Raw genomic sequence first — 57,671 nt, 5'->3', positions numbered from 1 at the left:
CGTTCACATGGGCCTGTGACGCATCGATCATCGTCTGCATCATTCTGCGTTCGGGGCTCCACCAATAGCCGTTGTAAATCAGTTCGGCATAGCGCGGCATAAGCTCGTCTTTCAAATGTGCGACTTCACGGTCCAGTGTAATGGACTCCATGGCCCGGTGCGCACGCAGCATGATCGTGCCGCCGGGGGTCTCGTAGCACCCGCGGGATTTCATACCGACATACCGGTTTTCGACCAGATCCAGGCGTCCTATCCCGTGCTTGCCCCCCAGTTCATTGAGTCTGGCGAGCAGGCGCGCCGGCGAAAGCTCTTCCCCATTCAATGCAACGATATCGCCCTGCCTGAATTCGAGATCGATATATTCCGGACTGTCCGGTGCTTTTTCGGGCGAAACACTCCAGCGCCACATCGACTCTTCCGGCTCCTGCGCAGGGTCTTCGAGAATACGTCCCTCATACGAAATATGCAGAAGGTTGGCATCCATACTGTAGGGAGAGCCTTCCTTTTTCTTCATTTCCACCGGAATTCCGTGCTGCTCCGCATATTTCAGAAGCTTTTCCCGGGACGTAAGATCCCATTCGCGCCACGGCGCAATCACCTGGATATCCGGTTGAAGCGCATAGTAACCGAGTTCAAAACGCACCTGGTCATTACCTTTCCCGGTCGCGCCATGCGACACGGCGTCCGCACCGGTTTCCCGTGCGATTTCGATCTGGCGCTTGGCAATCAGCGGGCGCGCTATGCTGGTGCCGAGCAGGTACTCTCCTTCATAAATGGTATTGGCGCGAAACATGGGAAAGACGAAATCGCGCACGAATTCTTCGCGCAGGTCATCGATAAAAATTTCCCTCACCCCAAGCTGCTTCGCCTTTGCGCGGGCAGGTTCCACCTCCTCCCCCTGGCCAATGTCCGCGGTGAAGGTGACAACTTCGCACCGATAGGTATCCTGCAGCCACTTCAGGATTACCGATGTATCCAGACCTCCGGAAAATGCCAGGATTACTTTTTTAATCTCAGCGGCATTCGCCTTGTTTTCTTTTCCCATGCTTGTCTCATTGATAAAAAAATGCCGGCTGGACTTCGCCGAATAACCCATATTGAAAATCCTGCTCTATCAGGCGTTATCCAGTCTTCCCAGCAACAGGTATTCAATCAGCGCCTTTTGCGTATGCAGACGGTTCTCCGCCTCGTCCCATACCACCGATTGCGGTCCGTCTATCACTTCCGCCGCCACCTCCTCGCCGCGATGAGCAGGCAGGCAATGCATAAACAACGCATCCTTGCGGGTGTGCGACATCATTTCCTCATCCACCCGAAAATCCGCAAAGTCCCTTTTTCTCTCCTCGGTTTCGGCCTCGAATCCCATGCTGGTCCAGACGTCGGTGGTAACGAGATCTGCGCCTTTTACTGCCTCATGTGGATCGGCGAACTCCTCATAGTGGCTCGTCCCGTAAAGACCTGCCCGTTCCGGCTCCACTTCGTAGCCCCGCGGAGTGGAGACATGCACGTTGAAATCGAATACTTCCGCTGCCTGAAGCCACGTATTGCAAACGTTGTTGGAGTCCCCTATCCACGCCACTGTCTTGCCGGCAATGCTGCCATGGTGCTCGATGAACGTAAAAATATCCCCGATGATCTGACAGGGGTGATATTCATCGGTCAGTCCGTTAATGACCGGGACGCGTGAATGCGCCGCAAACCGCCTGACAATATCATGCTCATGGGTGCGGATCATGACGATATCCACCATCCGCGAAATCACGCGCGCCGCATCTTCAACCGGCTCGCCACGCCCCAACTGGGTGTCACGAGTGGAAAGATAGATTGCCGCCCCGCCCAGCTGGTGCATGCCCGCTTCAAACGAGAGCCTGGTGCGGGTGGAATGCTTGTCGAAGATCATGGCCAGAGTACGGTCTTCCAGCGGCCAGTAGCGCCGGTATTGCTTGAACTCCTGCTTGATCCAGCGTGTGCGCTCGAACAGATACTCGAATTCCTCCCGGGAAAAATCGTTGAACTGTAGGAAATGCTTGATCTGCATATTTTTGGTGTCAGGGGCGAGTCCATTGCGAAAACCATTGCGAAGACTTAAGCCCGGATGACTTCAACCGTTCACTTTTCACGATCGCAAAAAACTCAAGCTGCCAGAAATTCCTTCACAATGGGAGATAAAGTGTTAACTACCTGCTCAGCCTCGCTTCGTTGAATCACGAGCGGCGGTAGCAGACGCACTACCTTGTCGGAGGTTACATTGATGAGAAGGCCTTTTTTCAAAGCTTCCTTCACCAGTTCACCGCACGATCTCGAAAGCTCGATGCCTATCATCAGGCCCTGGCCGCGAATTTCAGTCACATCCGGCAAGTCCCCCAACTGCGCCTTGAACAGGCTGCGCATGAAATCGCCCACTTCCATTGCATTGCGCAGCAGGTCTTCTTCCTCGATTACTTCGAGCGTGACGAGCGCAGCACTGCAGGCGAGCGGGTTTCCACCGAAAGTGGAGGCATGATTGCCTGGCTTGAAGACATTTGCTGCAATACCTTTCGCCAGGCATGCGCCAATGGGCACGCCCGATCCCAGACCTTTGGCGAGCGTAACGACATCCGGTGTGATGCCGCTGTATTGAAAAGCGAACCAGTTGCCGGTTCGGCCAATTCCACACTGCACTTCATCCAGCATCAGCAGCCAGCCGTTCTGGTCACAGAGGTGGCGAAGACCTTGCAGGTAACTTGCCTGCGGCACGTTGACCCCCCCCTCCCCCTGGTAAGGTTCAACCAGGATAGCGACGACGTTCTTGTTGTGTTCCGCAACCTGCGCCACTGCCTCGAGATCATTATAGGGAACCCGTGCAAAACCAGTGAGGAGCGGCTCGAAGCCAGCCTGCACCTTGCGGTTGCCACTTGCAGTCAGAGTCGCCATGGTACGTCCGTGGAAGGATTTTTCCATGACGATAATAGTCGGCAAATCAATATTCTTCCCATGTCCATACAACCTTGCAAGCTTGATGGCTGCCTCATTGGCCTCGGCCCCTGAGTTGCAGAAAAATGCATTCTCCATGCCCGAGAGCGCAGTCAATCTCGTCGCCAGCTGTTCCTGCTTCCTGATATGGTAGAGATTGGAAGTATGGATAAGGGTATTTGCCTGTTCGCAAAGCGCCTTTGCCAGCGCAGGGTGGCAATGCCCCAGCCCGCATACCGCTACTCCGGCAAGCGCATCGAGATAGCGCTTGCCCTCCTCGTCCCATAACCACACTCCCTCCCCCCTCGCAAATGTAACGGGCAGGCGCAGGTAGGTATTCATCAAATTCGACATAGGTAAATTTGCCAGATCAGAATGCAACACGGCGGCATGAGCCGCCGTGCGACGTGGTGAAATTTATTGTGGTTTATTCTGTAGAATCCTTTAGTTTTACCTATTTCGCAAGCTTTTTCAAGCTCTTTTCCTCGACGTCGCTCAACAGCCTCAAACACGGCAGATAGCCGTCATAAACGATCCCGTGCACTTCCACCCGTTTCTGCGACCGGAGCATGCCGATTAGATATTGCACCACCTCGGGCGTGATGGTCTGGCCTGGCACCAGCACGGGAATACCCGGCGGGTAAGGCGTGATCTGGTCCGCGCAAACCTTCCCTTTCAGGCTATCGTTTACCCGTTCCTGCTCGTCGAGCAACGGGACGATCTCGCCACCACAGTAAAAAGCATCCCGCGGCAGATACTTCAATTCGGTAAATCCCGGAAGCTCCGGGATCTGGTAGAGTCTGCGAGGCGCCCTGCCTTCGCGTGCAATGCGCATGAGAGCATCATAAAGACGTGACACCTTGCTGCGCGTGGTACCGATGGTCAGCAGCAGAGTGAGCGTATTGAAAGTGGATTTTTCCACCTGAATGTTATATCGCTCGAACAGTTCCCGGATCAGATCTTCCACGGTAAAGCCGCAGCGGGAGATATCAACCGTCACCTTGGTCGAATCGAGCTGGATATTGTCGTTCTTCACCTCGTCAGGCAACAGATCCGCCAGTTCCAGTACGCGAAACACGCCGGTCGAATTAATCTGCTCGCGCACTTCCTTCGCCAGCTCCAGCGTGCGCGACAGCAACTTGTATCCTTCCATCACCACCTGTTTGCGCGCCACGTCGAGGCTTGCAATCATGCTGTACTGCGGGCTGGTGGAAGTATGCATGTTGAAATTTTCCCGAAACAGATGCTCATTGAATTCGGGATCATTGATATGAATCATGCTGGACTGGGAAAAAGCCGACAGCACCTTGTGTGTACTTTGAGTAGCATAATCAGCGCCTGCTTCCAGGGCAGTGGGACGGAAAGCCGGATGAAAGCGGGCGAAGCCATACCAGGCTTCATCGATGATCACCTTGATGCCTTTGGCATGCGCGGCCTCGATGATCGGAGGCAGGTCATAGCGGAAACCATCGTAGGTACAACTCGTGAGTATGAGCGCCTGGGCATCGGGATGTTCTTCGATTGCCCTGAACAGTGTCTGTTTGGGCACCGGCCCATAAACCCCGAATTTCTTGTTTACAGAGGAGTTGAGATAGATTGGATGGGCGCCGGATAAGACGACCCCGTGATGAACCGATTTATGACAGTTCCGATCCAGCAGCAGCTTTTCGCCGGGGGCGAGCAACGTCTGGAATATTACCTTATTGGCGGTGGAGGTGCCGTTTGTGGCAAAAAAAGTGCGGCGGGCGCCAAACGCCTTTGCCGCAATCTTCTGTGCTTCCGCAATGACACCGGAAGGTTCCATGAGCGAATCGAGCATGGGCACTGATACCGACAGATCCGCCCTAAAAATATGCTCGCCGATAAACTGATAGAAATCACTAGCCCAGGGACTGTCCCGCAACGAATCGCCCGAAGAATGCCCCGGCGTATGCCAGGCATCCTTTGCCATCAATACATAATTTTTGAGCTGATCGTAAAAAGGCGTGCGCGCTTTTTCCTGAAGCTGCGCGTTCAAAATCCGGTACATGCCCCGGTAATCGCGCTCTTCCCGGTAGAAATAACCATCCACGGTTTCAGAAAACAGCGCATCCACCACCTCATCCTCTTTCTCCTGCGCGATCAGGATGTAGATATCCAGCTCGGGGCGAAAACGGGTTATTTCCTGCACCAGTTTCAGCGCCGTCATTTGCAGGATGCGGGAACCCTTCTCGCCATTTTTCAGCGTGTAGAGCGTGTCGTCCACCAGCACGGACTGAATGTCGCCATCATCCTGGATAGCCTGAAGTGCCTCACGCGCAGTAGTGACTCCTGAAAACATAATGCCCAGAGGGTTTTCAAGGGATTTGGCCGCGGCGTTCAATCCCTTTATCAGCTCCTTGAGTATCAGTTTTTCATCATTGATAACGAGAATCCTGCTTACCGGTCTCTTCATGAAATAAATGCTTTTGATATGGAAGTCGCTTTATGCGCCAAAATAAAGGGCATTGCAAGCATCTGCCAAGCTTTTTTGGCGAATTTGTAACGGATGAAACGGTCTATATTGAACAAATGAAACTGCTCATTCGAACTCTTTCTGCCGGTATCCTGGCGATACTGCTTCTGCTGCCGTCGGTTGTTCGAGCTTCCCCTGTCGTGGTGTTGAAAGTCGATGGTCCCATTGCTCCGGTCAGCGCCGATTTCATCCAGCGAGGCCTGGAACGCGCAGCGAACGAGAGCGCGCTGCTTGTGGTGTTACAACTGGACACGCCGGGAGGGCTCGACACTTCCATGCGGCGTATCATACGCGGTATCCTGGCTTCGCCCGTGCCCGTGGCAACCTTCGTGGCGCCGAGCGGGGCTCGGGCAGCCAGTGCCGGCACTTATATCCTTTATGCAAGCCATATCGCCGCGATGGCGCCGGGCACCAACCTGGGTGCCGCAACGCCAATAGAAATTGGCGGCTTGCCAGGATCAGAACCTGAACCCAGGGCCAAACCGAAATCAGGCGAGAACCGCGAGCAAAATCCGGAGAAAGAGGACAAGCTTCCCATAAAGGATGAAATGTCCCGCAAAATAGTTCATGACGCTGCGGCGTACATACGTGGCCTTGCGCAGATGCGCGGGCGTAATGTGGAATGGGCGGAAAGAGCCGTCCGCGAAGCAGTCAGCCTGTCGGCCTCCGAAGCGCTGAACCTCAAAGTCATCGATTATGTCGCTGCCGATATTGCGGATCTGTTAAAGCAGCTCGATGACAGGCAAGTGAACGTACTCGGCCAGGACCGTACACTCGATACCAGCTCCACCATCGTGGAAGTCGTAGAACCCGACTGGCACACGCAACTGCTCGCCATCATCACCAATCCAAGCGTTGCCTATGTCCTGATGCTTATCGGCATTTATGGACTGTTCTTCGAGTTTGCCAATCCCGGTTTTGTGCTGCCCGGTGTAGCAGGCGCCATCTGTCTGCTTATCGCCATGTATGCCTTCCAGTTACTGCCGGTAAGTTATGCCGGACTTGCCTTGATCCTGCTCGGTATCGGATTCATGGTAGCCGAAATGTTCTTGCCCAGCTTCGGCGCTCTCGGTATCGGCGGAATTATCGCTTTCGTCGTGGGCTCCCTGATGCTGATTGACAGCGATGTGCCCGGGTTCGGTATCCCCTGGCCGATCGTCGGCGGAGTAGCCTTCGCCAGCGCCCTCTTCCTGGTTTCCGTAATTGGCATGGCGCTCAAGACCCGCCAGAAACCGTTGGTGAGTGGCCAGGAGCATATAGTCGGCGCAGTGGGAGAAATGCTGGAAGACACTTCTGGCGAGGGCATGGCACGTATTCGCGGTGAGTTGTGGACCGTGCATTCCGCCCAACCACTGGTTCGGGGCCAGAAGGTGCGCGTGACAGGAATCGAAGGCCTCGTCCTGCACGTAATCGCAGCAGAAAAATAACCAGGAGACACTTATGCTCGCCAATTCGGTATTCGGCACGCTCGCCCTCATTCTTATCCTCGCGCTATTCTCGATATTCCGGATTTTGCGAGAATATGAACGCGGTGTCGTGTTCCTGCTCGGACGCTTCTATAAGGTGAAAGGCCCGGGTCTGATCATCATCATTCCCGGTATCCAGAAAATGGTGAAAGTTGACCTGCGTACCATAGTGATGGACGTACCGAGCCAGGATGTCATTTCACGCGACAACGTTTCGGTGAAAGTCAGTGCCGTGGTATATTTTCGTGTGGTGGATCCGCAAAAGTCCATCATCCAGGTGGAGAACTTTCTTGCCGCTACCGGTCAGTTCGCACAAACCACGTTGCGATCGGTATTAGGCAAGCACGAACTCGATGAAATGCTGGCTGAACGCGAGAAGCTCAACATGGATATCCAGAAGGTGCTGGATATTCAGACCGATGCCTGGGGTATCAAGGTCTCGAATGTCGAGATCAAGCATGTGGACATCGATGAATCAATGATACGGGCTATTGCCCGGCAGGCGGAGGCAGAACGCGAGCGCCGTGCCAAGGTGATTCACGCCGAGGGCGAGTTGCAGGCATCCGAGCAACTGATGCAGGCGGCAGAAACGCTGTCGCGGCAGGCTGGCGCTATGCAATTGCGCTACCTCCAGACACTCACGACAATCGCGGGCGACAAATCCAATACCGTTATTTTTCCAGTGCCGATGGACCTGGTATCGACGCTGACAGAGGCGACTAGGAACCGGAAGGCGAAAGCTCCTGACACCGAGGGACCAGAAGATGCCCCGATGCATGATTCCGCTGAATCTATGTAAGCGCCGCTAATGCCGACGCCAATGCGAACTCATCCAACCGAAACTCTTTCCTGCTCAAGCCGAAGACTTTTGCGTACCCATGTCATGGATCGGATTGTGCTAAACCATTGACAAAAGGAGCGCCAACAAAAAAGCCCGGGTGATTCCCGGGCTTTTTTGTTGGATCTGAACGATCAGGCCATCGCCTTGATGGCTGCCGAGAGACGGCTTTTATGACGGGCTGCTTTGTTCTTGTGAATGATTCCCTTGTCCGCAATCGAATCTATGGTACCGACAGACGCCTGATACGCGGCCTGGGCAGTATTTTTGTCGGCCGATCCGATCACCTTTCTTACATGCTTGATCGCTGTGCGCAACTCCGAGCGCAGACTCATGTTGCGGTTACGATGACTGATATTCTGTCTAGCACGTTTTCTTGCTTGTGCGCTGTTGGCCATGAAAATTCCTCGGATTACCCTTTACGGAAAATTTTCGAATGATACGGGTGTTTACGCCTGATTGCAAGAAAACTGCAACTCTATCTGTTGTTGCTAACCATTGCGGCATTTGTACCGATTTGCATCTGTCGAAGAGCGGCAGTGAAGAACGACTCATGGTGAAGCAACCCTAAACCTCAAGTATTCAGTTAACATACGCACCCATGAACCTGCTCAAAGCCCTTGTCACCGTCAGCGGGATGACGTTCATATCCCGCATTCTGGGATTTGCACGGGATGTCATCATTGCCCGCATTTTTGGGGCAGGCGTCGAAACCGACGCTTTTTTTGTGGCATTCCGCATCCCCAACCTGTTGCGCCGTCTGTTCGCCGAGGGCGCGTTTTCGCAGGCATTCGTACCCATACTTGGCGAATACAAGAATCGCCGCACAGCCGAAGATACGCGCGAACTGGTAAGTCATGTCGCAACACTGCTGTTCATTGCGTTATTTGCGGTCACGCTGGCAGGCGTTATTGCGGCGCCGCTGGTCATCTATGTAAGTGCGCCAGGATTCACGGCAAGCCCCGAGAAATTCGAGCTTACGGTGGAACTGCTGCGGATCACGTTTCCCTACATCCTGTTCATCTCGCTCGTGTCGCTGGCCGGCGGCATACTCAACACCTGGGGCAGATTTTCGGTGCCTGCGCTGACTCCGGCCCTGCTCAACCTGTCGTTTATCGGCTGTTCGCTATGGCTTGCGCCACTCATGGACCCGCCAGTGCTGGCGCTCGCGTGGGCGGTATTCATCGGGGGATTGCTCCAGCTTGCCTTCCAGGTACCGTTCCTCATGCGCCTCAAATTGATGCCGCGTCCGCGCCTGAAATCCCACGACAATGGCGCATGGCGCGTTCTCAAGCAAATGGGACCGGCGGTTTTCGGCATGTCCATCGGCCAGATCAGTCTGCTGATCAATACGATATTTGCTTCCTTTCTTGTCACAGGGAGCGTTTCCTGGCTTTATTACGCGGATCGGTTAATGGAGTTTCCCGCCGGTCTGCTGGGTGTTGCACTAGGTACAATCCTGCTGCCGTCCTTATCGCGGCACTACGCCGACAACAGCACGGATGAATATTCCCGCCTGCTCGACTGGGGTTTGCGCCTGACCATGCTGCTGACATTGCCCGCAGCGGTGGCGCTGGCGCTGCTTGCCACACCGCTTATCACGACACTGTTTCATCATGGCGAATTCTCGGCCAACGATGTCTGGATGACACGCAATGCCCTCATCGCGTACAGCGTGGGTCTGCTGGGGTTGATTCTGGTGAAAGTGCTGGCGCCCGGCTTCTACGCAAGGCAAAACATCAAGACCCCCGTAAAAATAGCCCTTATCACGCTTGTCGCGACCCAGTTGATGAATCTCGCCTTCATCATACCGCTGCAACACGCCGGGCTGGCGCTTGCCATTGGATTAGGCGCCTGTATCAATGCGAGCATGCTCTATTACAAATTACGGCGCCACCAGATTTATCAGCCTCAACCGGGATGGGGTATTTTTATGACAAAGATAGCGGTAGCCCTGGCGACGATGGGAACCATATTATGGTTTGCTTCAGGCAGCGATGTTTCGTGGCTGACGGATACGGCGGCGGTGCGAGGAGTACGGTTGGCAGGAGTCGTCATAATCGGTGCGGCAAGCTACTTTGTCACCTTATGGCTGCTCGGTTTTCGCCTTAAGGATTTCTCCCGGCGCGCTGCATAGGAAAAACAGCAGACTCTCAGACTTCATCCGGGAGTCCCGCTCTTTGGTCCGTAGGCAAGTTCAATTCAGCAGGATTCCGTGCGCCGCATGAACAGCGATGGAAATGCGAGTTCTTCGGATGTCAGATCGAACGACTGCCACTGATGGGATGTTCTAACGTACAAATTCCCAGGTCCGCAGCGAGTACGCCAAAAACTTTGCTTGTAAGGAACTCACAGATAGAGGCGTAATACTACTTGCCACATCAGCTCAAGTGAACCCCTTGCACGCGTTTCAGTTTGTCGCGCTGCACAAGCTCGATTTCTGTCATTTCATTTTCCTTGACCTTCAAGGCATTGGAAACATTGTGAACATCTCGTACCAGCTTGCGCAAACCATCCGGTTCCAGTGAAGCCGCATGGTCAGTTCCTTTCCATGTGCGATCCAAAGTGAAATGCCGTTCAACCCAGGATGCCCCCAAAACCACGGCAGCAATGTCAACGGCAATGCCGAGATGATGACCGGAAAATCCAATTTCCTTGACACGCGAGCCAAATCTCTCAATGAGAGTTCGTATCTCCAGCAGGCAGACTTGCTCAAAGGGGACGGGATATCCCGATGTGCATGCGTACAACACTACCCGGTCGGCAGCGCGGTACTTCTCCATCAAACGAACGATCTGTTCTTGTTCGGCAGGGGTAGTCATACCCACGGATATATGAATGTCTCCAGCATAATGGATCGCGAGATACTGGAGCATGGGAAAATTAAGATTGCACGCCGAGGGTATCTTGATGAACTTGGGATTGAGGCTGGCGATTCCTTTCGCCGAGGTAAGATCCCAGACAGATGTCGAATAGCCGATCTTGAACTCCTGGCACCATTGTTGTAATTGTTGGTGCTGGTCTATATCAAATTCCAGAAATTCGCGATGGGCACCATAACTTTCACCATAACTGTTTTGAGGATTTGGATGGCGTGCATTATATTCTTCAGGGGTAAGCAATTCCCTATTCGAACGCTTTTGAAACTTTACGATATCGCATTTTGCAAATGTGGCTGCAATCCCTATCATTTTTCGTGCAATCTCAATATCCCCTTTATGATTACAGCCTATTTCAGCAATGACTCTTGGTATCTTCATAAATAATATGATTTTATCCCTGACTCAAATCAATAAATATCAAGTCCCCGCGCTCATCGGCTGGGATCAGTATCCTAATCATGGAGGTTAGAAAAGTTTTTTGAAAAAAGACTTCAGAGAGCCGCTAACCCTGGATTTTGAACAGATGTTTTGAATATTGCTTAACGCGAATATTGTCGAAACGGTTCAATAAGCGGCCAAACTGTGCAATTTTCTTCTCAATCTCCGTGACAGAGATCTGGGGGAAGCGATGATCGTGATATGAAAGTCTGTTGGGGCCAGGGCGTCGCATATTCAGTTTCGTGACAGAAGCCTTTAATTTCGCGAACGCCCATCCTTGAGCATATGTTCCCACGGATGGCGCGGGTGGCTGGTTTTCAGCATAACCGCTATCCTCGAGGATATCGACAATACGCTCGCAAGCCAAACGCCCATTCCGGGCCGCCAGATAGTAATCGATGAGCGTCTTGCGTTCCTCGCCTCCAGGGGGACCGAGCTTACCCTCAAGAATTCGAGTCAAAGTGTTCTGTAATTCTTCAAAATTGAAGGACTGATAACTTAGCTTGGTGGGAAGACCCTGGAAGTCATGGTCGTAGAATTCATTGAATGTGGAAAGGTATGATATGGCCGGCACCCCCAGCGCATACGCCTCCAATCCCGTCGTACATCCGTTATGTACCATTGTCTTCGAAGCCAGAAGCCAGGGAATGACGTTACCTTCATTGATGACTTTGACCCGCTTGCATTTTGCGGCAATATCGTTGTACACCTTGAAATTTTCACTTGGATGCGGCCGGACCACGATCATCAGATGGGGGAAAGCCTGCTCGAGGGCCGGAATGAGCTGCTTGAAATCTTCGAGTATTGCTTGCTTATGATTCCAAAGTCCTTCGGCAAATTCGCAGCTCACTCCAATTCCGGCTTGGCCGCGTCGGGATGTCTTATGCCCGTCTTTTGTTGGCACGAATAGGCCAATACTGGGAATAAAGGGATTTACCTCAGTAAAATTGGTATTAACAAGAATGAAATCTCCGTAAAGTTTACGTAGTTTTTCTACCTCCGTATCGAAGTAGGGCCGCATTTCTGGCCGCAATATATCTCCGCGTGGATTTCCAGTAATGTGAATAGGTAGTCTTTTAGGCAGTTGCGGGTATTGCTGGAGCAAATCGAAGTTCTCCTGACCCCAAGCAAATATGTGGGACACATTACTGATCGTCGTCGGGGACAACCGCAGGTTGAAATAGGTTTCGGCCGGAGGATGAACCAATGCCTCTTCTTCCCATGCCACAATCTGATGCCCAAGCATGCGCAGAATCCTGAACATCGAATTGCTCAGGCTACGCATGCTTTTCGCTAAGTACACACCCCGTGGAAACGATGCCACTTCGAAATGAATGAACGCACGTGAGCCAATAATTACCGGAAAACCGCGCTCCGCAGCTACACAGGACAGCAGGAGCTTTCCGTCCAGCTCGCGAACCTGATTTTCGACAGGGATAATGAGAGTTGAAGCGAAATTTCTCATAGTGGATGATTTAGCTGATAAGCCAGTTTCCATTTAAGCAGAATTCAAGCTTCAACTTATTAAAGGGTCCAAGCGGTTCTTCCTGCAGCTCAAAATAATGAATATCTCCGAGCGGGTCATGCAGATAGGCCCAGTTTCGACGTAGATATGATTTCAAAAAACGAGCGTTAGCAGTTCTGCCGTCCACCAGAATAAGCGTGCCCGGTTCGAAAAAAAACTCAATTCTCAGAATATCTGCGGACATTGGCATTCTTGCTTTGCTATTCAACGAGAAACCATTTATTTCCTGTGTAGTAGCAAACTGGGAAGGGCCATCGAGATAAACAAAATCGGGGGATATGTTGGGTAGTTTTGAATATACGCTTGCAATTCTATTGTCATGAATCAGAACATCGACAGAGCTACGCGAAACGGTGGCAAATGTTTTAAGTTTTGATCCGAGTCTTAATTTGGTGATTTCTAGAAAACGCTGCTCTTCTTCCACGGCATACACATGAAAGGGATTATCGCTACGTATAGATTTCTTAGCCCAATTACCGAAGTATTTTTTAAGTATACGCATCGCATCAGCAAGGACCACTGTACTATAACCGCTGCCAAGCTCGAGAATGTTAATGACTTTACGATTTAACGCAATCCAGTGAAGGCGACACAAATCATCATATTCGGGTTCAAAGGGCGCTTCCTCAAACGGAGAGACCGATTTTTCAAGCGCAGAGTTTTTGCTCTCTGTTCGACCTGCTTCTAATGCTTTACACAACGTTCGCAGAGAGAATAAATCAACATATTCCTCGACTCGTTCGGGATCGTGAAAACATGGCAGTGAAAATCTTTTTAATGAATCCTCAACAACCTGAAACGACGGTGATAGAACAATATCGGAAACATTGGCTTGGTTAGCGGAAGGAGCCATAGCTACTTTATATTTGTTTACCCGTGGGATGGAAATGGTGCGGTTGATCGACACAATTTTTCTGTGAGTCAAGCCAAGAATTAGGTCTCGGCCAAGCTATTTTCAGGCATATATACTCGATCTTCTCAAGCAGAAAAATCTAATCGCATGAGATAGCGATCAGCGCATTCAAGAAGTCAAACTGCTTCAAAGCTCGGGACACCGTTACATAACTCCTTCCATTACAATTCCGATTCCAATGCCTACGTCCGATATCGGTTATCGGTGTTTTTAATAGCCATCAAAAGTATAAGGAGGGGATTCTGACATAACGATGTCGTAAGGATTACAAATCTGTAATGTTAGAGGGCCGATAAGGTACTCTTTCGAGCGCCGTCTGCAAGTGCATGCTGCGCCTCGACGGTACGCATCAGATTGAATGCCAGAAGTTTTCCCAGTCGCTGATTGCCCAGAGGCATGCCTTCCACCCGCTGGATAATGTCCAGATCGGGCGCCTTGTTGGCTTCCATGATGCACGGACCACTGTCGAGCAGAGCAACATCCCATCCAATGACAACCTGGTCGGAAAACGCGGCGCCATGCGCATATCGCACCAACTCGACCAACTCAAACCAGCACGGCAGCTTGCGACCCAGGATCTGCGCCCCGGTTTCTGAATGTTGCTCATACCATCCGTCGGCTGTAGCTCCCCAGGCCCCGCGCGTGCCCCTTCCCAGCGTACCGGTGGAAATGTCGACATTGGCTGCAATACCTCCAGCGTGAAAGTTATCGACGACGACCAGCTTGCTTCGCGCCATGCGAAAAGCCGCATTGGTCACTTCGAACTCCCCCTTTTCGTTACGGCATGTCATCACGCGAACGGTGGAAAGTGTTCCATTGGCCAGATCGGCAATCTCACGGTGATTCACGAGCCGCGGCTGTACCAGGAAAGCCCCATGCCGCGATGCGTGCCGCAGCCGCTCCAACACTTGCCTTCCGGTAGCAACCTCGCCGTCATTGCGCCGGAATTGCCCTGAACCGAGATAATCCCAGCGCGTGGCCTTTTTCCCGCCCTGACCGTGCACCGGCTTTATGAAGAGATCGCGCTCGGGTAATTCGGGCAGTGCCGGTAGTTCCGGCAAACCCCAATCAACCGCCGTAATCTTTTTCTGCGCCACATTAAAAAAAACGGGGGCAGTTGTGATCCCATGCTCGCGGCAGCGGGCCCGGAAGTGCGCCTTATCCTTTATGGAGCCGGTGCTGCGTTCCGTGGGAATAGGGAGACCACCGTTGTTATCGCGCAGGAAGCGATAGAGCCCCCCTTTCGTCTCAAGCCGGTTCAGATACTCCCCTGCATGCAGTCTCTTGTCATCGTCATGCAGTTCGAAGATGTAATACCATGGGGGTAGAATCGCAAAGCGTATCGCAAGCCCGATCTGCTCCCGGATCTGCCGGATCAACCCTTTCCCCGTCCGCTTCTTGATAGCGCGACCATTAATCGCTGTGAAAACCGCTACCAGCACAGCAAGTATGAACGGCACGAACGGCAGCGCCACGCGCATGATGATCCGATCGCCGAGTGCCTCCTTGCTCCAGACCTCGCGCTGAATGCAGCGGTGGATATACATTGCTGGCGAACCGTCATTCGGCAACCGGTCGAAGATCCATGCCGCACCGCTCAAATCCCGGGTTATTCTGTCAATAATCAAAGTCACTGGCGATTTTCACCGCCCTCCATAATGCGTTGCGGTAATCGGCTGCCTCGCTTCGGGTGCCAGAGCAAAAGTAGGATCTTGAAGCTCATGCAGTCAGATCAGCACGAAAATCTGCCGCACAGTCCTTGCGGGATAAAACCTTGGAGATGTTCCGTTTAAGTTGCTCTTGAGAAACATATCTCGAGCTTGACATTCCCCTTCTTTCCTTTCCAAAGCTTGCATCTAGTGCCGTGATCAACGTTGGTACGCCGACCAGATGTGCTTCTTCCCCGGCAGGCGCAATTATCTCATACAAGTGAATTGAGGTCTCGATAGCGCCAATCTTCGCTTCTCTGAAAGGAGCCTTGGCACGTGTAGCCGCAACCGTCTGCAATTTATGATCCGTGTTCATCATTGTTGGCTCTCTGTATCCAAATAAGGCTAACAGCACGAGTCGGTATTCTTGTCGCCAATAAACCCACTGAAGAATTCGAAGATTTGAATTTGAATCAGTACTGACCCTCGTCCTTCATGACAGCTGATCTAAATCAGAAGGTTAAAGGATCGATTAAATTCGTGAATTGTATCTATTGAGAAAATAAAGAGTGCCTTGCATCATACCTCCATTAAAAATTCAAGCTCATTTTTGTTCATGAATTTTTACCTCTTTACAATCTTCAAGTTCCTGCATCTTGCCACTACTGTTTTCAGGCTTTGCAGTATGAGGGAACCCAACTGCGCTGAATTATATGTGCAGGCAATTGATTAAAATCAAAGGTAATACTGTCCTTGATCATCCGGTTGACATTGAGCAACTGCCTGATTTCAGGAATATCATTAAAAAACAGCCTATAAAACGGCTCAAGCAATCCTTTCGATATTTTCATACCTATCGGCCCGATAAAATTTCTGCGCTGCCCCACATGCGCTACCTCATCAATGGTAATTTCATCCAACAGCTCTTTTACCACGGCAGCACCTAGCAGTGCTTTGATGGACAACAATGTCACTTCGACTTCCTCCATTGGGTTTCCGTGTTCAAGGAGCCATCGGCGGAGATTATAAAAAGGAAATCCTGACGAAATGATGTCGACGGCATTACAAATCTGTAATGTTCAGAAAACGTCTGAGGGTTAAAGACGGCAGGGATTGATGATGCAAAATCCCCTGTGGACAAGCCTGATTACAGCGGGATTACCGAAGGCTATGACATACGTTATGTTGGAATGAAAAGCCGTATGGAAGTGCCTTGGCCAATAGTGCTTTGTACACCGATCTTGCCGCTATGAAGACCGACGATAGATTTTACGATAGCCAATCCGAGCCCTGCGCCTTCTTTTTTGGTATTACGAGAAGGATTGACCCGATAAAAGCGATCAAATATTTTCGATAAATGTTCCTGCGCAATTCCTGCTCCACTGTCGCAGCAGACAACCTCAATCCCGCCGTCGACACATTGGATGGAAAAGGTAACTTCTCCACCACTTGGAGTGTAATGCAAGGCATTTGAAAGCAGGTTACTGATGATTCTTCGAAAAAGAATCGGATCAGCATCCATCGTCCCATCGCCCATGCATGTTACTCTAACCTTCTGTTCCGCAGCCAATGCTTCGTAAAAATTGATGACTTTCGTGACTTCCGTGCGTACATCGATCCGGCTGCGGGTAACCATGGCCTGCGCATTATCAGCCCTGGCCAAGAATAGCAAGCTGTCCATCATGCGCGACAGGCGATCGTATTCCTCAAGACTCGACGCAAGTATCTCGCGGTATTCATGAGCCTCCCGGGGCCTGGAAAGCGCCACTTCGGCTTCTCCCCGCAGGTTGTTGATCGGGGTGCGCAGTTCATGCGCCAGATCAGCCGAAAACTGAAAAAGGCGATCAAACGAATCTTCCAGCCGATCAAGCATCGCATCGAATGCGCGTGCCAGCGATACCAGTTCCTGAGGCCACGGCACGACATCGATGCGCTCGTGCAGTTGGCTTGCCGTGATGCGTTCAGCAACTCCGGTAATATCTGCCAGGGGCTTCATGCCGCGCCGCGCGATGATGGCTCCAATGGCTGCGGACACCAGAATGCCGGTTAACAGCACACCGGCCAAATAGCGCTCGTATCGGCTGATTAGCACCTCTTCGTCTGTCTCATCCAGTGCCATCTGGATTTGCCAGCCGAAACCATCGCTTCCTATCCGGGTGGCAATCAGCAAATAGGTTTTATTGTCAGCAGAATGCCATTTCTTTATCTTGCCTTTCGATTCTCGCGAGTCGGGAAATACAGCGGAGGGAGTCTCTTGATCCATTCCGGGAGTCTCATGAAGAGTGATCCCGGATTCATTAAGAATACGGCTGTAGGTACTATACTGAGAGTTGGTAAATCCGACATTTTCCTGGGAGATTTCACGTTCCAGGGCTTCCCGATCATCTGCCCGCAAGAGGCGCTCGAGAAACTTGATCCGTCTGTCGAAAAACTGCTCATCTTCTTTTTCCAGTGTCGTAATGAGAATCCAATAAAGGAATCCTGAAGCGAAGATGAGCATGATGGAGGCCGATAACGCATAAAGCCAGGTCAATTGCCTGGTGATCGACCAGCGTGAATGATTGGAGGTGGATGCAATCCACCGCAGGCTATCGATCTTCAAACACGTATCCTACGCCGCGCACTGTATGGATCAGTTTTTTTTCGAATGGATCATCTATCTTGCTGCGTAGCCGGCGTATCGCCACATCAATGACGTTGGTATCGCTGTCGAAATTGATATCCCAGACTTGCTCCGCGATCAAGGTCCGGGATAGAACCTCTCCCGCGCGCCGCATGAGCAGTGATAGAAGCGCGAATTCCTTGGATGTCAGATCGAGGCGATTGCCGCCGCGGGCGGCCTTCTGGCGGGCAAATTCAATCTCCAGATCGGCAATTTGCAGGGTTTCATGATGTCTTTGGGGAGTACGCCGCAACAGCAGGCGAACTCTGGCCAGCAATTCTGAAAATGCGAAAGGCTTGATCAGATAGTCATCTGCCCCGAGCTCCAGCCCCCTGACTCGGTCTTGCACCATATCCCTGGCGGTGAGGAAAAGCACTGGCATCTCTTTTCCCGCCTGGCGCAGCGTCGAGAGAATGGACCAGCCATTGCGGCCGGGCAGCATTACATCCAGGATGATCAAATCATAATCGATGTCGAGAGCCAGAAGCAGTCCCTCATCGCCATTCATCGAGGCATCGACAATATAACTCGATTCGGTTAATCCCTTTTTGAGAAAGGAAACGGTCTTGTCCTCATCTTCGATAATCAGGATACGCATAATATTGTGGTCGAACACAGGTGCTTTTCGGTCTGCCCAATACGCCCCAAACGAATTTACCCGACCTTTGGCTCGGTTGCTCTTCCGCCAGGCCGGAGAAAGAGTGGAGAAGACAGCCTTAAGATCACGAAAATTGCGCCGTAAAGCGGAGAAGCAGGAACATACCAGAAAAAGCCGCAGGATTGAGCGAGAAAAAAAGTGTTTTCTTGCTTGAAATTAGCCATATAATGGCGAAAAAACATTCACTGTCAACTTCAGGATTTACCTTGATTATGGCACGCTCTGTCAAACCTTCTCCTCTATTATTACCGTTACTTCTTGGATCTCTCCTTAACAGTTGGGTCTTGGCTAAGGACAGTGCGGCTGATGGAAGCACTCCTGAAGAGAAGAATGCTTCGACCGCCAAAACCGCTTCTGTTGATGACAACAGGCAAACAGAAGCGATTGAGGGACCCGTATTCAAAAATGCGGCTCCGCCTGCCACTTACCCGCCCTACAGTAAAAAAGACCCGTGGGAATCCGTCAACCGCAAGATATTTTCATTCAATGAATCGGTTGATGACTATGTAATGAGGCCGGTCGCAAAGGGTTATAGATGGATAATGCCGGACCCCCTCGAAACAGCGGTGGGAAATGTGTTCTCCAACCTCGGTGACATACCGATCACCCTGAATAACCTTCTGCAGCTCAAATTCAGTAACGCGCTCACCAGTAGCACTCGGTTCGTAGTGAATAGCACTTTAGGCCTAGCCGGGATCGTGGATCTGGCGAGCGGCATTGGATTTGAAAAGCACGATGAAGATTTTGGGCAAACCTTGGGCTATTATGGAGTCGCAAGCGGGCCTTATGTCGTATTGCCCTTCCTCGGACCAAGTTCGGCGCGGGACGCAGGCGGACGCGTCATCGACACCGTGACCGACCCTGTTTTTGTGGGCAGCTTCTTCGTGGCACCCTTTATAGGCCCGATAGTGGGCTCGACCAAGGTTACAGACATGCGCGCCGGATTGCTCAAATCCGAGAAAACTCTCGAAGAAGCTTCGCTCGATAAATACGAGTTTATCCGCGATGCCTACCTCCAGAGACGGCAGAATCTGGTGCATGACGGGAATCCGCCGAAGGATACGGAAGATGAAGAAGAAATTTGAACTGCGCAAGGAACAAGAAAGTAAAAGCCTGTCAAACCTGATGCGTCAATTCTGACGGGACGCAAAAAGGGCGGAAGCATGTCTATGCTCCCGCCCTTTTTATTTCATGGCTGATCAGGTCATCGCGCGAAGCGCTGCAATACGCACTTCAAGTGGCGGATGAGACATGAACAGGGTTCTGAGACCCCCTTCGCCTCCAGAAATACCGAATGCTTCCAACCGCTCCGGCAACTGGGAGGGCTCGTGCCGGCGTTGCAGGCGTTCAAGCGCTGCGATCATTTTGTTGCGTCCGGCCAACTGCGCTCCACCCGCGTCTGCGCGAAATTCGCGCTGCCGGCTGAACCACATCACGATGATGCTTGCCAATATCCCAAGTACCATTTGAGCGATCAGCGTGGTAACCATGAAGGCGGGACCGTACTCCCGCTCGGTTCTGAATACGACCCTATCCACAAAATGGCCGATGACTCTTGATAAAAAAATCACGAAGGTATTGACGACACCCTGAATCAGCGCAAGCGTCACCATATCGCCGTTGGCAACATGACTTATTTCATGTGCCAGCACCCCCTCGATTTCATCTTTTGTCATGGCCTGAAGCAAGCCGGTACTTACCGCCACCAATGCCTCGTTGCGGTTCATGCCGGTAGCAAAGGCATTCATGTCTGGGGCATCGTAGATCGCCACTTCCGGCATACCGATACCAACGCGCTCAGCCTGGCGCCGGACAGTTTCCACCAGCCAGCGCTCGGTCGGATCGGAAGGCTGCTCGATCACGACTGCGCCCGTCATGCGTTTCGCAGTCCACTTGGACATGGCAAGCGAAATCAGCGAACCGCCAAAACCGATCACTGCCGCCATGACAAGCAATGAATTGTAATTGATGCCCACACCCTGCTCATCAAGCATGCGATCAACGCCCAACAAGCGTAGCGTGATGCTCAGCACCAGCAAGATGGCCAGGTTGGTAACTACAAATAGAAAAATTCGCTTCATGGGCAGTTCCGTTTCCTTGTGTCAAAGATGGATCATATATAGGGATGGGAGTTCAATTTTTCAAGGAGACGCTGTAGGTAGAACCGTGCTCCTCGCAATATTCTTGGTCTACCCTGATCGACTCAGTCCCTCTTCAACGACCCTCTCCTGAGCCTCTCTAAGAGACTCAGGAGAGGGGCAGGGCGAACGGTGGACGAAGGGGTCCAGGGTGGCTGTCTGTTAGTGTATCACTAGCGCTGATTCTCGCGGATGAGCAGGACATAAATCGAGAGAGCGACAAGGATCATGAAAAAAATTGCCGACCAATCCGGAAGAGTAAGGGAAGCAAATTTCCACGTGACATCGGCGCAATCGCCATTTGCCTCGAACATGACGGGCCACCATCGTGCCAGCGGCAGCGCGTTCAGAAACTCTTCTTCAGGGCTGATACCGCATTCGAATGCCTCCGGGTAGCGGATGAGCCAGGCCTGACGCAAGGCAACCAACCCGCCGGTGAACGCAAAGACTGTCATCAGGCCGGCATAGATGCGGCGACCTGTTGTTCCCGGAATATGAAAAAAACCAGCCAGCGCGGTTAAGCCTGTCAACCAGTAGGCAATGCGCTGCACGACACAAAGCGGGCATGGCAAAAGATTTTCCATGAGTTGCAGATAAAGCGCGTAGCTGATCAGGGCCGCGCAACCCAGAAATATCGCCAGCAATATGCTTCGTACCGGCGCCATGGGGTTACTCATGCCCGACTCCTGTTACCCGCCCTGGCTCACCGATGGCGGTTTTCTTCGTTTTGCGCATCCCGCCCGATACAATTTTATATTCCAGTAAGCGGCACTCCAGTGCACCGTTGAAGAGCGGAATACGGCGCGAGGCCGTCAAACGTATGAGCTTGGGAAGCTGTGGATCAGCAGTCAGTATGTAGGCGTTCCATCCACTGAATTTCTTCTTGAGCACGTCTCCGAGTTTCGGATAAAACTCCATGAGCTGGTTCTGCTCCCCCAACCTTACGCCGTAGGGCGGGTTGGTGACAAGAAAGCCGGAGGACGCCGGCGCGGACAGTTCCAGCACGTTCGCCTGCTTGAGAGTAACTGCTTCAGAAAGCCCGGCAGCGGATAGATTGGCTTGGGCAACAGCAATCGCACTGCCATACAAATCGCTGCCGTATATCGGTTGCTGCGATTTCGTCTTTTGCCTTGCAATTGCCGCCTTTCTGATCTGTTCCCATCGTTTTTTGTCAAATATCCTGAGCTTTTCGAAAGCAAAACCCCGTTCCAGCCCTGGGGGTATATTCAGTGCAATTTGTGCCGCTTCGAGCAGAAAGGTTCCGCTCCCGCACATAGGATCAAGCAGTGGAATCCCTGGGCGCCAGTCTGCCAGCGATAAAATTCCTGCGGCAAGATTTTCCCGTAGCGGAGCCTCGCCGGTACTCTTTCGAAGGCTGCGCTTGAATAACGCATCACCCGAGGTATCCAGATACAAGGAAATCCTGCGGGCATCGAGAAAGCCGTGAATCCGGATGTCCGGTTGTGCGGTATCGACACTTGGCCGGTTGCCGACAACTTCGCGGAATCTGTCGCAGACCCCATCCTTGATCTTGAGCGTAACGAAATCCAGGCTCTGCAACGGACACTTGATAGCAGCCACGTTGACCTTGATTGTAAGCGCCGGAGCGAACCAATCGTGCCAGGGCAACTGGCGCGCAACTTTATATACGTCAATTTCGGTAGCGTAAGGTTCGCTGGCAACGCGCCAGAGAACGCGGCTGGCAATACGGCTTTCCAGGTTGGTTCGGTAGCAGGTATCCCAGTCCCCCTGAAATTCCACGCCCCCGTCCTGACGATTTATGGCAGATGCACCGAGGCGCTCCAACTCGGCAACGAGCGCGGATTCCACGCCACGGGGACAAGGAGCAAAAAAATGATGAAGCGTCACAGGATGACAGAATGCAGGCGGGTCACGATATCAGAGGAACCCCTCCGATACTCCCAGAAATGGTTTTATCTCGCTGCCCACGAGCCGTAGGCAAGCAAGGCCCATGCTGTGAGGAATGACACACCGCCAAATGGAGTGATGACGCCAAGTCCGCGTATACCCGTGAGGCTCAGCGCATAAAGACTGGCAGAAAACAGAACGATTCCCGCAAGCATCAGCCATCCGGATAACATCACCCATCTGGAGGCGGGAAACTGAAACAGCACGAGACCCACTGCGATAAGGCCGAGCGCATGATAAAAGTGATACTGCACACCGGTCTGGTATACGGCCAGCATATCAGCGGAGAGCGTCTGCTTCAGGCCGTGTGCACCGAACGCGCCCAAAGCGACACAGAGAAATGCATTGACTGCGCCCAGCGTGAGAAAGATTTTTGGAGACATATTTTTGTGGAAAGAGCTGATAGGATTCAGTGGCAGAGACCAGTGGCAGAAACATATGAGCGGAATTGAATGGCAACGATCTCCATAGCATCTCTTTATCCGGGAAAAGACTTATCTCTCCCCTGCGGAAGAACGGGAGTTCGATGTGGATTCGGCACAATTCCACCAACGGTCAAAGTCTGCACCACCCTTGGCTGAATGTCCAGACTCGACAGAAAGTTAAGGAATGCGATCCTGGATGCCGCATTCCTGCTAATCGCCCTTCTCCATCACGGACGCCTTGCTCCATCCTTTCGAAAACGTCACGCGGATGACATCGCCAACGTCAACCTGATCATTTCTTCTCAATACCGTGCCATCGGAGGCATAAGCAATACTGTAGCCCCGCGCCAGAACGGAATCCGGATTCAGATGAGAAAGATTTGCTTCTTGGCGTTGCAAGTGCATGCCGAGAGTTTCAATCCGGGATGCGATCGCCCGCTGAAGGCGTAGACGGAGTTCCTGCTGGCGCTCTTCCAGCCGTGGGATGTCGGGCTTGGCAATCTTCATGCGCTGCTGGAGCTCGCGCAAGCGCCAATACCGTTCTTTCGCATGACGTTGCCATGCGCTTTCCAGGCGTTCGCGCAAACGCGCAAGCTGTACCAGTTGCGCTTCGATGCGCTTTCCCGGATGTACCAGGCGGCATCCCAACATATCGGTATGCTGCATCCGGCTTTCTATGCGTCGCTGCATCGCGCGATGCATGCGTCCACAAAGAATTTCTCCATGTCTCGCCAGTTCTGCGCGATCCGGACACACGAGCTGTGATGCGCCGGTCGGCGTGGGCGCCCGGACATCCGCGACAAAATCCGCAATGGTAAAATCGGTTTCGTGACCTACTCCGCTGACAATGGGAATGGAACAAGCCGCAATTGCGCGTGCCACAACCTCCTCGTTGAAAGCCCACAGATCTTCCAGAGAACCACCGCCCCGGCACAGTATCAGTACATCACACTCAGCCCGGCTTGCAGCGGCTTGAATGGCGCCTGCGATCTTGATTGAAGCGCCGGCGCCCTGAACAGGTGTTGGATAAACGATTATGGGCATGGAAGGCATGCGCCGCTGCAAGGTGGACAGCACATCATGCAGCGCGGCGGCGGCAGGAGACGTGATGATCCCGATCTGCTTTGGAAACCCGGGCAATGATTTCTTGCGCTCGGAATCGAACAATCCCTCTTTTCCAAGCCTCGCCTTGAGTTGCCCGAAAGCTTCAAACAGCGAACCGAGTCCGGCATGACGGATAGTCTCGATGTTCAGTTGGAAATCGCCGCGCGCATGATATAGCGTTACCAGCGCACGCACTTCCACCCGCATGCCATCCCGGGGCTGCCAATCCAGGTACTGGTTTTTTTCCCGGAACATGACACAGCGCACCTGGGCAATCTCATCCTTCAGGGAAAAGTACCAGTGGCCGGAGCCATAACACTTGATATTGGAGATCTCGCCAGCCACCCAGGACAATGGAAAAGCCTGCTCCAGCAACTCCTTGGCGTTGCGGTTCAATTCGCTCACGCTCATGACCGTCCGCTCGAAACCCATTTCCAGAACGTGATTCATCTTGACATTTTACAATAATCCACACTTGTCAGGAAAATAGCATATTATGCAGCGCCAACCCGCGCGAAATCTGGATATAATGTAACACCATGTTTTTAAATAAATATATGATAAGTTCAAAAATTAGTCTAATCAGAAAAAGTTGTTATGGAAGGGCGACTTAAAAGCTCTATCTGCATATTACCCACAAACTTATCCACAGCAATTGTGGACAATAAAAAACCTTTCATTCTTGCTGAAATCACAGCAGCACGCTACATTAAGACGATTCCTGAAGCCCTGATTCGCTCTGATTCGGGCTCTATTTCTGTATTTTTGCCAAGGAGACTCCTGCGTGTTCGCGTTGATTCAAGCCGCCGGCTGGCCGATCTGGCCGATCATTCTGGCATCCATCGTCGCGGTAGCCATCATCGGCGAGCGCATCTGGGCGCTGCGCCTCAGCGTGGTCGCACCGCGGAATCTCTTGCCTCTGGTAGTGCGTGAGTACCGCGAAGCGGGCGTGTCTTCCGAGATGCTCGGCCGTCTCCAGAAGCATTCTCCCCTCGGTCAGATTTTTTCTGCCGCGCTGAAAAATGACACCAGTACGCGGGAAGTCATGAAAGAATCCATAGAAGAAGCCGGTCGTGCCGTTGCCCATCAGCTGGAACGCTATCTCACCACCCTGGGAACGATCGGTTCCATAAGTCCATTGATGGGCCTGTTCGGGACACTGGTCGGCATGATCGAAATATTCGGCGCAAGCACTCCTGCCAGCGGCAACAACCCGGCGCAATTGGCGCATGGCATCTCCGTAGCGCTTTATAATGCCGCTTTTGGCATACTTGTCGCCATTCCCAGTATCATGTTTTATCGGTATTTCCGTGCGAAGGTGGATGAACTGGTAATTGAGATGGAATTGCAGGCATTGAAACTGGTGGAAATCATCCATGGCGAAAGAAAGGGCTGATTACTGGGAACAGCCATGCTTGATCCGTCATAACCCGCGCACCTGAAACTGCTCTTATCTGCTCTTATCCACTGCTTCCGTATTCCATCGAATCCTGATCATGAATTTTCAGCGTGGCAGACACAAAGAAGAACCTGAAATCAATCTGGTCCCGATGATCGATGTGCTGCTTGTCATCCTGATTTTTCTGATGATAACCACCACCTACTCCCGGTTTTCGGAACTGGAAATCACTTTGCCGCAAGCCTCCTCCGAAAAATCCGGCGAGCGGTCGAATGTCATCGATATCTCGATCAGCGCGACCGGGAACTACATGATCAATCGGACGCCTATCCAGTTTCGGAATGTTGCCCAGTTCCAGGATGAATTGCGAACTGCGGCAGGGAACCGCGTGGATCCGGTGATAGTCATCAATGCGGACGCCAGGGCGACGCATCAGTCGGTTATCACGGTGATGGAGGCGGCGCGGATGGCGGGATACAATCGCATCACTTTCACCACTCAGAATCGGGAATAGTACTGGAGCCCGATGAAAAATTCGGCTTCGCCTTATTATCCGGCCAGAAAATTATTATGAATCTCGTCATTCCGGGCTTGCCCGGAATCCAGCCAAGCCAACAATGGCGTGCTTTGAACGCGGCTTCCGCTGGTATGACGTTCGTACTGTTTGCTCGCCGAATTAATAGGTTGAGAAAAAGTTGAGAAAACGAAGAGACGAAACAAGAGGCGTAGCCGAAAGACTTGGCTAATCGAACGTCTCTGGAAAACAGCTGTTAAAGCAGAGTGCCTGGAAAATGGAACGCTCGGCTGACTGGAAGCAACTGATTGAGGTAAAACCTTAAAATTGAGGCTGAATTATGGATCCGAAATTGCTCGACATTCTGGTATGCCCGTTATGCAAATCGCCGCTGCTGTACCGGAAGCCTGAAAACGAACTCATCTGCAAAGCCGACAGGCTGGCCTTCCCCATCAGGGATGGAATTCCCATCATGCTGGAAGATGAAGCCCGAAGGCTGCCGGTGGAGGAAGAGATCAGCTGATAGAATGTCCAGCGGTATTGGATTTCTGGTCTCAGGCAGCCTGAAAGGATGTGAAGAATGAAGAGTCTGAATAGTGAGGTGATTCTTGGCGCTCTGGTAGCGGATAGCGCCGCCCTGGGGCTGCATTGGATTTATGATTCTGCCCGCATCGCAGAGATCGAAGCAGCGCGTGGCCTTGTATTTCTGCAACCGGAGGAGGCAAATTATGCCGGGGTAAAGGGATACTTTGCGCATGGCGAAAAGACGTCCGGCGAGTCAAGCTCCTATGGAGAGATTTGCCTGCTGATGCTGAAGCATCTTGCAAAGCACGGACGGTTCAACCGGGTCGAGTATCAGAGCGAATATCGCGCCTGCTTCGGGCCGGGCGGGAAATACATGGGGTATATTGATTCCCCTACTCGCCTCACACTGCGCACATTGTTACCGTTGGAACCGGCGGAATTTCCGGCGGCCTCCGGCGCGGACGACGACCAGCATCCATCCCTGTCAGCGATCCCACCGCTGGTGGCCGCACACACAGGAACACTGGATGAGCTCATGCCGCGGGTCGATGAAGTGGTGCGCATAACAAATAATAACGAAACGGCCATCGCCGCCGCGCGATGTTCTGCCGCAGCGTTATTCAACCTTTTGCATGGCATGTCAATGCCACAAGCCCTGGCAGATGCTTTGCCGCTTGCAGGCAGCGTGCTCCGGCCGCTGCTTGAAGAAGCACTCTCAATGCCCAAGCCGGATGGTATCGGTGCAACTCAACGCTTCGGTCCCGCCTGTCACGTCACGGAAGGGCTGCCTGTCGTCTTCCACATTGCGCAAACTGCGAGCGATTACCGGAGCGCAGTCGAAACCAACATACGCGCAGGGGGAGACAGCTGCGGCCGGTCGATCATGCTGGGCGCCCTCGTGGCGATACATGCGGCAAGACAGAATACTTACGAATTCCCTATTCCGTTTCAGTGGCTGGCGCGATATCGGAAGTTCATGGAGGCTGCGGACGCCTGCGCAGCCATTCAATGACAAAAACGAGGGCGGGCGACGAGACGGATGGTGAGGCAGGCAGCAAGGCAGGGACAAATAGACGAAGCACCGGTAATCAGGTCAAATCCACTCCCGTTCCTTCAAGCACATCAATAAGCTGAGCCGGAAAGATGCCCAGCCATACAAGCAACAACACCAGCGCTGCCAGCGTCGCACTTTCCGCAAAGGAGGGTGCTGCAACACGCAGCATGATTGCTTCACCGGCTGCCTCCGAGCCTGACGCATACATCACTGCGATAATGCGCATGTAATAGAACAGCCCGATGATGCTGCCGACAACCAGCGCAATCACAGGTATCCATAACGATGCTTCCACCCCGGCTGTCACTATATAGAACTTCCCGATAAAGCCCATTGTCAGGGGAATTCCGGCCAGCGACAGCAGCATGGCGGTAAACACTCCCGCCAGCCACGGTCTGTGCCAGAACAGACCCGCATAATCTGCAAGCCTGTCACTATCCCGTTCCACTACGCCACTGGATCCATCATTGCCCCCGTCATTGAACCCCTCGGACAATACCGTTACCACACCGAAGGCGCCCAGCATGGTGACGAAATAGGCTGTCAGAAAATAAGCTACCGCCTCGATCGCCAGCTGATCAAAGGCCAGGAACCCGACCAGCAGATAGCCAAGCTGTGCAATCGAGGAATAGGCGAGAATCCGCTTGATGTTATCCTGTAACAGGGCGAGCAGGTTGCCAACCAGGATCGTCATGACGGCAATCAGGCTCAATGCCAGCGTAATCGAATGCGACTGGTGCGCGCCTGCCATGAGGAAGTAGCGCAGCAGCAGGGCAAGCATGGCGCCCTTTGAAACAGTGGCGATGAATGCGGTAATCGGCGCAGGCGCACCTTCATAGACATCCGGAGTCCACATATGGAAGGGCACCAGCGCCAGTTTGAATCCGACGCCTGTCACAATCAACGCGAGTCCCGCCAACCCATAGAGTTCCAACGCCCCGTCAGGCGCAGCAAGCATTGTCCCGATTTTCACAAACTGCATCGTCCCGAGCTGCGCATAGACCAGCGCCATGCCAAACAAAAGCAACCCGGATGAGAACCCGGCGAGAATCAGGTACTTGATTCCTGCTTCGAGAGGATGCTCTGTGAATCGCGGATAGGCGATCAATGCAAACAACGAAATGCTGAGCAGTTCCAGACCCAGGAGAAACGAAGCAAAATGGCTGCTTGCCACGAGAACCCCACCGCCAAGGGCGGCCAGCAGTAACAGGATGTAAAGCGCTTCATGCCGGCTTTCGTCTCCGCCGAAGTAGCGGTAACACAACACCACGACGACAAAGGTTGCGACAACGATGAGTCCGATAAAAAACAGTGCATACTGATCCAGTACCAGCAGAGCTGTGACCTGAGGAGACGCGATGCCTCGGAGCAGGAACGGCAGGAACAATGCCGTAAATGACAGAACCAGTCCGGCGAGCGTCAATATCATGACCGGCCGGGGATGACGGTAAAAGGCTGCGGCCAGCATCACCACTACCGCAGCTGCGGCAAGGAGAATGAGCGGTGACAGGGTCACGAGGTCCAAGTGCAGGGAATCGGAGTGTAGCGCGGAGGACATCGGGTTCATTCCACATTGACCTCATGGTGGGCGACAGCAATCGCAGGCGGACTGTTTGCGGTGTTTGGCGCGGCATTCAGGACCGGCTGCGGATACAACCCCAGCCATAGGGTAATGGCTGCCATTGAAAACAGGGTTGTCATTTCACGGCCTGACAGATCATGTAGTTGCCAACCATGCTTATTCTCGCCATGAAAAGTTTTCTGCACCAGCGCAAGCGCATATACGACACTGGCGACAAATACCACGGTCGCGACGGACGCAAGCACGCTGCTGCTGCTGGATAATCCCATCAGTACCAGGAATTCCCCGACGAAATTACCCATTCCCGGCAGCCCAAGCGCGGCAATGGCAAAAAACAATCCCATTGCCGCCAGGCGTGGCATGACGCTCCAGAGACCTTCAAAGCGCTGCATATCGCGTGTGTGGGTCCGCTCCTGCAAAATGCCTGCGATTACAAACAGGGCTCCCGTACTGATGCCGTGCGCAATCATCTGCATCACGGCTCCCCCAAGCGCCCAGGGATTCCAGGCGAATATCCCGAGTACAGCAAAGCCCAGGTGACTCACGCTGGTGTAGGCCACGAGACGCTTGAAATCCGTCTGGGCGAACGCCAGGAAAGCGCCATAGAGAACTCCGGTTGCTCCCAGCACCATCGCCACCGGAGCAAACTGCGCCGCGGCCTCGGGAAATAGCGGAACAATAAAGCGCAATAGTCCGTAGGCTCCTGTTTTCAGCAGCACTCCTGCAAGAATCACGCTTCCTGCTGTCGGCGCCTCGGTATGTGCATCCGGCAGCCAGGTATGAAATGGCACGATGGGCGTCTTGACTGCGAACGCAATGAAAAAACCGAGCATGATCCACATCTCGGTGGAGGGAGACAGGGTGGCATTCAACAGATCGAAATAATCGAATGTCAGGACTCCAGTACTGCGGTAATGGACGAATACCAGCGCAAGAATTGCTACCAGCATGAACATACCGCTTCCCTGCGCGAAAATGAAAAACTTGATCGAGGCATACTGACGATTCTCATGGCCCCAGATCCCGATCAGGAAATACATCGGCACCAGCATCAACTCCCAGAAGAAGAAAAACAGAAACAGGTCCAGCGCAAGGAATACGCCAACTGACCCTGCCACAGTCCATAGCAGGTTGAAGTAAAAGAACCCGACACGCTTCTGGATTTCCGTCCAGGAACATGCCACCGATACTATTCCCAGAAAAGCGGTCAGCACGACCAGAATGAGACTTATTCCATCCACGGCCAGATGAAAGCTCACTCCGAAACGCGGAATCCATTCCGCCCTGGTCTCGGCAAGCCACCCCCCATGAGCGGGAAGAGCCATAGCGCTGGCAGACTGCAGCCAAAGCCATATCGCCAATACGAACTCGATGCCCGCCGTGACCAATGCGAGCCACTTTGCCGCGCCCGGATACCAGCGATCCACCATCCATGACAGCAAACCGCCCGCTATCGGAATGAAAATCAATGCAGCGAGGATCATGCGAATACTCCCATGAATATAATGCCGATCGAGCCGGCGGCAATCGCTGCCGCGTAGCGGCGTACCTGTCCGCTTTGCGTTGCACTCAAGGCGCGATGGAGAAACAGACAAAGCCCGGCCAGGCCGCTATAGATATTGTCGATCAGGTCGTGCCCATTGATCTTCTGGAGCCACCTGAGCGTGCATGAAAACGCCATGCGGTAGATATCGTCGATCACGTCCCGCTGATCAGCGTGGGCAAGCCAGAGATAGGGCCGGACGAACAGGAACTCATAAAGATGGTCGAAACCCCAGCCAAAATGCCAGAACTTCCGGATACTTGCCAATGCCGGAACCAGCATCAGTCCATGGAGAAAGGCGGGATATCTCAAAAACAACAGGTACGCCAACGCAATGCTGCCAAGAGAGGCAGCAACTGCGAGCAGTTCCAGAATGGTTTCATCATTTTTACTGTCATGAACGACCTGAGTCGGCGGCAAGGCATGCTGAACAAAATCGGAAAACAGTGTTAAATTTCCGAGAAAAGATGGGGTTTCAATCCATCCGCCAACCACAGAGAAGGCTGCAAGAACGATGAGCGGTATAGTTATGCGCAGCCCTGGCCGGCGGGTTTCGGGGGGCGCCACAGTCCTCGCTTCGCCAAAAAAGACGAGAAACACCACGCGAAAGATGTAGAGGCCCGTCAATATCGCACCTCCCCATCCCGCGGCCCATAACCATGGATTCCCTCCTGTCGACGACCAGGCCTGCCAAAGAATCAGATCCTTGCTGTAGAAGCCCGCGGTAACGAGCGGCAGTGCCGCAAGCGATGCGCTGCCGATCAGAAAAGTCCAGAATGTGACGGGGAGTTTTTTCCTCAGTGCACCCATCCGGAAAATATCATGTTCCTCGTGCAGGCTCATGATGACCACGCCTGCGCTCAGGAACAGCAGAGACTTGAAGAAAGCGTGCGTCACCAGGTGAAAGATGGCGGCTGACCAGGCCCCTACTCCCAGGGCAAGGAACATATAACCAAGCTGGCTGATGGTCGAATAGGCCAGCACCCGCTTGATGTCGTTTTGCGCGAGCGCACTGAATCCCGCCAGCAGCAGGGTAAGGGCGCCGACCACTGCTACCGCAAGCTGCACTGCTGGCGCGAGCACAAAGAGCGCGTGCGTGCGAGCGATCAGATATACGCCTGCCGTTACCATGGTCGCTGCATGCATCAGCGCGCTCACCGGCGTGGGTCCGGCCATTGCATCTGGCAGCCACGTCTGTAGCGGGAGCTGGGCAGATTTGCCCACCGCACCGCCAAGCAGAAGCGCTGCAGCGAGAATAGCGAGTTCCGACCCCTCCGGCCACTGCTGCGTCGCGCGCTCCATCAACGGCTGAATATCAAGGGTTCCCAGATGAGTGAACAGCAGAAAAAAGCCGATCGCCATGGCGGTATCGCCGATCCGGGTCACGATAAATGCTTTGCGCGCCGCGCGCCCGTTGGCAGGATCGCGATACCAGAATCCGATCAGCAGGTAGCTGCAAAGTCCCACTCCTTCCCAGCCCAGGTAAAGAAACAGCAGATTGTCGGCAAGAACCAGGATGCACATCGAGCCGACGAAGAGATTCATATAGGCGAAAAAGCGGGCATAGCCCCCATCACCGCTCATGAACTCTGTGGAATAGAGGTGTATCAGGAAACTGATGACAGTCACCACCAGGACCATCACCAGTGATAACGCGTCAAGATAAAAAACAATTCCTGGCGAGAAACCGGCCACAGCGATCCAGGTCCATGCTTCCTGCCGGAAAACAAAACCCGGTGGCGGCGCAGCGATGAAATCGATCCCGATCAGGATGGCAACGAGTGCCGAGAGCGCCACCGATCCCGTCCCGATTACCGCAATACTGCGATGCCCCAGATAGTTTCCGCCCAGCACCAACAGCAGGAAGCCGGCTAGAGGCAGTGTGGGAATAAGCCAGAGCAGAGGCAGCATATTATTATCCCCGCATCTTGCTTACCGCATCGGCGTCCAGTGTCTGGAAGCGGCGGTGCAACAGCAGCAGCAATGCCAGGCCGACAGAGACTTCGGCCGCCGCCACTGACAGGATAAAGATGAACATCACCTGCCCGTCGGCCTGCATCCAGTGTGAACCGGCCACCACGAAGGCAAGCCCGGCAGCATTCAGCATGATCTCGATCGACATCAGGATAAAAATCAGGTTGCGCCGCACAAGGATGCCGCTCATTCCCAACACGAAGAGGATTGCGGCGAGCAGCAGGCCATGATGCATGGGAACAGCGGCCGCAACTGTGGTAGCAGCGGACGCAGCAGCCTCAGCCGTCGTCATGACCGCGCTCCATCCGAACGGGATGCTGAATTCGAACCGAAACGTAGCTCGGTGTACCAGCCGAGATGACAGGCCCCGACCAATCCCGCCAGCAGCAGCAGCGATGCCAGCTCGACACCGAGGAGATAGGGTCCGAAGAGCGCGATGCCGACTTCCTTCGAATCGACCACGACCCCGCTGGAGATTGTGGCGCCCCTATATGCGCCCTGCACACCCTGTACATCCTGAACGAGGATATAAATCAGTTCTGCCAGGAGCAATGCCGACAGTATGGAGGGTCCCACCCACATGGCAGGACTCAACCATTCCCGCTCCTTGACCGCGGCGGCTTTGCCGAGGTTGAGCATCATGATCACGAACACGAACAGCACCATGACAGCGCCTGCGTAAATGATGACCTCCAGTGCGGCGACAAACGGCGCCCCCAGCACAAAAAAGACGATCGCCACCGCAAGCAGGGACACGATCAGGTAGAGCAATGCATGTACGGCGCTCGCCCGTGTAACGACCATCAGCGTGGCTGCGATGGCAACCGCTCCGGACAAGTAGAATGTCGCTTCCATAATCTCCTCCTGAATCAGTAATCAAAGGCACGGATCAAGGCAACAGCGAATGCGGGTCCACCGGAGGCGCTTCATTCTCGGCCTCGCCCTTGTTTTTTCCTCCGATTGCGACTCCCGCCACCCGGTAGAAGTTATAGCCGGGGTATTTGCCGGTGCCATCGATCAGCAGGTCCTCTTTTTCATACACCAGGTTTTTCCGGTTGTATTCGCCCATTTCAAAGTCCGGCGTAAGCTGGATCGCGTCGGTAGGACAGGCCTCTTCGCAATATCCGCAAAAAATGCAGCGCGAAAAATTGATGCGGAAGAACTCAGGGTAGCGGCGTTCGTGCTCATCTTCGATGGCCTGAAGCGCGATGCAATCCACTGGGCAGGCTGCCGCGCAGAGGTAGCAGGCGACACAGCGTTCCTGACCATCCGGATCGCGGCTTAGAATGATGCGTCCGCGCCAGCGTGGCGGGATGTTGGGCTTCTCGTCCGGGTATTGAATGGTTACCCGGCGGTGGAACATATGCAGAAAAACGATCCACATTGTCTTCAGAGAATTCCACATGATCTTCTCCCGAAGCTATATGAGCAGTTATGCCGTTGACAATACGACTGCGCCGGTGATCAACAAATTGACAAGCGTGACTGGCAGCATGACTTTCCAGCCGTAGGCCATCAGCTGATCGTAACGGGGGCGTGGCAATGCCGCCCGCAGCAGGACGAAGCAGGCGACGACGATAAAAGTCTTGAGCAGAAACCAGACCAGTGGGGGCAGCAGTGGGCCCAGCCACCCGCCGAAGAATAATGTGACGATCATTGCCGAGATAAGAGTGATACCGACGTATTCGCCAATGAAAAACAGACCGAACTTCATGCTGGAATATTCGGTATGAAAGCCTGCGACCAACTCGTTCTCAGCTTCGGGCAAATCGAAAGGAAGCCTGCGCGTCTCAGCAATGCCTGCTACGGCAAAAGTTGCCAGGCCCAGGATCTGCGGCACACAGAACCAGAGATTTTCCTGCGCGGCAACGATATCGCGCAGGTTGAATGAACCGGCAAGCATGACAACACCCATGAGCGCCAGACCCATGAAAACCTCATAGCTCAACATCTGTGCCGCTGCGCGCAAGCCTCCGAGCAGCGAATATTTGCTGTTGGATGCCCATCCCCCCAGCACGATGCTATAGACGCCAAGCGAAGACAGGGCGAGAAAAAACAATAATCCGATGTTCAGATCGACCACGCCGATGCCTGGCGCGATTGGCACGACGGCAAACGCAAGCAGCGTGGCGACGGCAACGATTGCCGGCGCCAGCACGAACACCGCCCTATCCGCAAAGGGAGGTATCCAGTCCTCCTTGGTAAGAAGCTTGATCGAATCGGCGACGATTTGCAGAACCCCGAACGGCCCTACCCGATTGGGTCCATAGCGATCCTGCCACAGGCCAAGCAGGCGGCGCTCGATCCAGGACAGCATCGCCGAGAAAGCAAACACGACGGCCAGGATCAAAATCAGGTTCGCCCAGATGGCGGCCCATTCATTCATGGCTGAATCCACTATTCATGGCTGAATCCATTCGCGGCTTCTTTCCTCTATCTATCCTTCCATTTGCTTTCCCTTCTCCACCTTTCCCCTTTACACCTTTCCCCTTTGCACCTTCTTGAGCTCGCCCCATGCTGGCAAGGCGACTCCCGCAAGATTACCCATGTCTGCCAGGCCGAGAGGGAGCCCTGCAGTACCGTGCAGCAGCTCAGGCTTGAAGCGCAGCGGCAGCCGGAAAATTTCAGCGGTGGTTATGGCGGCATTCGCCGAGCCATCTGCGGTAACATTCACCTGCGCATCCGCCTGCGCTCTCAAGCACAACTGCACCTCATCCCCGGCAGCCAATCCAAGATCACTTGCATCCTCCGGGTTGAGCGCGAGATAGGGCTGGGCACTGAGCTCGGCGATGCCGGGCGCGAGGATGCTCAACTCCTCCGAACCAAAGATGTGGTGCAACGGCAACAGCAGCCATTCGCCCGGGCGCGGCTCGAAGCCTGCCGGTATATTTTCAAAATAAGCAGCTTTTTTCCTCAGCGTCGGTTCGATCAGGCGCTCGCCTGGATCCCCTCCGGAGAGCTGGCCACCTACTTCGTCCTGGAACTTGTTTAACGACTGTACCGAATTCCAGCCGGGCGCCCAAAACCGGGGAATAAGCGACGGCGGCGGATGACCCGGGTAGCCTTCCATCGAAAATGCCAAGGGTGTATCGGGATCATGCGGCTGTTCGGGTTCGTGGATGTTTACATTGGCGTGCATGGCGGTGCGTCCGCTATAACGATGAGGCTCACGCGGAATCTTCTGTCCGTCCATACGGAAAGCCGCCGGGGGGGCGGCGCGTAAAATGGGTTCCAGAAAGGGAATCGCTGTGGCGCAGGCGGCAGTGACATCGTCCAGGCTTGACCATTGCCCTTCATCCCCGCGGCCCGCAGCCATGATGTCCTGCATCCAGCGCCAGCTTTCCTGGATATCGCCGGGAATATCGCGTGGAGTATCGCTCCTGATATCACCTTCGATCTCACCCTTGGGCACAAATACCTGAAAGAACCGCTGCGCCCGGCCTTCGTTATTCACAAGGGTGCCATCGGCCTCGGCAAAGGTCGCTGCCGGCAGCACCACGTCAGTCTTCGCGCTGGTCGCATGCTCGATATGGTCGATCATCACGATGTGCCGCGCAGCGGCGAGAAGCCGATCAACCATGGCGGCATCTGCCCGCCGATAAAGATCATTTTCGAGAATGATGAGAATATCCGCAGCAACATCGTTCATCGCTTCCAGTGCGGTTTCGAGACTGCCGCCGTCCAGCAGCATGGCGCCAAGGCTGTTACATTCGGGAACTACATAGCAGAGCTCGGCAGGGCGGCCCATGTTGCAAAGCGCCCATGTCACATTGGCCGCTGCCTCAACAACGGCTTTGTCCCCGCAATCCATGCCGGAAATGATCAGTGGACGCCCTGCTGCCTTCAGCTTTTCGGCAATTGCACCTGCCAAGGCCTGTGCCGTCTCGGATAAATCCGGTACCTTCGGCGCGGCCGGATCGAGTGCGTGCGCTATTGCGAGCCCCAGACGGGCTAATTCAGCGGGAGGTCCCCGGAAGGTGCAGGTGGCGATATCATCGATTCGGGTATTCGCCATGGTGGCGATAAACAATGGCCCATGCTCTTCCTGCATCGCCGCACGCACCGCATGATCATTCCAGAGCGGAATATCCATTTTTTTCGCCATCTTTTCCGGCTGCCGGCGCACCGACTGCCGCAGGGCCAGCCCGAGCCGCGGCGCGGTATTCGCCACATCCTCACCCAATACCAGCACCGCATCCGCCAATTCCACTTCATGCAATGACGGGGTGCGGGCAGGGCCTTTTTTTAAAATATCCAGAACGGAAGCAAGCAGGCGGGAATCCCTTTCAGAGATTCCGAGATAAAACTGGTCGCGTCCAACGAGGGTGCGCAACGCAAAATTGGCTTCGAGTGACGCGCGCGGAGAACCGATACCGATTGCCCGGGCCCCGCTCGATAGCATTTCGCCTAGATGCTGAAGTGCATCGCGTTTGCTGGCAAGTTGCAGTGGTTCGGTTCTGTTTTTTCGCAGCAGAGGTTGCCTGATCCGGCGCTCGCTATTGACAAATTCGTAGCCGTAGCGGCCGCGGTCACACAGGAAATAACCATTTACCGCACCATTGAAGCGGTTGCGGATGCGCCGCAACGCGCCGTAACGCTCGCCGGGAATGGTGTTGCAACCCAGCCCGCAGTGCACACACACCGACGGCGCCGTTTGCAAATCCCACTTGCGCGTATAGTGCCGCTTCAGTGTCTTATCAGTAAAAACGCCGGTAGGGCAAACCTCCACCAGGTTCCCACTGAACTCGCTTTCGAGAACGCCATCCTGATGACGGCCGAAGTAGACCTGATTGCGCAGCACCAGCGCATCCAGGTCCCGACCGCCGGCATACTCACGATAAAACCGCGTGCAGCGATAGCATTGAATGCAGCGATTCATCTCGTGGTTGACCAGCGGGCCGAGGTCCTGGTTGTGGAAGGTGCGCTTGCGGCCATGGTAGCGGCGATAGACATGCCCATTCATGACCGTCATATCCTGCAGATGGCATTCGCCGCCCTCGTCACACACCGGACAATCGTGCGGGTGATTCACCATCAGCCATTCCGCCACACTCGCGCGAAATTCCTGGGCTTCGGGATCGTCGATGGAAATCCGGATTCCGTCTTTAGCGGCAGTCATGCACGCCATGACAATCTTGCCGCGCTTGTCTTCCTCGTTCTTGAACTGCTTGATCGCGCACTGGCGGCACGCGCCTACCGAGCCGAGGGCAGGATGCCAGCAGAAATAAGGCAGGTTGAATCCCAGCGAAAGGCATTCCTGCAATAAATTCTCACCATCCTTGGCAGGATAGGGACGATTGTCGATATGGATAGTCGTCATCACATTCGCCTTGCTAATCTCGCTATATTTCCGGTTTCAACTCTCACGTCTGGCTCCAGGGGCAGCATTTCTCATGGATATGGCGCTCGAAATCATCGCGGAAATACTTGAGGCCGCTTTGTAGCGGCTCGGCTGCGCCCGGCGCCAGGGCGCAGAAGGTATGTCCGGGACCCAGGAGGCGCGTATGGGATTCCAGCAGTTCAAGGTCGGAAGCCCGGCCGCGACCCTCCTCCATGTCCTGCAATATCTGTTCGATCCAGGAAAGCCCCGACCAGCATGGGGTGCACCAGCCGCATGACTCCTGGGCGAAAAAATGCTCCAGATTGAGCAGCATCCCAACGGGGCAGGTCTTGTCATCAAGGACAATCATGGTGCCGGTGCCGAGGCGGCTGTCGGCTTTTTTCATCGAATCGAAATCCATCGCCAGGTCGAGGTGCTCGGCAGTAACAAAATCCGTCGAAGCGCCACCCGGCAGCAACCCGCGGAACTGATAGCCGTCACACATGCCGCCCGCATGCTCTTCCAGAATCTCCCGCATGGAAGTGCCCATGGGCAATTCCCATAGCCCAGGATTCTTCACTCTCCCGCTTACCCCGTACAGCTTGGTTCCGCCGTCGTCGCTGCGGCTCAGGCTCTTGAACCATTCGGCGCCCTGGTTCACGATGTGCGGAATGTTGCACAGGGTTTCCACGTTATTGACAATGGTAGGCTTGCCCCACAGACCGCTCACCTGGGGATAGGGAGGCTTGGCGCGTGGATTGGCGCGCTTGCCTTCGAGGGCATTGAGCAGCGCAGTCTCCTCCCCGCACATGTAGCGCCCGGCACTGACATGCAGGTGCATCTCCAGGCTGTATGCCGAGCCCAGGATATTTTTACCCAGGTAGCCGTGGCGATATGCTTCAGCGATTGCCTCCTCCATGCGCCGGGCCGCCAGTTTGTAGGCCCAGCGCAGAAATACGTAAGCTACATCTGCCTGGATCGCATAGGCGCTGACGATAATGCCCTCGATCAACTGATGGGGGTCGCCTTCGAGCAACATGCGATCCTTGAATGTCCCCGGCTCCATCTCGTCGGCATTGCAAACGAGATACTTGGGCCGCGGCGCATCATCGCCCATCGGCACAAAACTCCATTTCTGTGCAGTTGGGAACCCCGCCCCGCCTCGCCCGCGCAGGTTTGATTCCTTCACCGCTGCCTGAACTTCCGCCGGCGACATGCCGAGCGCCTTGCGCAGTGCGGCATAACCGCCGGTCTTCTCGTACTGCGCAAGATCCGGCGGCTCCCTGCCCGGTGAAATGTTATGAGTCAGCGGCGTTTCCATCGGTCGATTTTTCTTCTTCCTGTTGATAACTTGCCAGAATTTCATCGATCCTGGCGGGATCCAGGTCCTGGTAATGCGCATCATCCACCATCATGACAGGAGCATGATCACAGGCGCCCAGGCACACATTCGGCAACAGCGTGAAGCGCCCGTCGGCGGTGGTCTGACCCGGCCTGATACCCAGCCTGTCTCCCAGGTGCTCACGCAGGCGTTCATAGCCCATGATCCAGCAACTGACGCTGTCGCATAGCAAAATGACATGCTTGCCTACCTGCTTGCGGAAAATCATGTTGTAGAAGGTTGCAACGCTCTCCAGTTCAGCCGGCTTCATCTGCAGTGCCTCGGCCACGTCGGCAATCCCCTCGTTCGATACCCAGCCGCGATGCTGCTGCACGATCTTGAGCGCCTCGATGCATACCGCCCGATTATTCGGGTAGTGCCGCGCATGCGCTTCTATTTCTCTCCTCTCCTGTTCACTCAGCATTGTTTCCCCTCGGTATCCCCCTCAGCAATCCACGTCAGCGATCCAGCCGGCGGTCCACGTCAGCGGTCCACGTCGGCCATGACAAAATCGATGCTGCCCAGAATGGCGATCAAATCCGAAATCATCAGCCCACGGCTGATCAAAGGAATCATTTGCAGGTGCGGAAAGGAAGGCGTGCGGATACGCACCCGATAAGCCATGGTATTGCCGTCACTAACCAGGTAATAGCCGTTGTTTCCTTTGGTAGCCTCGATGCCTACAAATGCTTCCCCCGGAGGAATGACAGGCCCCCAGCTCACACCCAGGAAATGATCGATGAGCGTTTCGATGTCATGCAAGGTATGCTTCTTAAGCGGCGGCGTGGTGAGCGGATGATCCGCTTTATGCAAGCCGGCCGGCATGTTTTCCAGGCACTGCTCGATGATGCGCAGGCTCTGGCGGATTTCCTGCACGCGAACGGCACAGCGATCATAGCAATCGCCATGCTGCCCGGTTGGTACATCGAACTCGAACTGGTCGTAGCCCGAATACGGCCGTGCCTTGCGGAAATCCCATTCGAAGCCGCAGGCGCGCAGATTGGGCCCCGTCACGCCCCATTCGATCGCCTCCTCTGTTGAGTAACTGCCGACACCCCGCGTCCGGGCTTTCAGGATACGGTTGCCTACAGCAATCTTGTCGTACTCATCCAATCTTGCAGGCATATAATCCAGGAAATCCCGCACCATCCGATCCCATCCATTGGGCAAGTCCTGAGCTACACCGCCGATGCGATACCAGCTCGGGTGCATTCGCCCCCCACAGATGGCTTCGACGACATCGAACACCCGCTCGCGGTCGGTGAACATGAAAAACACTGGGGAAAGCGCGCCCAGGTCCTGGGTAAAAGTTCCATAGAACACCAGATGGCTTGCAATGCGAAAAAATTCAGCCATCATCACGCGCATCACCTTTACCCGATCAGGCACTTCAATGCCTGCCAGTTTTTCCACGGCCAGCACATAGGGAAGGTTGTTCATGACCCCTCCCAGGTAATCGATGCGGTCGGTGTAGGGAATGTAGGTATGCCAGGATTGGCGCTCACCCATCTTTTCCGCTCCGCGATGGTGAAAGCCAATCTCTGGCACAGCGTCGATGATTTCCTCGCCGTCGAGCTGCAACACAATGCGAAATACGCCATGCACGCTTGGATGGTTCGGCCCCAGGTTGAGGAACATGAAATCGGTGCCGTCGTGTGCGCGGCGCATTCCCCAGTCTTCAGGATGAAAACGCAGCGTTTCCTGCTCAGCCTCCTCCTTCTCCGCGGACAAATGGAACGGTTCCATCTCCGTCGCGCGAGCCGGATGATCCTTGCGCAGGGCGTGACCCTGCCACCAGGGAGGTAACAAAATTCGATGCAGGTGCGGGTGCCCATCGAAGACGATCCCGAACATGTCCCATATCTCACGCTCGTACCAGTTGGCCGCAGGCCAGATATCGGTAATGGTGGGCATGCGAAGATCAGTATCGGTGAGCGCGACCTTGAGGCACATATCCGCATTACGCTCGAACGACAGCAGGTGATAGATGACAGTGAATTGGCTTGCCGGCTGGTCTTCGCGGTGTACGCGTGTACGCTCGTCAATCGCGGTCAGGTCGTACAGCATGCGGTAAGGCCGCTCCGCTTCCAGTTTCAGGTAGTGCAGGACCTCATGCACTCCGTTCCTGGAGACCCATTGCGTGGGAAGGTCATCGCTGGTTTTTTGCACTAAACCCATTGGCCCTCCTGGATCGGCAGTGTCAGGGGGGCCAAAGCGGCTCTTCAGTTCTTCCAGCACCTCTGAAGCGTTCGATGCATGGGGCATATTCGGCATATCCTGCATATACCGCGGTGGGGCAAGGCTGGAGGCTGCGCTCACTTTTGTACCTCGTCGGGACTGCGGAGCGTCGTGGCGCGCATTCGCTCGGACCGCTTAAGATCCCGCTGCGATCCCTCAGCCGGTCGCTCGATCCCCTGCGGACCGATCACCCAACTCAACGGGCGCTTTTCCTTGCCGATTGCGTCCTGAAGCAGATTCAGCCCTTGCATGAATGCGTCGGGCCGAGGCGGGCAACCCGGAACATAAACATCCACGGGAAGGAATCGGTCTACACCCTGCACCACGCTGTAAATGTCATACATTCCACCTGAATTCGCGCATGAACCCATCGAAATAACCCAGCGCGGTTCAAGCATTTGATCGTAAAGCCGCTGAAGCACGGGCGCCATCTTGATAAAAACCGTACCGGAAATAACGATCAGATCGGCCTGGCGAGGAGAGGCGCGGATAACTTCGGAGCCAAACCGGGCAAGGTCATACTTGCTGGTGAAGCTGGTCGCCATTTCCACATAACAACACGACAGCCCAAAGTTGTAAGGCCAGACCGAATTCTTGCGGCCCCAGGCGACAAGGTCTTGCAATCGCGTCAGCAATACGCTGCGGCGCCCGTCTTCCTCAAAACCGTTATCGCGAATTATCGAAGATCCGGACGTTGCTGCCTCAGATGGTTTGTCGGAGGGCTTACTTAGAGACCACCGCATGGTTTGGACTCCTTGAATCTTTGGCAAACTTGCCAGCCGAATGCCTGGCCGGCCCCCAATCCAGCGCACCCAGCCGCCATAAATAAGCGAGGGCCGCTACCAGAATAGATATGAAGATGATCGCCTCGATATAACCAAGCCAACCCAATTCACGAAAAGCAACGGCCCAGGCAAAAAGGAATACGGCTTCCACATCGAAGATCACAAAGAACACGCCGATCAGATAGAATTTGGCGGACAGGCGCAAGCGCGCAAGGCCGACAGTGACAATACCGCTTTCAAATGGCTCGTCCGCAGCCTTCGATCTATGACGCTCGCCAATGACGTACGAAAGCGCCATGATGCCCGCAACCAGCGCGACGACGAGGAAGAAGTATGCAACCAGGGGCCAGATTTCTGTTGCTTGTGTCGCGGAAGCATTCAAGGATTAGGCTCCTTTGGGCTTGGTCCTTTGATTGATTCACCAGACTAACCAGACTAAACAGGGCGGTCCACACAAAAAACTGCGGGCCCAGAGAGGGATGCTTCAAGTGAAAGGCCAGTATTTCCCATCGAGCAGCAGACTTCTGTGCGATAGCCAACACAAAAGTGGTATGCGTAATGTCGTCGTTATCCGGCATGAAACCACGCTTACCAAATTTGCGCGGAAAGTTGCCCATTCATGGGGGAGATGGATAGCGCGGACGCTGGAAGCGTCCATCCAGGTTTATAATTTGAGCCATGCAACGACTCCAGGCCTATAAATTCGAGCTAAAGCCCAACGGCGAACAGCAGCGCATGTTGCGCTGCTTCGTCGGTTCGTGCCGGTTCGTCTATAACAAGGCGCTGGCGTTGCAGAAGAAACGACACGAGCAGGGCGAGAAGAGGCTCGGCTATGCCGGGTTATGCGCGCTGCTGGTTGAATGGAAGGCAGAGGCTGCCACGGCGTGGCTGGCAGAAATCCCTTCCCAAGCCCTGCAACAGACACTCAAGGATCTGGAGCGAGCCTACGCCAACTTCTTTGCCAAGCGTGCCGACTTCCCGCGTTTCAAGAAGAAGGGTCAGAGCGACAGCTTCCGCTATCCGCAAGGGGTGAAGCTCGATCAGGCAAACAGCCGCATCTTCCTGCCAAAGCTGGGCTGGCTGCACTATCGCAACAGCCGAGACGTGTTCGGCACGATGAAGAACGTCACCGTCAGCCAGTCCTGCGGCAAGTGGTACGTTTCGATCCAGACCGGGCGGGAAGTCGAGCAACCGATACCGAAAGGCTGCGCTGTCGGCATCGACATGGGCATCGCCCGCTTCGCCACGCTGTCGGATGGCAGTCACCTTGCGCCGCTCAACAGTTTCAAGCGACACGAAGCCGCGCTGCGCAAAGCGCAGCAGGCCATGAGCCGCAAAACCAGGTTCAGCAACAACTGGAAGAAGGCCAAGGCCAGAGTCCAGAAGATTCATGCCCGCATCGGCAACGCCCGCCGCGACTACTTGCACAAGGCCACGACAGCTATCAGCCAAAACCACGCGATGGTGTGTATCGAGGATTTGCGGGTGCGGAACCTGTCCAGGTCGGCAGCAGGCACAACCGGGAATCCGGGGAGAAATGTTCGTGCCAAGTCTGGCCTGAACAAGTCCATCCTCGATCAGGGCTGGTTTGAATTCCGCCGCCAGCTGGACTACAAGCTGGCGTGGAATGGTGGCTGGCTCATCGCCGTACCACCACAGAACACCAGCCGTACCTGCCCGTGCTGCGGCCATGTGTCCAAAGACAATCGCCAAACGCAAGCGCAATTTCTTTGTGTGGAATGCGGCTTCGAGAAAAACGCCGATGTGGTCGGCGCAATCAACATTTTAAGGGCGGGACACGCCCGGTTCGCCTGTGAAGTGAGCGGTGCAGTAATGCCGCCAGCAGCAGGAACCCACCGAAGCGACCTAGGCATTCGCCTGGGTGCTGTAGGAATCTCCGGCCTTTAGGCCGGGGAGGATGTCAACTGTACGTGAGCCTCATTGCGATCCAACTTCCCACCTTACTCTGCCTGGTTTGATCATTTGAGATTCACCGGGAACGATCAAAACGGCAAAGACCGTGCAGTCAGTTTTTTCGCTGGGCTGCTATTGCTGCTTCTATTACCGGAACGGATGGCTTTGGCCGGCAATGACTCATTTAAAGCGGACTGCGAGAAACTGATGGGTGCCGGCAAGGTGGCGGTTGTGTACACCGATATCACGCCGGCCGAGGACAGTTCGCGCACGGCCAAGGCGCTTCAATCGGTATCAGGAAAGATCAGCGACGCGTATCACAACGTGTACGGACTGACGCATGCCGAACCGGAATTCAGATACGAATTCCGGGCAAGGTGGTGGACAAGCACGGACGGGCGGACGTGCATGGTGCCGGATGTCTCGGTCAAACTGGGATTTGCGGCAATGCGGGTATATCTTGCCAGGGAACTTCAGGACAGCTGCAAAAGAAATATCGTGCGCGAACATGAACTGGAACATGTCTCAGCATGGCGGTCGCATTTTCGTATTGGCGCGAGAATGCTGGAGGAACCGTTGCGCGCGGCATTTTCCCAACCGCGTTATTATGCTTCGCAAAACCAGGCTTGGGCTGACTCAAGGCCCTGGGTGGAGGGGATACTGAAACCTTTGCATCGGCAACTGATGAACGGTGCCGTCGCCGCTCAACGCGCGATCGATTCACCAGTAGCCTACCAGCGCGTAACTCAACGGTTGCACGCGTGTCCGGAAAGGCCAATGGCATACCGTGAATTCTGATGGTTCAGATTTTCCTTAAGCTACTCCTGCTCCTTGCTGCCTCTTGCTGCTTCTTCTTTGCTACCTCTTCTTCATATAAAACGTGAATTCACCCGCTGCTTCCGACAACGACAGCAGCTCATTTCCCGTCTGCTCGGCAAAAACCTGGAAGTCGATTACAGCACCGGGATCCGTGGCCATAATTTTCAATATCTGACCGGATATCATATCCACAAGGGATTTTTTTGTGCGCAATATGGGCAGCGGACAATTCAGCCCGCGCACATCCAGTTCTTTATCACAATTCATACATCTTCTCCTTCATTCCTGGTCCGCTCCCGGTCCACCTTCATCGCATCAAGCGGCACACGGGTAAAGCGGGAACCTGGCAAACGAAGTTCGTTCGCCGATAACAATATTTCTATCAGTTACAAAAATTCTAATTATTCTAATTTCTGTTCGTCAGGTTAATGCCGGGCTATTCGGCATTATCAGCGGCTGAAAAGATGAGATGGAGAAGAACCTGAAGATGGGTTAGCATTGCGTTTTTCACAATCTGCTCTTTCGAATTCAAAAAACAACGGTGGACGATAATACCACTGTCTTCTTTTACCCGAGTATCGATTGCGCTTCATTCGCCAATTACCTCGCCTATCTATTATGCCTGTCAACTTTACACCTGCCCTGCCCGAACAACTCCTGGCCATAAAAGGCGTCACCTTGGGCATAGCGGAAGCCAACATCAGGAAACCGGGGCGCAAGGACCTGCTGGTCATCGTTCTGGATGACAGTGCGACGGTGGCGGGAGTGTTTACACAGAATGATTTTTGCGCAGCGCCGGTCATAGTCGCTCGGGAACATCTTTCGACCCTTGATTCAAATGGTTCTATTCGTGCCCTTGTCATCAATACGGGGTGCGCCAACGCCGGCACCGGCGAAAGGGGCATTGAAGACGCTCGCACGACCTGCGCCGAGACTGCCCGGCTGCTCGGGTGTGCCACCAAACAGGTACTGCCTTTTTCAACCGGCGTGATCATGGAACCCTTGCCGCTCCCGAAAATCGTTACAGGGTTGCCACGGGCAATAAACGATCTTGGAGCCGATACCTGGTTTGCCGCCTCTGAGGCGATCATGACGACCGATATTGTCCCCAAGGCAGCGTCCCGGCAGATTTCCCTCAATGGTACAACCGTGACAATTACCGGAATTGCCAAGGGTTCGGGGATGATTCGTCCGAATATGGCAACGATGCTGGGTTTTATCGCAACCGATGCCGCCGTAAGCGACCCATTGCTGGAACACATGGTCCAGCATGCCGCTGCCAATTCATTCAACTCCATCACCGTGGACGGCGATACTTCCACCAATGACGCATTCATTCTGATGGCCACCGGACGCGCCGCTCACTCACCCATCGTGGATAAGGAGAGTCCGGAGTTTGCGCAATTGCAGGATGCGATAACCGGTGTCGCAGTGGAGCTTGCGCAGGCAATCGTGCGCGACGGCGAAGGCGCGACCAAGTTCATCACAATCCAGGTAGAAAGTGGCAAAACCGTGGCGGAATGCCGCAAGGTTGCTTATGCGATTGCACACTCACCCCTGATCAAAACAGCGTTCTTCGCTTCAGATCCTAATCTCGGGCGAATACTGGCCGCCATCGGCTATGCAGGCATAGAGGGTCTTGACATCAACAAACTGCAACTTTATCTCGACGATGTACTGGTTGCGGAAAATGGGGGGAGAGCCTTCGCTTACGCGGAGAAGGAGGGACAGCGGGTGATGAAACAACCGGAAATTACCGTGCGCGTCGCACTGAATAGAGGACGGGCCGCAGCCACCGTCTGGACCTGCGATCTGTCTTACGATTATGTAAAGATCAACGCGGAGTATCGGAGCTGATACAGTATACGTATGTCGCTGGTCCGCAACACTGCAATCGGTAGAAATATATAAGATATAAGCACCGATGCCCTATCATTCTGCAACAGGACAACCTTGCCGATAACCGGTTTAATCGGTTATCGGCAAGGCCGGAAGTCATCACTGACGAACAGTGCTTTACTCGCCCATGGGCCTCATGTGGGGTAAATCACGGGGAACCGTCTCGCCCGCACCATATTCGCGGTAACGATGCACATCGACGCCGCCATCGCGATCACTGCGGTACTGATCGCCTGATCCACGATACTGGTCGCCTGATCCCCGATATTGGTCGCCGGACCGGGAGCCGTGGCCATGGCCGCGGTATTTTTTCCTCATCGCGCTGGCCTCATCCTTATCGATATACCCATCCCTGTTGGTATCCGCCTTGTCAAACATCTTTTCCGCATGGCGGGCGTGCTCTTCCCTGCTTACCCTGCCATCATTATCGGTGTCCGCCATGGACATCCCACAGCGGCCCTCTCCATACTTCTTGTCACCGTAGGTATCCTTCTTGTCACCGTAGGTATCCTTCTTGTCACCGTAGGTATCCTTCCTATCCGTGTCACCGTAGGTATCCTTCCTGTCGCCATATCCGCCGCCCGTGTCACCATATCCGCTTTTGTCATCATAGTGACTGCCCGCTACCATGAAGCCTTTCTGAAGGGATTGTGCAGCGAAAGGGTTGTCGGCCGCAGAAGCAACGGAAGCAGTACCGAGCGTTGCAGCGAAAGCAGATCCGAGCGCGAGAGAAATGATTGACTTTTTGCTGGGCATATTATTCATAGTGAATTCTCCTGAGTGGTTGCTCAATTTAAAGGAAGTTTCCCGGAAAGCGTACGCTTGCCAATTGCTGAAACCCATCAAAGATTTTTATCTTCTTGGTTTTTACGGTTCGATGGGAACCGGAAACCGGGAATCCGGCACTGTACAACTGCCTGACGTACTGCGCTAAATCATGGCGTTTTTAGCTGAGCGGTTCCGTTCGTTAGCGCACATAAATCATGCGCTTGTCCCAGCTTTCGGTGGCAGATACCGCCCCGGTACTGCCCGAAGCTTACACTGGTCTTTCTCGATGTACCTCCAGCTACCGGGAGCGAGTTCCGTGGCGAGTTCCGTGGTCAGCCCCTGGATTTGTTACAGGTATAATTGAGCAATTTCAGGACTGCTCATGAACGATTGGGACAAGTTATATGATCGGGCGGAAACCCTGCTATCCCGCCTGGAGGGGCTGCTGTACGCTGACGCACCCGATCCGGACTGGAATGCCGCAGCTTTCCGCTGGCGAAAAACAGGACGCACCGGGGCCATCGAACCGGTGCGCTATCCCGATCGCATCACGTTCGAGGCATTGCAGGGCATAGAGCGGCAAAAAAATCTTGTAGACCAGAATACAGGGCAATTCGTGCGGCATCATCCTGCCAATAACGTGCTGCTTACGGGAGCCCGCGGCACGGGCAAGTCGTCGCTGGTAAAAGCAATGCTGAATAAATACGCGGACGACGGATTGCGTCTCATCGAGGTAGAGAAGCACGATCTCATTGATCTGCCTGAAATCGTGGAGAAGATATATCGGCGCCCCGAACGCTTCATTCTCTATTGCGACGACCTGTCGTTTGAATCCGGCGAGCCAGGCTACAAGGCACTGAAAGTGGTTCTCGATGGCTCCATTGCCACTGCGTCCGAGAATGTGCTTGTCTACGCCACCTCCAATCGGCGCCACCTGATGCCCGAATATATGGTGGACAATCAGGACACGCGACATATCGGCGGCGAGATTCACCCGAGTGAAACGGTCGAGGAAAAGACGTCGCTATCGGAACGTTTTGGCTTATGGGTATCTTTTTATCCTTTCGACCAGGAACAGTACCTGGACATTGTGGCGCACTGGCTTGCCTACTTCAGCATAGAGAAAATGGACGACAGCATACGGGAAGAGGCGCTACGCTGGGCTCTGGGACGAGGTTCCCGCAATGGCCGGGTGGCGTGGCAGTTCGCGCGCGACCGGGCAGGTAGAGAGAAAGCTGGGCAGAAAACTGCGGACAAAACAGAGTTTCACCAGGAGCGATAAACCTCTTCATACTCTTCATGCTTCCTGCTCCCTCTATCGTTGAAGTTGTTGCCGCCATCATCACCCGGAGCGACGGTTCCTTTCTTTTAGCCCGCCGGCCAGAAGGGAAGCCCTATGCCGGCTACTGGGAGTTTCCGGGTGGCAAGGTCGATCCGGGCGAGCCACTGCTGCACGCACTCAAGCGCGAACTGCTGGAAGAATTGGGCATACATGTCAAGCATGCGTACCCCTGGATAGTCCGCACATTTACCTACCCTCACGCGACCGTACGGCTTCACTTTTATCGTCTGCTGGAGTGGCATGGCGAGCCTCATCCGTATGAAGACCAGGAGCTGTCGTGGCAGTTTGCGGGCAATGTCTCTGTAGAACCGTTGCTTCCTGCCAATGCACCCGTATTGCGTGCACTTGACCTGCCGCCCGTTTATGGAGTTACGAATGCCGCGGAGTGGGGACCAAAGGTTGCAGCAGCCCGAATCGAACACGCTCTCCAGAAAGGACTGCGGCTGGTGCAGCTACGCGAAAAAGGAATGCAGGGTAAAGCGCTGGATGCCTTTACCCGTGAAGTGACTGCACTGGCTCATCATTACGGCGCCCGCATCCTCGTGAACAGCGGTACGGGTAACGCCAGCCTCTGCCATGAATTCGGCATGGATGGAATCCACTTTACATCGGCTGATCTGATGAATCTTTCGAAGCGACCCGATGTGGAATGGTGCGGAGCCTCCTGCCATAATGCCGAGGAGCTTTTCCGGGCCGGGCAACTGGAAATGGATTTCGCCGTTCTGGCTCCCGTACTGCTGACATCGAGCCATCCTGATTCTCCCCCGCTGGGTTGGCGGAAGTTTGCCAGGCTCATCCACGGCAGCTCCATCCCTGTATATGCGCTGGGTGGACTACGGAGCGAAGATCTCGCCATTGCCTGGGAACATGGCGCCCACGGCATCGCCCTGATGCGCCGCATTGGGTAGAAGGCCTGAAGAAGCTGAACTGCTCCCGCGGGCACGATGATGTTTTTCAGGACGAGGTGCGAAAGGCAGTCGCCTTTAACACCTTGACGACGTGATCGCACCTATTTCTCGCCTTCTGAGGAATTATCTTCCTGTTTTTCCGAATTCTTTTCGGTATCCGGGATACGATAGGATTCCGTAGCCCACTGCCCCAGGTCGATCAGCTTGCAGCGTTCCGAACAAAACGGGCGAAAAGGATTGCTGTTATCCCAGACGATACTCTTGCCGCACTGCGGACAATTGACAACAGGTCGTTTCATACAGGCCTCGTAGTCATCCCATGATATCCAGTTGTTCTGTTATGGCTGGCCGCCTCTTTTCCGCTCCAGTCATCCTTGTAACGGTCCTGCCCCCTCGCATCCATTATCTCGCACAGATCGGCTGAAGCGTCACTTTGCGCCACAGGTTTTCCATAATCAAAACATTATAGTTGCAAGGCTGCCTGTTTGGCCCGCCTGTTTGACCTTTCGAAGGCTTCAAATTTGGGACTATTTCACTTGGAACCATTTCAACCGGCGGAGAGATGCATCGGTAACAAGCCTATCATATCTAATTGATTGTAAATATATAATATTTCATATCCCCTCGCTTTGCCCACTTAAGTTATCTTGCAATCAATATTTATTTTCCAATACGTATCATGGTAAAATGGTTAAGTTTTTTTATAAATTTTTCTGGAAGTCCAAATCGGAAAACGGGACTGCAAATATGGCGGATATTGAAAAAAAAGAAGGTATGAACAGCAGGAGGCGTTTTCTCCTGGCCGCGACTTCTGTTGCCGGCGGGATCGCGACTGTTGCGGTAGCGACTCCCTTCGTAATGAGTATGATGCCCAGCGAACGCGCCAAGGCGGCCGGGGCGCCAGTTGAAGTGGATATCAGCAAGGTCGAGCCGGGCATGCTGCTTCTGGTGGAATGGCGCGGCAAGGTGGTGTGGGTTCTGAACCGCACTCAGGATATGTTGGCCACATTGCCGAAGCTCGACAACCAGGTGGCCGACCCCAAATCTGAAAAGGATCAGCAACCGAAATACGCCCAGAATGAAACCCGTTCGATCAAGCCCGCCATTCTCGTGGTTGAGGGAGTCTGCACCCACCTGGGCTGCTCTCCGGTATTCCGAAAGGACGTTGCGCCCGCAGACCTCGGCCCCGACTGGCTTGGCGGTTTTTTCTGCCCATGCCACGGCTCCAAGTTCGACCTTGCAGGACGTGTGTACAAGGCAGTTCCGGCGCCCACTAACCTGGTTGTCCCACCCCACATGTATTTGAGCGATACGCGCCTGCTGGTCGGGTCTGATAAGGAGTCTGCATAAAATGAGCAAGCGATTGGAGGCAATGATCGGCTGGATCGACGCCCGATTTCCACTGACAGCCAACTGGAGGGCGCATCTCAGCGAATACTACGCGCCGAAGAACTTCAATTTCTGGTACTACTTCGGTTCACTTGCCATGCTCGTGCTGGTGAACCAGCTTCTCACCGGTATTTTCCTCACGATGAACTACAAGCCGGATGCCAGCATGGCATTCGCCTCGGTGGAATATATCATGCGTGACGTGAATTACGGCTGGATTATCCGCTACATGCATTCCACCGGCGCCTCGATGTTCTTCGTGGTCGTCTACCTGCACATGTTCCGCGGGATGATGTATGGCTCCTATCGCAAACCGCGCGAGCTTCTCTGGCTCATCGGCATGGGCATCTTTTTCGTCCTCATGATGCTGGCATTCACCGGCTATATTCTGCCCTGGGGGCAGATGTCATACTGGGGCGCGCAGGTGATCATCAGCATGATCGGCGCGATTCCTGTGATCGGCCAGACGCTGTCGAACTGGATTCTGGGCGACTTCATGCTCTCGGATGCAGCGCTCAACCGCTTCTTTGCCTACCACGTGGTGACCCTGCCCGGCCTACTGGTGGTGCTGGTGGTCGCCCATATTCTGGCGCTGCATGAAGTAGGTTCGAACAATCCGGACGGGATCGAGATCAAGGCCAACAAGGACCCCGTGACGCATATCCCCGTGGACGGCATTCCCTTCCATCCCTATTATTCGGTAAAGGATATTTTCGGCGTCGTCGTGTTCCTGATCGTGTTCACCGGCATCATATTTTTCATGCCGGAAATGGGCGGTTACTTCCTCGAATACAATAATTTCATTCCCGCCAACACGCTGCAGACTCCCGACCACATCGCACCGGTATGGTATTTCACGCCATACTATTCGATGCTGAGGGCAGTTACAGTCAACTTTCTCTGGATAGATGCCAAGCTCTGGGGCATTCTGCTGATGGGTGGCTCCGTCGCGATCTTTGCCCTGTTGCCGTGGCTTGATCGCAGTCCGGTGAAATCCATCCGGTATAAGGGGCCAATTTTCAAGTTCGCCCTTACACTTTTTGTCATCAGCGTCCTTGTGCTTGGCTACCTGGGCACGAAGTCGCCCACACCCCTCTACACGTTGCTCGCGCAGATATTCACGGTAATCTATTTCGCTTTTTTCATTCTCATGCCGTGGTACAGCAAGATCGATAAAACCAAGCCTGAACCGACCAGGGTGAGATAATGAGAAACCTTAAAAGCATCGTATTTGTTTTTTGTCTGGCTCCGCTTGTCGCATTTGCAAGCGAGTCGGCAGTACCGCTTGATACGGCGCCCATCAAGCCGAGGGACATGGCTTCCCTGCAGCGGGGTGCAAAGACTTTTGTCAATTATTGCCTGTCCTGCCACAGTGCCGATTTCATGCGTTATAACCGCCTGCGCGATCTCGGCCTTACCGAGTCGCAGATCAGTGAAAATCTCATATTCACAGGTCAGAAAGTGGGCGATCTCATGACAGTGGCGATGCCAAAGAAGGAAGCAAAACAATGGTTCGGAGTAGCTCCGCCTGATCTCTCCGTCATTGCCCGCTCACGCGGTTCTGACTGGCTTTATACCTACCTGCGGAAATTTTATCGAGATGACAGCACTGCAACTGGCTGGAATAACCTTGTATTCGACAAGGCCGCCATGCCTCATGTGCTGTACGAGTTGCAGGGAGAGCAAATCCTCGACGTAAAATCAGAGGATGACGGCCACGGAGGTGCGCACGAAATAAAGGAATTGAAACTCGCGAAACCGGGGTCGCTTTCCAGGACGGAATACGACGCATACGTTGCCGATCTGGTGAATTTCCTGGTTTACCTGGGTGAGCCTGCGGCCAATAAGCGCGTGCAGATCGGAATCATCGTGATGCTCTTCCTGTTCCTCATGCTGGTACTGACTTACGCCCTCAAGAAGGAATACTGGAAGGACGTTCATTGAGATTGATCATTATCCGGAAAGCCGCCGATTTGATATCGTTGGGAAATAATTGGTCATGATGACCTTGTACTCAGCCACTACCTGCCCGTACAGCCATCGCTGCCGGATCGTGCTGTACGAAAAAGGTATGGATTTTCAGATCATCGATGTCGATCTGCACAACAGGCCTGAAGATCTGGCAGTGATGAGCCCTTATGGTCGCGTGCCCGTCCTGGTAGAGCGCGACCTCGTCCTGTACGAGTCCAATATCATCAACGAGTATATTGACGACCGCTTCCCTCACCCGCAACTGATGCCCGCAGACCCCGTGATGCGCGCACGGGCGCGCCTGTTTCTGCACCGCTTTGAACAGGAACTTTTCTGTCATCTCGAAGCAGTAGAGAACGGCAACCCGAAAGCAGCGGAAAAAGCTCGCGCAACGATTCGCGACAACCTGACGCTGATCGCTCCTGTCTTTGCCAAACAGAAACATATGCTGGGGGACGAATTTTCCATGCTCGATGTCGCCATTGCACCACTGCTGTGGCGGCTCGATTATTATGGCATTCAGCTACCCAAGCAAGCTGCGCCCCTGCTGAAATTTGCCGAGCGCCTGTTCAGCAGACCGGCATTCATCGATGCGCTCACAGCCTCTGAAAAGGCTATGCGCAAATGAGAGAGCTTTCCACCAAGCCTTATCTGATTCGCGCCATTTATGAATGGTGCTCGGACTGCGGCTATACGCCCTACATCTCGGTTAAAGTGGATGACAACACCCGCGTACCGGACGAACATATAAAGAATGGCGAGATTATTCTCAACATCAGCCACGACGCTGCGCACCACCTTACGCTTGGAAATGAAGTGATACAGTTCTCGGCGCGGTTTGCCGGTGTCTCGCGTGAAATCTCCATCCCCGTGACGGCAGTCCAGGGAATATTCGCCAAAGAAACTGCACGCGGCATGATTTTTCCACCCGAAGTGGAATCAGATACCTCGCAGGATGAGGCTGCCGGAAAAGAACCCGATGAGCCCCAACCCTCATCGCACCGGCCGCCTGTCAGGGCAACCAAGAATCGCCGGCTTCAGGTAGTCAAGTAAGTTCGACCTGTCGCCCCGTATCGCCGGTTTGCTCCCCTCCTTCCCAATCTCTATAATTGCATCCACGCCGGCATAGCTCAGTTGGTAGAGCAGCTGATTTGTAATCAGAAGGTCCCGAGTTCGAATCTTGGTGTCGGCACCATTAAAAACAATTGCTTATGAATTGCCTTATAGGCGACTCATTTTAGTGTAGGCGTGCTTACAAGTCATCTCGGCAAGATTCACCTTCAGATCTAACTGCAACCGAAGGTGAACCAGGAGAATAATATGACGATCGCTTCCGATCTCTTGCAACAACATATCCAGACACTCGTCGAGGATAACGCGCGATGGCAGACACTCATAGCCGATGATCTTTTGTGGGAACTTCCCTACGCACCCGCCATCGGCCATCCGGCGCGGCTATCGGGGCGGAAAGAGGTCGTGAATCACGCAACCTGGTTCCTGGGAGCGGTGGAAAATTTCCGCTTCTTCGACATCAAAGTGTATGCCTTAGCCGATCCGGAAGCGGCGGCCGCCGAATTCAAGGCAGAGGGGCTTATCAAGCCAACGGGGCGTATCTATGTTCAGGATTATGTACTGTTCCTGCGTGCTTCAGGTGGAAAGATTGCGTTTCTGCGCGAATATTTCGATCCTGTGCGTGCGGCCAAGGCGCTGGACACGCCGATTCTTGGTTTCGAGTCCTGAGGATAAGTAGACGGTGGTACGCGCTTTGTCTATCCGCGTCATCGCGTCCTATATCGCTAGAAAATATTCCGCAAAATCATCACGCATAGCAGAGGAATCTGGTAAGCCTCGATGGGTAAACTGCTGACGTAACCGCCCTTGTTTAACTTCGTCGCGCTGCCATCTGCTTGATTTCCTCCAACTCCTGCTGAATCTGCTCCACTGATGCAACCAGATAAATAAGGCCGAGATAAAGATTGTATTTTTCCGGTTGAGTTTCCTTATCGCCAAACGCGTTCAGATTTTCCACAAACATTCTTTTCGCATCCGAAGTTACCGACATCTCTTATCTCCTTCACCAAAGGTACTGTTGCAATGAATCTCTGAATACAAGAATTTGCTACATCTTTAGCCACATCCCTCATCTCATCGAAAGTTGGTCGCTATATCACTTCATTTCACCCCTCCTCTTTGCAATTAGTGGAATGTCATATCATGGAAAAGAAAAAAGCCCAGAACGGGGAAGCTAACCGTAGCTGGGCCTGGGTCGTAAGGGAGAGGATAGACCCGAGGGTGTTCACATAAGGGGTAAATGCAAACACCGGCATCAATGCTCTCATAACGATGTGTCGAATCTATGACAGTGAAAGTCGCCCGCCTGAAAGTCGCCAACCGGCAAATGATTGACAAACTTGTCGAGCCCCACGGGATTCTTTGACTATAGCTGTTTTTTTGTCTCCTCCGCCAGATATAGCCAGGTATCCACGACGGTATCGGGATTAAGCGACAGGCTTTCAATACCCTCTTCCATCAGCCACCGTGCGAGATCAGGATGATCGGAAGGTCCCTGTCCACAGATTCCGACATATTTACCGGTTTTACGGCATGCCTGAATAGCCATGCTCAGAAGCATTTTTACCGCCGGATCGCGTTCGTCGAAGGCTTCTGCAACGAGGCTGGAATCACGGTCCAGCCCGAGGGTGAGCTGGGTAAGATCGTTGGATCCGATCGAGAAACCGTCAAAATATTCCAGAAACTGTTCGGCCAACAATGCGTTGGATGGAATCTCGCACATCATGATCAGGCGCAGTCCATTCTCACCGCGCTTCAAGCCGTTTTCCGATAGCAGTTCCACCACGCGTTTGGCCTCGGTCAGTGTCCGCACAAACGGAATCATGATTTCCAGGTTGGTCAGCCCCATTTCGTCGCGTGCTTTCTTCAGCGCCCGGCATTCCAGCTCGAAACAATCCCGGAATTCGTTAGCCACGTAGCGTGAAGCGCCGCGAAAGCCGAGCATCGGGTTTTCCTCTCTGGGCTCATAGTGATGGCCACCGATGAGGCTGGAGTATTCGTTGGATTTGAAATCGGACATCCGCACAATTACCGGTTTTGGAAAAAAGGCAGCGCCCAGAGTGGCGATCCCCTCGGTAAGCTTTTCCACGTAAAAACTGACGGGGTCAGCGTAACCGCTGCTTTGGGCTTCGACCTGCTGCTTCACGTCTTGCGGAAGCCTGGCAAATTGCAGCACCGCTTTTGGATGCAGGCCAATCATGCGCGCAATGATGAACTCAAGCCGCGCCAGCCCCACCCCATCGTTGGGAATGCGTTGAAACCCGAAGGCAAGTTCGGGGTTGCCGACATTCATGCTGATCTTGACCGGAGCCTTCGGCATACTTTCGAGCGCAAGATCGCTCACCTCGACTTCCAGCTTTCCCTGATAGATATTGCCGGTATCTCCTTCAGTGCAGGATACGGTGACGATCTCATTCTCCGTCAACAAGTCGGTGGCGTTGCCGCAGCCGACCACAGCGGGAATCCCCAGTTCACGCGCAACAATTGCCGCATGGCAGGTTCGCCCTCCGCGATTGGTGACGATAGCAGCGGCCCGTTTCATTACCGGCTCCCAATCAGGATCGGTCATATCGGTTACCAGCACGTCACCCTCGCGTACCCGCGACATTTCCCGCGCGTCTGGAACCAGGCGCACCGAACCACTCCCTATTTTCTGGCCGATGGCGCGACCTGACACGAGTATCGCGGATTTGCCCTTCAGGCGATAACGCCGCAATGTGTCCATTCCGGCGCGGGCCTGCACTGTCTCCGGCCGGGCCTGCAGAATATAGAGTTTGCCATCTGCACCATCCTTGCCCCACTCGATATCCATCGGCCTTTGATAATGCCGCTCGATCACGAGAGCGTGACGCGCCAGCTCTTCCACATCCGCATCGGTAATGGAAAACCGTTTGCGATCCCCCTCTTCCACATCCACTGTTTCGACCGCCCGGGCAGTCCCATGGCCTTCAGCAAACCGCATCTTGATGAGTTTCGAGCCCAGGTTACGCCGCAGAATGGCTGGCCTTCCCTGCGTCAATGCCAGTTTATAGACGTAGAACTCGTCGGGATTGACCGCACCCTGGACGACGGTTTCGCCCAGCCCATAGGAAGCGGTGATAAAAACCACCTTGTCAAAACCGGATTCGGTATCCAGAGTAAAAATCACTCCCGCGGCACCGATGTCGCTGCGCACCATCCGCTGTATCCCGGCCGAAAGCGC

At 54.0% G+C, this 57,671-nt stretch carries 54 protein-coding genes, 1 tRNA gene and 1 pseudogene (2 of these 56 only partly in view); 20 read left to right on the top strand and 36 right to left on the bottom strand.

The genetic code is table 11. The features are described from left to right. The 4 genes from ACZ5BW_RS05500 to ACZ5BW_RS05485 all read right to left on the bottom strand — a co-directional run. A protein-coding gene (locus ACZ5BW_RS05500; protein ID WP_464543276.1) for an argininosuccinate synthase crosses the window boundary here: on the bottom strand, positions 1 to 1,045 show its 5' portion. 197 nt of this gene lie to the left of the window's left edge; only the first 1,045 of its 1,242 coding nucleotides appear in the window; its start codon is at positions 1,043 to 1,045; its stop codon lies beyond the left edge, outside the window. Between the two features lie 69 nt (positions 1,046 to 1,114). Next, positions 1,115 to 2,038, bottom strand: coding sequence for an ornithine carbamoyltransferase (argF, locus tag ACZ5BW_RS05495; protein WP_464543275.1), 924 nt, complete (start codon positions 2,036 to 2,038; stop codon positions 1,115 to 1,117). Between the two features lie 95 nt (positions 2,039 to 2,133). Continuing rightward, positions 2,134 to 3,306, bottom strand: a complete 1,173-nt coding sequence (locus tag ACZ5BW_RS05490; protein ID WP_464543274.1) for an acetylornithine/succinylornithine family transaminase — start codon at positions 3,304 to 3,306, stop codon at positions 2,134 to 2,136. A gap of 100 nt (positions 3,307 to 3,406) precedes the next feature. Next, complete coding sequence (locus tag ACZ5BW_RS05485; RefSeq protein WP_464543273.1) at positions 3,407 to 5,386, bottom strand: aminotransferase class I/II-fold pyridoxal phosphate-dependent enzyme; 1,980 nt, start codon at positions 5,384 to 5,386, stop codon at positions 3,407 to 3,409. 32 nt (positions 5,387 to 5,418) lie between these two features. On the opposite strand from ACZ5BW_RS05485, the gene ACZ5BW_RS05480 reads away from it, so the two are divergent. Continuing rightward, positions 5,419 to 6,873 carry an NfeD family protein gene (locus ACZ5BW_RS05480; protein WP_464543272.1) on the top strand — a complete coding sequence of 485 codons (1,455 nt, stop codon included), beginning with the start codon at positions 5,419 to 5,421 and terminating at the stop codon, positions 6,871 to 6,873. A 13-nt stretch (positions 6,874 to 6,886) separates the two neighbouring features. After that, entirely contained in the window at positions 6,887 to 7,711 is an 825-nt protein-coding gene (locus ACZ5BW_RS05475; RefSeq protein WP_464543271.1) for a slipin family protein, read from the top strand. A 173-nt stretch (positions 7,712 to 7,884) separates the two neighbouring features. Here ACZ5BW_RS05475 and rpsT read toward each other — a convergent pair whose 3' ends face one another. After that, the gene (rpsT, locus tag ACZ5BW_RS05470; RefSeq protein WP_464543270.1) at positions 7,885 to 8,148 is read right to left on the bottom strand and encodes a 30S ribosomal protein S20; all 264 of its coding nucleotides are present in this window, start codon (positions 8,146 to 8,148) and stop codon (positions 7,885 to 7,887) included. Positions 8,149 to 8,351: 203 nt separating this feature from the next. On the opposite strand from rpsT, the gene murJ reads away from it, so the two are divergent. Then, positions 8,352 to 9,887: a murein biosynthesis integral membrane protein MurJ gene (murJ, locus tag ACZ5BW_RS05465; RefSeq protein ID WP_464543269.1), complete on the top strand. Its 1,536-nt coding sequence runs from the start codon at positions 8,352 to 8,354 to the stop codon at positions 9,885 to 9,887. Between the two features lie 244 nt (positions 9,888 to 10,131). On the opposite strand, the gene ACZ5BW_RS05460 is transcribed toward murJ, so the two are convergent. From ACZ5BW_RS05460 to ACZ5BW_RS05425, 8 genes are all read right to left on the bottom strand, one after another. Continuing rightward, entirely contained in the window at positions 10,132 to 11,010 is an 879-nt protein-coding gene (locus ACZ5BW_RS05460; protein ID WP_464543268.1) for an N-acetylneuraminate synthase family protein, read from the bottom strand. A gap of 124 nt (positions 11,011 to 11,134) precedes the next feature. Continuing rightward, positions 11,135 to 12,568, bottom strand: a complete 1,434-nt coding sequence (locus tag ACZ5BW_RS05455) for a surface carbohydrate biosynthesis protein (RefSeq protein ID WP_464543267.1) — start codon at positions 12,566 to 12,568, stop codon at positions 11,135 to 11,137. After that, the gene (locus tag ACZ5BW_RS05450) at positions 12,546 to 13,502 is read right to left on the bottom strand and encodes a hypothetical protein (protein WP_464543266.1); all 957 of its coding nucleotides are present in this window, start codon (positions 13,500 to 13,502) and stop codon (positions 12,546 to 12,548) included. The genes ACZ5BW_RS05455 and ACZ5BW_RS05450 overlap by 23 nt, the downstream gene beginning before the upstream one ends. A 287-nt stretch (positions 13,503 to 13,789) precedes the next feature. Further along, positions 13,790 to 15,142 carry a sugar-transfer associated ATP-grasp domain-containing protein gene (locus ACZ5BW_RS05445; protein WP_464543265.1) on the bottom strand — a complete coding sequence of 451 codons (1,353 nt, stop codon included), beginning with the start codon at positions 15,140 to 15,142 and terminating at the stop codon, positions 13,790 to 13,792. A gap of 85 nt (positions 15,143 to 15,227) precedes the next feature. Then, positions 15,228 to 15,536, bottom strand: a complete 309-nt coding sequence (locus tag ACZ5BW_RS05440; protein WP_464543264.1) for a hypothetical protein — start codon at positions 15,534 to 15,536, stop codon at positions 15,228 to 15,230. Positions 15,537 to 15,828: 292 nt separating this feature from the next. Then, entirely contained in the window at positions 15,829 to 16,146 is a 318-nt protein-coding gene (locus ACZ5BW_RS05435) for a hypothetical protein (RefSeq protein WP_464543263.1), read from the bottom strand. A 191-nt stretch (positions 16,147 to 16,337) separates the two neighbouring features. Further along, a complete protein-coding gene (locus tag ACZ5BW_RS05430; protein ID WP_464543262.1) occupies positions 16,338 to 17,759 on the bottom strand; it encodes a heavy metal sensor histidine kinase in 1,422 nt (473 codons plus the stop codon). After that, complete coding sequence (locus ACZ5BW_RS05425) at positions 17,746 to 18,417, bottom strand: heavy metal response regulator transcription factor (protein ID WP_464543261.1); 672 nt, start codon at positions 18,415 to 18,417, stop codon at positions 17,746 to 17,748. Before ACZ5BW_RS05425 ends, ACZ5BW_RS05430 begins: the two co-directional genes overlap by 14 nt. A gap of 182 nt (positions 18,418 to 18,599) precedes the next feature. On the opposite strand from ACZ5BW_RS05425, the gene ACZ5BW_RS05420 reads away from it, so the two are divergent. Next, on the top strand, positions 18,600 to 19,562 hold the full coding sequence (locus ACZ5BW_RS05420) for an MlaA family lipoprotein (RefSeq protein WP_464543260.1): 963 nt from the start codon (positions 18,600 to 18,602) through the stop codon (positions 19,560 to 19,562). A 114-nt stretch (positions 19,563 to 19,676) separates the two neighbouring features. Here ACZ5BW_RS05420 and htpX read toward each other — a convergent pair whose 3' ends face one another. From htpX to xseA, 5 genes are all read right to left on the bottom strand, one after another. Then, complete coding sequence (gene htpX / locus ACZ5BW_RS05415) at positions 19,677 to 20,558, bottom strand: protease HtpX (protein WP_464543259.1); 882 nt, start codon at positions 20,556 to 20,558, stop codon at positions 19,677 to 19,679. Between the two features lie 230 nt (positions 20,559 to 20,788). Further along, the gene (locus ACZ5BW_RS05410; RefSeq protein WP_464543258.1) at positions 20,789 to 21,292 is read right to left on the bottom strand and encodes a disulfide bond formation protein B; all 504 of its coding nucleotides are present in this window, start codon (positions 21,290 to 21,292) and stop codon (positions 20,789 to 20,791) included. Next, the gene (locus ACZ5BW_RS05405) at positions 21,285 to 22,484 is read right to left on the bottom strand and encodes a THUMP domain-containing class I SAM-dependent RNA methyltransferase (RefSeq protein WP_464543257.1); all 1,200 of its coding nucleotides are present in this window, start codon (positions 22,482 to 22,484) and stop codon (positions 21,285 to 21,287) included. The genes ACZ5BW_RS05410 and ACZ5BW_RS05405 overlap by 8 nt, the downstream gene beginning before the upstream one ends. 65 nt (positions 22,485 to 22,549) lie before the next feature. Then, positions 22,550 to 22,927 carry a DUF423 domain-containing protein gene (locus ACZ5BW_RS05400; protein ID WP_464543255.1) on the bottom strand — a complete coding sequence of 126 codons (378 nt, stop codon included), beginning with the start codon at positions 22,925 to 22,927 and terminating at the stop codon, positions 22,550 to 22,552. 252 nt (positions 22,928 to 23,179) lie between these two features. Continuing rightward, a complete protein-coding gene (gene xseA, locus ACZ5BW_RS05395; RefSeq protein WP_464543253.1) occupies positions 23,180 to 24,523 on the bottom strand; it encodes an exodeoxyribonuclease VII large subunit in 1,344 nt (447 codons plus the stop codon). Between the two features lie 334 nt (positions 24,524 to 24,857). On the opposite strand from xseA, the gene ACZ5BW_RS05390 reads away from it, so the two are divergent. The 4 genes from ACZ5BW_RS05390 (at position 24,858) to ACZ5BW_RS05375 (ending at position 27,523) form a co-directional block, all read left to right on the top strand. After that, positions 24,858 to 25,469 (top strand): MotA/TolQ/ExbB proton channel family protein, encoded by a 612-nt coding sequence (locus ACZ5BW_RS05390; RefSeq protein ID WP_464543250.1) that lies wholly within the window; start codon positions 24,858 to 24,860, stop codon positions 25,467 to 25,469. A gap of 100 nt (positions 25,470 to 25,569) precedes the next feature. Continuing rightward, entirely contained in the window at positions 25,570 to 25,986 is a 417-nt protein-coding gene (locus ACZ5BW_RS05385) for an ExbD/TolR family protein (RefSeq protein ID WP_464543247.1), read from the top strand. 340 nt (positions 25,987 to 26,326) lie between these two features. After that, positions 26,327 to 26,509: a Trm112 family protein gene (locus ACZ5BW_RS05380; protein ID WP_464543245.1), complete on the top strand. Its 183-nt coding sequence runs from the start codon at positions 26,327 to 26,329 to the stop codon at positions 26,507 to 26,509. Positions 26,510 to 26,566: 57 nt separating this feature from the next. Further along, entirely contained in the window at positions 26,567 to 27,523 is a 957-nt protein-coding gene (locus ACZ5BW_RS05375; RefSeq protein ID WP_464543242.1) for an ADP-ribosylglycohydrolase family protein, read from the top strand. Between the two features lie 76 nt (positions 27,524 to 27,599). Here the strand turns inward: ACZ5BW_RS05375 and ACZ5BW_RS05370 are convergent, their stop codons facing one another. The 13 genes and pseudogenes from ACZ5BW_RS05370 to ACZ5BW_RS05310 all read right to left on the bottom strand — a co-directional run bounded on the left by ACZ5BW_RS05370 (position 27,600) and on the right by ACZ5BW_RS05310 (position 42,770). Further along, the gene (locus ACZ5BW_RS05370) at positions 27,600 to 29,123 is read right to left on the bottom strand and encodes an NADH-quinone oxidoreductase subunit N (protein WP_464543239.1); all 1,524 of its coding nucleotides are present in this window, start codon (positions 29,121 to 29,123) and stop codon (positions 27,600 to 27,602) included. A 5-nt stretch (positions 29,124 to 29,128) separates the two neighbouring features. Next, on the bottom strand, positions 29,129 to 30,631 hold the full coding sequence (gene nuoM / locus ACZ5BW_RS05365) for an NADH-quinone oxidoreductase subunit M (protein WP_464543236.1): 1,503 nt from the start codon (positions 30,629 to 30,631) through the stop codon (positions 29,129 to 29,131). Further along, positions 30,628 to 32,601 (bottom strand): NADH-quinone oxidoreductase subunit L, encoded by a 1,974-nt coding sequence (nuoL, locus tag ACZ5BW_RS05360; protein ID WP_464543234.1) that lies wholly within the window; start codon positions 32,599 to 32,601, stop codon positions 30,628 to 30,630. The genes nuoM and nuoL overlap by 4 nt, the downstream gene beginning before the upstream one ends. A gap of 4 nt (positions 32,602 to 32,605) precedes the next feature. Then, positions 32,606 to 32,956: an NADH-quinone oxidoreductase subunit NuoK gene (gene nuoK / locus ACZ5BW_RS05355; protein ID WP_464543231.1), complete on the bottom strand. Its 351-nt coding sequence runs from the start codon at positions 32,954 to 32,956 to the stop codon at positions 32,606 to 32,608. Continuing rightward, the gene (gene nuoJ / locus ACZ5BW_RS05350; RefSeq protein WP_464543228.1) at positions 32,953 to 33,519 is read right to left on the bottom strand and encodes an NADH-quinone oxidoreductase subunit J; all 567 of its coding nucleotides are present in this window, start codon (positions 33,517 to 33,519) and stop codon (positions 32,953 to 32,955) included. Before nuoJ ends, nuoK begins: the two co-directional genes overlap by 4 nt. A 34-nt stretch (positions 33,520 to 33,553) precedes the next feature. Continuing rightward, positions 33,554 to 34,069, bottom strand: a complete 516-nt coding sequence (gene nuoI / locus ACZ5BW_RS05345) for an NADH-quinone oxidoreductase subunit NuoI (protein ID WP_464543224.1) — start codon at positions 34,067 to 34,069, stop codon at positions 33,554 to 33,556. Positions 34,070 to 34,096: 27 nt separating this feature from the next. Next, positions 34,097 to 35,050 (bottom strand): NADH-quinone oxidoreductase subunit NuoH, encoded by a 954-nt coding sequence (gene nuoH, locus ACZ5BW_RS05340; RefSeq protein ID WP_464543221.1) that lies wholly within the window; start codon positions 35,048 to 35,050, stop codon positions 34,097 to 34,099. Positions 35,051 to 35,140: 90 nt separating this feature from the next. Continuing rightward, positions 35,141 to 37,984: an NADH-quinone oxidoreductase subunit NuoG gene (gene nuoG / locus ACZ5BW_RS05335; protein ID WP_464543219.1), complete on the bottom strand. Its 2,844-nt coding sequence runs from the start codon at positions 37,982 to 37,984 to the stop codon at positions 35,141 to 35,143. A gap of 43 nt (positions 37,985 to 38,027) precedes the next feature. Beyond that, positions 38,028 to 39,350, bottom strand: a complete 1,323-nt coding sequence (gene nuoF, locus ACZ5BW_RS05330; RefSeq protein WP_464543217.1) for an NADH-quinone oxidoreductase subunit NuoF — start codon at positions 39,348 to 39,350, stop codon at positions 38,028 to 38,030. Further along, positions 39,283 to 39,789, bottom strand: a complete 507-nt coding sequence (gene nuoE, locus ACZ5BW_RS05325; RefSeq protein ID WP_464543213.1) for an NADH-quinone oxidoreductase subunit NuoE — start codon at positions 39,787 to 39,789, stop codon at positions 39,283 to 39,285. Before nuoE ends, nuoF begins: the two co-directional genes overlap by 68 nt. Positions 39,790 to 39,848: 59 nt before the next feature. Next, positions 39,849 to 41,630, bottom strand: coding sequence for an NADH-quinone oxidoreductase subunit C/D (gene nuoC / locus ACZ5BW_RS05320; protein ID WP_464543210.1), 1,782 nt, complete (start codon positions 41,628 to 41,630; stop codon positions 39,849 to 39,851). Positions 41,631 to 41,821: 191 nt separating this feature from the next. Further along, positions 41,822 to 42,280 (bottom strand): annotated as a pseudogene (locus tag ACZ5BW_RS05315) (NuoB/complex I 20 kDa subunit family protein); the annotation flags it as partial. A 46-nt stretch (positions 42,281 to 42,326) separates the two neighbouring features. Next, on the bottom strand, positions 42,327 to 42,770 hold the full coding sequence (locus tag ACZ5BW_RS05310) for an NADH-quinone oxidoreductase subunit A (protein ID WP_464543208.1): 444 nt from the start codon (positions 42,768 to 42,770) through the stop codon (positions 42,327 to 42,329). A gap of 296 nt (positions 42,771 to 43,066) precedes the next feature. Between ACZ5BW_RS05310 and ACZ5BW_RS05305 the strand changes: the two genes are divergently transcribed. Both ACZ5BW_RS05305 and ACZ5BW_RS05300 read left to right on the top strand, forming a co-directional pair. Continuing rightward, positions 43,067 to 44,296 carry an RNA-guided endonuclease InsQ/TnpB family protein gene (locus tag ACZ5BW_RS05305; RefSeq protein ID WP_464543206.1) on the top strand — a complete coding sequence of 410 codons (1,230 nt, stop codon included), beginning with the start codon at positions 43,067 to 43,069 and terminating at the stop codon, positions 44,294 to 44,296. Between the two features lie 75 nt (positions 44,297 to 44,371). Next, complete coding sequence (locus tag ACZ5BW_RS05300) at positions 44,372 to 45,100, top strand: hypothetical protein (protein WP_464574196.1); 729 nt, start codon at positions 44,372 to 44,374, stop codon at positions 45,098 to 45,100. A 60-nt stretch (positions 45,101 to 45,160) separates the two neighbouring features. Here ACZ5BW_RS05300 and ACZ5BW_RS05295 read toward each other — a convergent pair whose 3' ends face one another. Continuing rightward, on the bottom strand, positions 45,161 to 45,388 hold the full coding sequence (locus ACZ5BW_RS05295; protein WP_464543200.1) for a sulfurtransferase TusA family protein: 228 nt from the start codon (positions 45,386 to 45,388) through the stop codon (positions 45,161 to 45,163). A gap of 351 nt (positions 45,389 to 45,739) precedes the next feature. Between ACZ5BW_RS05295 and argJ the strand changes: the two genes are divergently transcribed. Further along, positions 45,740 to 46,978, top strand: coding sequence for a bifunctional glutamate N-acetyltransferase/amino-acid acetyltransferase ArgJ (argJ, locus tag ACZ5BW_RS05290; protein WP_464543198.1), 1,239 nt, complete (start codon positions 45,740 to 45,742; stop codon positions 46,976 to 46,978). A 159-nt stretch (positions 46,979 to 47,137) separates the two neighbouring features. On the opposite strand, the gene ACZ5BW_RS05285 is transcribed toward argJ, so the two are convergent. After that, entirely contained in the window at positions 47,138 to 47,785 is a 648-nt protein-coding gene (locus ACZ5BW_RS05285; protein ID WP_464543196.1) for an EF-hand domain-containing protein, read from the bottom strand. A gap of 385 nt (positions 47,786 to 48,170) precedes the next feature. Between ACZ5BW_RS05285 and ACZ5BW_RS05280 the strand changes: the two genes are divergently transcribed. Both ACZ5BW_RS05280 and ACZ5BW_RS05275 read left to right on the top strand, forming a co-directional pair. Next, positions 48,171 to 49,070 (top strand): ATP-binding protein, encoded by a 900-nt coding sequence (locus ACZ5BW_RS05280; RefSeq protein WP_464543194.1) that lies wholly within the window; start codon positions 48,171 to 48,173, stop codon positions 49,068 to 49,070. 17 nt (positions 49,071 to 49,087) lie between these two features. Next, positions 49,088 to 50,038, top strand: a complete 951-nt coding sequence (locus ACZ5BW_RS05275) for a Nudix family hydrolase (RefSeq protein ID WP_464543192.1) — start codon at positions 49,088 to 49,090, stop codon at positions 50,036 to 50,038. Between the two features lie 101 nt (positions 50,039 to 50,139). Here ACZ5BW_RS05275 and yacG read toward each other — a convergent pair whose 3' ends face one another. Continuing rightward, a complete protein-coding gene (gene yacG, locus ACZ5BW_RS05270) occupies positions 50,140 to 50,337 on the bottom strand; it encodes a DNA gyrase inhibitor YacG (RefSeq protein WP_464543191.1) in 198 nt (65 codons plus the stop codon). 448 nt (positions 50,338 to 50,785) lie between these two features. On the opposite strand from yacG, the gene petA reads away from it, so the two are divergent. The 7 genes from petA (at position 50,786) to ACZ5BW_RS05235 (ending at position 55,138) form a co-directional block, all read left to right on the top strand. Next, positions 50,786 to 51,388, top strand: coding sequence for a ubiquinol-cytochrome c reductase iron-sulfur subunit (gene petA, locus ACZ5BW_RS05265; RefSeq protein ID WP_074773534.1), 603 nt, complete (start codon positions 50,786 to 50,788; stop codon positions 51,386 to 51,388). Position 51,389: 1 nt separating this feature from the next. Next, positions 51,390 to 52,634, top strand: a complete 1,245-nt coding sequence (locus ACZ5BW_RS05260) for a cytochrome b (RefSeq protein WP_464543190.1) — start codon at positions 51,390 to 51,392, stop codon at positions 52,632 to 52,634. Beyond that, complete coding sequence (locus ACZ5BW_RS05255) at positions 52,634 to 53,371, top strand: cytochrome c1 (protein WP_464543189.1); 738 nt, start codon at positions 52,634 to 52,636, stop codon at positions 53,369 to 53,371. Before ACZ5BW_RS05260 ends, ACZ5BW_RS05255 begins: the two co-directional genes overlap by 1 nt. A 55-nt stretch (positions 53,372 to 53,426) precedes the next feature. Then, entirely contained in the window at positions 53,427 to 54,026 is a 600-nt protein-coding gene (locus ACZ5BW_RS05250; RefSeq protein WP_464543188.1) for a glutathione S-transferase N-terminal domain-containing protein, read from the top strand. After that, complete coding sequence (locus ACZ5BW_RS05245; protein WP_464543187.1) at positions 54,023 to 54,451, top strand: ClpXP protease specificity-enhancing factor; 429 nt, start codon at positions 54,023 to 54,025, stop codon at positions 54,449 to 54,451. Before ACZ5BW_RS05250 ends, ACZ5BW_RS05245 begins: the two co-directional genes overlap by 4 nt. A 66-nt stretch (positions 54,452 to 54,517) precedes the next feature. Next, positions 54,518 to 54,593: transfer RNA gene (locus ACZ5BW_RS05240), tRNA-Thr, on the top strand. Between the two features lie 125 nt (positions 54,594 to 54,718). Next, on the top strand, positions 54,719 to 55,138 hold the full coding sequence (locus tag ACZ5BW_RS05235; RefSeq protein ID WP_464543186.1) for a nuclear transport factor 2 family protein: 420 nt from the start codon (positions 54,719 to 54,721) through the stop codon (positions 55,136 to 55,138). Between the two features lie 142 nt (positions 55,139 to 55,280). Here the strand turns inward: ACZ5BW_RS05235 and ACZ5BW_RS05230 are convergent, their stop codons facing one another. Together ACZ5BW_RS05230 and ppsA are read right to left on the bottom strand one after the other, a co-directional pair. Beyond that, complete coding sequence (locus tag ACZ5BW_RS05230) at positions 55,281 to 55,460, bottom strand: hypothetical protein (RefSeq protein WP_464543185.1); 180 nt, start codon at positions 55,458 to 55,460, stop codon at positions 55,281 to 55,283. Between the two features lie 375 nt (positions 55,461 to 55,835). Beyond that, a protein-coding gene (ppsA, locus tag ACZ5BW_RS05225) for a phosphoenolpyruvate synthase (protein ID WP_464543184.1) crosses the window boundary here: on the bottom strand, positions 55,836 to 57,671 show its 3' portion. It continues 552 nt past the right edge of the window; 1,836 of the gene's 2,388 nt are visible here — the last part of the coding sequence; its start codon lies beyond the right edge, outside the window; its stop codon occupies positions 55,836 to 55,838.

The sequence above is a fragment of the Nitrosospira sp. TNL300 genome (assembly GCF_055385915.1).
This window is presented reverse-complemented; position numbering and strand designations above follow the sequence as displayed.

Bases quoted from the DNA above. Each gene is read 5' to 3' on its own strand.
- argF (WP_464543275.1), bottom strand. From the start codon at position 2,038: ATGCAGATCAAGCATTTCCTACAGTTCAACGATTTTTCCCGGGAGGAA.
- ACZ5BW_RS05490 (WP_464543274.1), bottom strand. From the start codon at position 3,306: ATGTCGAATTTGATGAATACCTACCTGCGCCTGCCCGTTACATTTGCG.
- ACZ5BW_RS05485 (WP_464543273.1), bottom strand. From the start codon at position 5,386: ATGAAGAGACCGGTAAGCAGGATTCTCGTTATCAATGATGAAAAACTG.
- ACZ5BW_RS05480 (WP_464543272.1), top strand. From the start codon at position 5,419: ATGCGCCAAAATAAAGGGCATTGCAAGCATCTGCCAAGCTTTTTTGGC.
- ACZ5BW_RS05475 (WP_464543271.1), top strand. From the start codon at position 6,887: ATGCTCGCCAATTCGGTATTCGGCACGCTCGCCCTCATTCTTATCCTC.
- rpsT (WP_464543270.1), bottom strand. From the start codon at position 8,148: ATGGCCAACAGCGCACAAGCAAGAAAACGTGCTAGACAGAATATCAGT.
- murJ (WP_464543269.1), top strand. From the start codon at position 8,352: ATGAACCTGCTCAAAGCCCTTGTCACCGTCAGCGGGATGACGTTCATA.
- ACZ5BW_RS05460 (WP_464543268.1), bottom strand. From the start codon at position 11,010: ATGAAGATACCAAGAGTCATTGCTGAAATAGGCTGTAATCATAAAGGG.
- ACZ5BW_RS05455 (WP_464543267.1), bottom strand. From the start codon at position 12,568: ATGGAAACTGGCTTATCAGCTAAATCATCCACTATGAGAAATTTCGCT.
- ACZ5BW_RS05440 (WP_464543264.1), bottom strand. From the start codon at position 15,536: ATGATGAACACGGATCATAAATTGCAGACGGTTGCGGCTACACGTGCC.
- ACZ5BW_RS05435 (WP_464543263.1), bottom strand. From the start codon at position 16,146: ATGGAGGAAGTCGAAGTGACATTGTTGTCCATCAAAGCACTGCTAGGT.
- ACZ5BW_RS05425 (WP_464543261.1), bottom strand. From the start codon at position 18,417: ATGCGTATCCTGATTATCGAAGATGAGGACAAGACCGTTTCCTTTCTC.
- htpX (WP_464543259.1), bottom strand. From the start codon at position 20,558: ATGAAGCGAATTTTTCTATTTGTAGTTACCAACCTGGCCATCTTGCTG.
- ACZ5BW_RS05410 (WP_464543258.1), bottom strand. From the start codon at position 21,292: ATGAGTAACCCCATGGCGCCGGTACGAAGCATATTGCTGGCGATATTT.
- ACZ5BW_RS05400 (WP_464543255.1), bottom strand. From the start codon at position 22,927: ATGTCTCCAAAAATCTTTCTCACGCTGGGCGCAGTCAATGCATTTCTC.
- xseA (WP_464543253.1), bottom strand. From the start codon at position 24,523: ATGAATCACGTTCTGGAAATGGGTTTCGAGCGGACGGTCATGAGCGTG.
- ACZ5BW_RS05385 (WP_464543247.1), top strand. From the start codon at position 25,570: ATGAATTTTCAGCGTGGCAGACACAAAGAAGAACCTGAAATCAATCTG.
- ACZ5BW_RS05380 (WP_464543245.1), top strand. From the start codon at position 26,327: ATGGATCCGAAATTGCTCGACATTCTGGTATGCCCGTTATGCAAATCG.
- ACZ5BW_RS05375 (WP_464543242.1), top strand. From the start codon at position 26,567: ATGAAGAGTCTGAATAGTGAGGTGATTCTTGGCGCTCTGGTAGCGGAT.
- ACZ5BW_RS05370 (WP_464543239.1), bottom strand. From the start codon at position 29,123: ATGTCCTCCGCGCTACACTCCGATTCCCTGCACTTGGACCTCGTGACC.
- nuoM (WP_464543236.1), bottom strand. From the start codon at position 30,631: ATGATCCTCGCTGCATTGATTTTCATTCCGATAGCGGGCGGTTTGCTG.
- nuoL (WP_464543234.1), bottom strand. From the start codon at position 32,601: ATGCTGCCTCTGCTCTGGCTTATTCCCACACTGCCTCTAGCCGGCTTC.
- nuoK (WP_464543231.1), bottom strand. From the start codon at position 32,956: ATGACGACGGCTGAGGCTGCTGCGTCCGCTGCTACCACAGTTGCGGCC.
- nuoJ (WP_464543228.1), bottom strand. From the start codon at position 33,519: ATGGAAGCGACATTCTACTTGTCCGGAGCGGTTGCCATCGCAGCCACG.
- nuoI (WP_464543224.1), bottom strand. From the start codon at position 34,069: ATGTGGAATTCTCTGAAGACAATGTGGATCGTTTTTCTGCATATGTTC.
- nuoH (WP_464543221.1), bottom strand. From the start codon at position 35,050: ATGAATGAATGGGCCGCCATCTGGGCGAACCTGATTTTGATCCTGGCC.
- nuoG (WP_464543219.1), bottom strand. From the start codon at position 37,984: ATGACGACTATCCATATCGACAATCGTCCCTATCCTGCCAAGGATGGT.
- nuoF (WP_464543217.1), bottom strand. From the start codon at position 39,350: ATGAAATTCTGGCAAGTTATCAACAGGAAGAAGAAAAATCGACCGATG.
- nuoE (WP_464543213.1), bottom strand. From the start codon at position 39,789: ATGCTGAGTGAACAGGAGAGGAGAGAAATAGAAGCGCATGCGCGGCAC.
- nuoC (WP_464543210.1), bottom strand. From the start codon at position 41,630: ATGCCCCATGCATCGAACGCTTCAGAGGTGCTGGAAGAACTGAAGAGC.
- ACZ5BW_RS05305 (WP_464543206.1), top strand. From the start codon at position 43,067: ATGCAACGACTCCAGGCCTATAAATTCGAGCTAAAGCCCAACGGCGAA.
- ACZ5BW_RS05295 (WP_464543200.1), bottom strand. From the start codon at position 45,388: ATGAATTGTGATAAAGAACTGGATGTGCGCGGGCTGAATTGTCCGCTG.
- argJ (WP_464543198.1), top strand. From the start codon at position 45,740: ATGCCTGTCAACTTTACACCTGCCCTGCCCGAACAACTCCTGGCCATA.
- ACZ5BW_RS05285 (WP_464543196.1), bottom strand. From the start codon at position 47,785: ATGAATAATATGCCCAGCAAAAAGTCAATCATTTCTCTCGCGCTCGGA.
- ACZ5BW_RS05280 (WP_464543194.1), top strand. From the start codon at position 48,171: ATGAACGATTGGGACAAGTTATATGATCGGGCGGAAACCCTGCTATCC.
- ACZ5BW_RS05275 (WP_464543192.1), top strand. From the start codon at position 49,088: ATGCTTCCTGCTCCCTCTATCGTTGAAGTTGTTGCCGCCATCATCACC.
- yacG (WP_464543191.1), bottom strand. From the start codon at position 50,337: ATGAAACGACCTGTTGTCAATTGTCCGCAGTGCGGCAAGAGTATCGTC.
- petA (WP_074773534.1), top strand. From the start codon at position 50,786: ATGGCGGATATTGAAAAAAAAGAAGGTATGAACAGCAGGAGGCGTTTT.
- ACZ5BW_RS05260 (WP_464543190.1), top strand. From the start codon at position 51,390: ATGAGCAAGCGATTGGAGGCAATGATCGGCTGGATCGACGCCCGATTT.
- ACZ5BW_RS05255 (WP_464543189.1), top strand. From the start codon at position 52,634: ATGAGAAACCTTAAAAGCATCGTATTTGTTTTTTGTCTGGCTCCGCTT.
- ACZ5BW_RS05250 (WP_464543188.1), top strand. From the start codon at position 53,427: ATGATGACCTTGTACTCAGCCACTACCTGCCCGTACAGCCATCGCTGC.
- ACZ5BW_RS05245 (WP_464543187.1), top strand. From the start codon at position 54,023: ATGAGAGAGCTTTCCACCAAGCCTTATCTGATTCGCGCCATTTATGAA.
- ACZ5BW_RS05235 (WP_464543186.1), top strand. From the start codon at position 54,719: ATGACGATCGCTTCCGATCTCTTGCAACAACATATCCAGACACTCGTC.
- ACZ5BW_RS05230 (WP_464543185.1), bottom strand. From the start codon at position 55,460: ATGTCGGTAACTTCGGATGCGAAAAGAATGTTTGTGGAAAATCTGAAC.